Annotated in this window: 50 protein-coding genes, 1 pseudogene and 1 riboswitch (1 of these 52 running past the window's edge); of the genes and pseudogenes, 29 read left to right on the top strand and 22 right to left on the bottom strand. The window is 76.6% G+C overall.

Annotated features, from left to right (window positions below; translation table 11 throughout):
- Together AB8M62_RS03685 and AB8M62_RS03680 are read right to left on the bottom strand one after the other, a co-directional pair.
- Positions 1 to 340: pseudogene (locus AB8M62_RS03685) on the bottom strand (C40 family peptidase); the annotation flags it as partial.
- Positions 341 to 343: 3 nt separating this feature from the next.
- Positions 344 to 505: riboswitch (cyclic di-AMP (ydaO/yuaA leader) on the bottom strand.
- Between the two features lie 184 nt (positions 506 to 689).
- Positions 690 to 1,391 carry an iron-dependent transcriptional repressor DtxR gene (locus tag AB8M62_RS03680; protein WP_369053388.1) on the bottom strand — a complete coding sequence of 234 codons (702 nt, stop codon included), beginning with the start codon at positions 1,389 to 1,391 and terminating at the stop codon, positions 690 to 692.
- Positions 1,392 to 1,516: 125 nt separating this feature from the next.
- Here AB8M62_RS03680 and AB8M62_RS03675 point away from each other — a divergent pair, with 125 nt between their 5' ends.
- From AB8M62_RS03675 to AB8M62_RS03645, 7 genes are all read left to right on the top strand, one after another.
- On the top strand, positions 1,517 to 2,929 hold the full coding sequence (locus AB8M62_RS03675) for a cryptochrome/photolyase family protein (RefSeq protein WP_369053390.1): 1,413 nt from the start codon (positions 1,517 to 1,519) through the stop codon (positions 2,927 to 2,929).
- Positions 2,930 to 3,010: 81 nt separating this feature from the next.
- Positions 3,011 to 3,616 (top strand): malonic semialdehyde reductase, encoded by a 606-nt coding sequence (locus AB8M62_RS03670; protein ID WP_369053392.1) that lies wholly within the window; start codon positions 3,011 to 3,013, stop codon positions 3,614 to 3,616.
- Positions 3,617 to 4,093: 477 nt separating this feature from the next.
- On the top strand, positions 4,094 to 4,786 hold the full coding sequence (locus AB8M62_RS03665; protein WP_369053394.1) for an NUDIX hydrolase: 693 nt from the start codon (positions 4,094 to 4,096) through the stop codon (positions 4,784 to 4,786).
- Positions 4,787 to 4,868: 82 nt separating this feature from the next.
- Positions 4,869 to 6,164 (top strand): quinolinate synthase NadA, encoded by a 1,296-nt coding sequence (gene nadA / locus AB8M62_RS03660; protein ID WP_373694843.1) that lies wholly within the window; start codon positions 4,869 to 4,871, stop codon positions 6,162 to 6,164.
- Positions 6,161 to 7,768, top strand: coding sequence for an L-aspartate oxidase (nadB, locus tag AB8M62_RS03655; protein ID WP_369053396.1), 1,608 nt, complete (start codon positions 6,161 to 6,163; stop codon positions 7,766 to 7,768). The genes nadA and nadB overlap by 4 nt, the downstream gene beginning before the upstream one ends.
- Positions 7,765 to 8,679: a carboxylating nicotinate-nucleotide diphosphorylase gene (nadC, locus tag AB8M62_RS03650; protein WP_369053398.1), complete on the top strand. Its 915-nt coding sequence runs from the start codon at positions 7,765 to 7,767 to the stop codon at positions 8,677 to 8,679. The genes nadB and nadC overlap by 4 nt, the downstream gene beginning before the upstream one ends.
- Entirely contained in the window at positions 8,676 to 9,830 is a 1,155-nt protein-coding gene (locus AB8M62_RS03645) for a cysteine desulfurase family protein (protein ID WP_369053400.1), read from the top strand. Before nadC ends, AB8M62_RS03645 begins: the two co-directional genes overlap by 4 nt.
- A gap of 21 nt (positions 9,831 to 9,851) precedes the next feature.
- Here the strand turns inward: AB8M62_RS03645 and AB8M62_RS03640 are convergent, their stop codons facing one another.
- Positions 9,852 to 10,754 (bottom strand): SDR family NAD(P)-dependent oxidoreductase, encoded by a 903-nt coding sequence (locus AB8M62_RS03640; RefSeq protein WP_369068652.1) that lies wholly within the window; start codon positions 10,752 to 10,754, stop codon positions 9,852 to 9,854.
- A gap of 100 nt (positions 10,755 to 10,854) precedes the next feature.
- Here AB8M62_RS03640 and AB8M62_RS03635 point away from each other — a divergent pair, with 100 nt between their 5' ends.
- The gene (locus tag AB8M62_RS03635; protein WP_369053403.1) at positions 10,855 to 11,520 is read left to right on the top strand and encodes a TetR family transcriptional regulator; all 666 of its coding nucleotides are present in this window, start codon (positions 10,855 to 10,857) and stop codon (positions 11,518 to 11,520) included.
- 24 nt (positions 11,521 to 11,544) lie between these two features.
- Here AB8M62_RS03635 and AB8M62_RS03630 read toward each other — a convergent pair whose 3' ends face one another.
- Both AB8M62_RS03630 and AB8M62_RS03625 read right to left on the bottom strand, forming a co-directional pair.
- On the bottom strand, positions 11,545 to 12,381 hold the full coding sequence (locus tag AB8M62_RS03630) for an oxidoreductase (RefSeq protein ID WP_369053404.1): 837 nt from the start codon (positions 12,379 to 12,381) through the stop codon (positions 11,545 to 11,547).
- 78 nt (positions 12,382 to 12,459) lie between these two features.
- Entirely contained in the window at positions 12,460 to 13,161 is a 702-nt protein-coding gene (locus AB8M62_RS03625; RefSeq protein WP_369053478.1) for a class I SAM-dependent methyltransferase, read from the bottom strand.
- A 134-nt stretch (positions 13,162 to 13,295) separates the two neighbouring features.
- Between AB8M62_RS03625 and AB8M62_RS03620 the strand changes: the two genes are divergently transcribed.
- Positions 13,296 to 14,357 (top strand): winged helix DNA-binding domain-containing protein, encoded by a 1,062-nt coding sequence (locus AB8M62_RS03620; RefSeq protein WP_369053406.1) that lies wholly within the window; start codon positions 13,296 to 13,298, stop codon positions 14,355 to 14,357.
- Positions 14,358 to 14,422: 65 nt separating this feature from the next.
- On the top strand, positions 14,423 to 14,659 hold the full coding sequence (locus tag AB8M62_RS03615; protein ID WP_369053408.1) for a hypothetical protein: 237 nt from the start codon (positions 14,423 to 14,425) through the stop codon (positions 14,657 to 14,659).
- Between the two features lie 44 nt (positions 14,660 to 14,703).
- Here AB8M62_RS03615 and AB8M62_RS03610 read toward each other — a convergent pair whose 3' ends face one another.
- Positions 14,704 to 15,270 carry a dihydrofolate reductase family protein gene (locus AB8M62_RS03610; RefSeq protein ID WP_369053410.1) on the bottom strand — a complete coding sequence of 189 codons (567 nt, stop codon included), beginning with the start codon at positions 15,268 to 15,270 and terminating at the stop codon, positions 14,704 to 14,706.
- Positions 15,271 to 15,559: 289 nt separating this feature from the next.
- On the opposite strand from AB8M62_RS03610, the gene AB8M62_RS03605 reads away from it, so the two are divergent.
- Entirely contained in the window at positions 15,560 to 18,838 is a 3,279-nt protein-coding gene (locus tag AB8M62_RS03605) for a rhamnogalacturonan lyase family protein (protein WP_369053412.1), read from the top strand.
- A 15-nt stretch (positions 18,839 to 18,853) separates the two neighbouring features.
- On the opposite strand, the gene AB8M62_RS03600 is transcribed toward AB8M62_RS03605, so the two are convergent.
- Positions 18,854 to 19,882 (bottom strand): helix-turn-helix transcriptional regulator, encoded by a 1,029-nt coding sequence (locus AB8M62_RS03600; RefSeq protein ID WP_369053414.1) that lies wholly within the window; start codon positions 19,880 to 19,882, stop codon positions 18,854 to 18,856.
- 104 nt (positions 19,883 to 19,986) lie between these two features.
- Between AB8M62_RS03600 and AB8M62_RS03595 the strand changes: the two genes are divergently transcribed.
- Positions 19,987 to 21,333, top strand: a complete 1,347-nt coding sequence (locus AB8M62_RS03595) for an FAD-dependent oxidoreductase (protein ID WP_369053416.1) — start codon at positions 19,987 to 19,989, stop codon at positions 21,331 to 21,333.
- On the opposite strand, the gene AB8M62_RS03590 is transcribed toward AB8M62_RS03595, so the two are convergent.
- Positions 21,302 to 21,892, bottom strand: coding sequence for a dihydrofolate reductase family protein (locus AB8M62_RS03590; protein ID WP_369053418.1), 591 nt, complete (start codon positions 21,890 to 21,892; stop codon positions 21,302 to 21,304). The genes AB8M62_RS03595 and AB8M62_RS03590 overlap by 32 nt on opposite strands.
- 63 nt (positions 21,893 to 21,955) lie before the next feature.
- The gene (locus AB8M62_RS03585; protein WP_369068651.1) at positions 21,956 to 22,921 is read right to left on the bottom strand and encodes an NAD(P)H-binding protein; all 966 of its coding nucleotides are present in this window, start codon (positions 22,919 to 22,921) and stop codon (positions 21,956 to 21,958) included.
- Between the two features lie 72 nt (positions 22,922 to 22,993).
- Here AB8M62_RS03585 and AB8M62_RS03580 point away from each other — a divergent pair, with 72 nt between their 5' ends.
- Entirely contained in the window at positions 22,994 to 23,428 is a 435-nt protein-coding gene (locus AB8M62_RS03580; protein ID WP_369053422.1) for a MarR family winged helix-turn-helix transcriptional regulator, read from the top strand.
- A 59-nt stretch (positions 23,429 to 23,487) separates the two neighbouring features.
- On the opposite strand, the gene AB8M62_RS03575 is transcribed toward AB8M62_RS03580, so the two are convergent.
- From AB8M62_RS03575 to AB8M62_RS03545, 7 genes are read right to left on the bottom strand one after another with little or no spacing between them, the layout of a single operon-like run.
- Positions 23,488 to 24,498: an Lrp/AsnC family transcriptional regulator gene (locus AB8M62_RS03575; protein ID WP_369053425.1), complete on the bottom strand. Its 1,011-nt coding sequence runs from the start codon at positions 24,496 to 24,498 to the stop codon at positions 23,488 to 23,490.
- A 10-nt stretch (positions 24,499 to 24,508) separates the two neighbouring features.
- Positions 24,509 to 25,375: an alpha/beta fold hydrolase gene (locus tag AB8M62_RS03570; RefSeq protein ID WP_369053427.1), complete on the bottom strand. Its 867-nt coding sequence runs from the start codon at positions 25,373 to 25,375 to the stop codon at positions 24,509 to 24,511.
- Between the two features lie 9 nt (positions 25,376 to 25,384).
- The gene (locus AB8M62_RS03565) at positions 25,385 to 26,557 is read right to left on the bottom strand and encodes a M24 family metallopeptidase (protein WP_369053429.1); all 1,173 of its coding nucleotides are present in this window, start codon (positions 26,555 to 26,557) and stop codon (positions 25,385 to 25,387) included.
- On the bottom strand, positions 26,554 to 27,435 hold the full coding sequence (locus tag AB8M62_RS03560; RefSeq protein ID WP_369053431.1) for an ABC transporter permease: 882 nt from the start codon (positions 27,433 to 27,435) through the stop codon (positions 26,554 to 26,556). Before AB8M62_RS03560 ends, AB8M62_RS03565 begins: the two co-directional genes overlap by 4 nt.
- A complete protein-coding gene (locus AB8M62_RS03555; RefSeq protein WP_369053433.1) occupies positions 27,432 to 28,394 on the bottom strand; it encodes an ABC transporter permease in 963 nt (320 codons plus the stop codon). The genes AB8M62_RS03560 and AB8M62_RS03555 overlap by 4 nt, the downstream gene beginning before the upstream one ends.
- A 5-nt stretch (positions 28,395 to 28,399) precedes the next feature.
- Positions 28,400 to 30,034, bottom strand: coding sequence for an ABC transporter substrate-binding protein (locus AB8M62_RS03550; protein ID WP_369053436.1), 1,635 nt, complete (start codon positions 30,032 to 30,034; stop codon positions 28,400 to 28,402).
- Positions 30,034 to 31,242, bottom strand: coding sequence for a dipeptidase (locus AB8M62_RS03545; RefSeq protein ID WP_369053438.1), 1,209 nt, complete (start codon positions 31,240 to 31,242; stop codon positions 30,034 to 30,036). The genes AB8M62_RS03550 and AB8M62_RS03545 overlap by 1 nt, the downstream gene beginning before the upstream one ends.
- 140 nt (positions 31,243 to 31,382) lie before the next feature.
- Between AB8M62_RS03545 and AB8M62_RS03540 the strand changes: the two genes are divergently transcribed.
- The 4 genes from AB8M62_RS03540 to pdxA all read left to right on the top strand — a co-directional run bounded on the left by AB8M62_RS03540 (position 31,383) and on the right by pdxA (position 36,020).
- Entirely contained in the window at positions 31,383 to 33,020 is a 1,638-nt protein-coding gene (locus tag AB8M62_RS03540) for a dipeptide ABC transporter ATP-binding protein (RefSeq protein ID WP_369053440.1), read from the top strand.
- A gap of 80 nt (positions 33,021 to 33,100) precedes the next feature.
- The gene (locus AB8M62_RS03535) at positions 33,101 to 33,577 is read left to right on the top strand and encodes a VOC family protein (RefSeq protein ID WP_369068650.1); all 477 of its coding nucleotides are present in this window, start codon (positions 33,101 to 33,103) and stop codon (positions 33,575 to 33,577) included.
- A gap of 143 nt (positions 33,578 to 33,720) precedes the next feature.
- A complete protein-coding gene (locus AB8M62_RS03530) occupies positions 33,721 to 35,013 on the top strand; it encodes a four-carbon acid sugar kinase family protein (protein ID WP_369068649.1) in 1,293 nt (430 codons plus the stop codon).
- A complete protein-coding gene (pdxA, locus tag AB8M62_RS03525; protein WP_369068648.1) occupies positions 35,010 to 36,020 on the top strand; it encodes a 4-hydroxythreonine-4-phosphate dehydrogenase PdxA in 1,011 nt (336 codons plus the stop codon). Before AB8M62_RS03530 ends, pdxA begins: the two co-directional genes overlap by 4 nt.
- Before the next feature lie 13 nt (positions 36,021 to 36,033).
- On the opposite strand, the gene AB8M62_RS03520 is transcribed toward pdxA, so the two are convergent.
- Together AB8M62_RS03520 and AB8M62_RS03515 are read right to left on the bottom strand one after the other, a co-directional pair.
- Complete coding sequence (locus tag AB8M62_RS03520) at positions 36,034 to 36,555, bottom strand: 2'-5' RNA ligase family protein (RefSeq protein WP_369053448.1); 522 nt, start codon at positions 36,553 to 36,555, stop codon at positions 36,034 to 36,036.
- Positions 36,548 to 39,916, bottom strand: coding sequence for a S8 family serine peptidase (locus AB8M62_RS03515; RefSeq protein ID WP_369068646.1), 3,369 nt, complete (start codon positions 39,914 to 39,916; stop codon positions 36,548 to 36,550). Before AB8M62_RS03515 ends, AB8M62_RS03520 begins: the two co-directional genes overlap by 8 nt.
- Positions 39,917 to 40,137: 221 nt before the next feature.
- Here AB8M62_RS03515 and AB8M62_RS03510 point away from each other — a divergent pair, with 221 nt between their 5' ends.
- On the top strand, positions 40,138 to 40,776 hold the full coding sequence (locus AB8M62_RS03510) for a copper resistance CopC family protein (RefSeq protein ID WP_369052392.1): 639 nt from the start codon (positions 40,138 to 40,140) through the stop codon (positions 40,774 to 40,776).
- On the opposite strand, the gene AB8M62_RS03505 is transcribed toward AB8M62_RS03510, so the two are convergent.
- The gene (locus tag AB8M62_RS03505) at positions 40,751 to 41,950 is read right to left on the bottom strand and encodes an MFS transporter (RefSeq protein ID WP_369052559.1); all 1,200 of its coding nucleotides are present in this window, start codon (positions 41,948 to 41,950) and stop codon (positions 40,751 to 40,753) included. The genes AB8M62_RS03510 and AB8M62_RS03505 overlap by 26 nt on opposite strands.
- Before the next feature lie 129 nt (positions 41,951 to 42,079).
- Between AB8M62_RS03505 and AB8M62_RS03500 the strand changes: the two genes are divergently transcribed.
- On the top strand, positions 42,080 to 42,754 hold the full coding sequence (locus AB8M62_RS03500) for a helix-turn-helix domain-containing protein (RefSeq protein ID WP_369052393.1): 675 nt from the start codon (positions 42,080 to 42,082) through the stop codon (positions 42,752 to 42,754).
- A gap of 39 nt (positions 42,755 to 42,793) precedes the next feature.
- On the opposite strand, the gene AB8M62_RS03495 is transcribed toward AB8M62_RS03500, so the two are convergent.
- Entirely contained in the window at positions 42,794 to 43,417 is a 624-nt protein-coding gene (locus tag AB8M62_RS03495) for a superoxide dismutase (RefSeq protein ID WP_369052394.1), read from the bottom strand.
- Positions 43,418 to 43,625: 208 nt separating this feature from the next.
- On the opposite strand from AB8M62_RS03495, the gene AB8M62_RS03490 reads away from it, so the two are divergent.
- From AB8M62_RS03490 to AB8M62_RS03475, 4 genes are all read left to right on the top strand, one after another.
- Entirely contained in the window at positions 43,626 to 44,351 is a 726-nt protein-coding gene (locus AB8M62_RS03490; protein WP_369052395.1) for an HAD family hydrolase, read from the top strand.
- A 72-nt stretch (positions 44,352 to 44,423) separates the two neighbouring features.
- Positions 44,424 to 44,813, top strand: a complete 390-nt coding sequence (locus AB8M62_RS03485) for a cold-shock protein (RefSeq protein WP_369052396.1) — start codon at positions 44,424 to 44,426, stop codon at positions 44,811 to 44,813.
- Complete coding sequence (locus tag AB8M62_RS03480) at positions 44,810 to 45,799, top strand: DUF3027 domain-containing protein (RefSeq protein ID WP_369052397.1); 990 nt, start codon at positions 44,810 to 44,812, stop codon at positions 45,797 to 45,799. Before AB8M62_RS03485 ends, AB8M62_RS03480 begins: the two co-directional genes overlap by 4 nt.
- A 157-nt stretch (positions 45,800 to 45,956) precedes the next feature.
- Positions 45,957 to 48,941: a sacsin N-terminal ATP-binding-like domain-containing protein gene (locus AB8M62_RS03475; protein ID WP_369068645.1), complete on the top strand. Its 2,985-nt coding sequence runs from the start codon at positions 45,957 to 45,959 to the stop codon at positions 48,939 to 48,941.
- Positions 48,942 to 48,959: 18 nt separating this feature from the next.
- On the opposite strand, the gene AB8M62_RS03470 is transcribed toward AB8M62_RS03475, so the two are convergent.
- Positions 48,960 to 49,241, bottom strand: a complete 282-nt coding sequence (locus AB8M62_RS03470; protein ID WP_369052399.1) for a DUF2530 domain-containing protein — start codon at positions 49,239 to 49,241, stop codon at positions 48,960 to 48,962.
- A gap of 109 nt (positions 49,242 to 49,350) precedes the next feature.
- Here AB8M62_RS03470 and AB8M62_RS03465 point away from each other — a divergent pair, with 109 nt between their 5' ends.
- From AB8M62_RS03465 to AB8M62_RS03440, 6 genes are all read left to right on the top strand, one after another.
- Positions 49,351 to 49,980, top strand: coding sequence for a DedA family protein (locus AB8M62_RS03465; protein ID WP_369052400.1), 630 nt, complete (start codon positions 49,351 to 49,353; stop codon positions 49,978 to 49,980).
- A 40-nt stretch (positions 49,981 to 50,020) separates the two neighbouring features.
- Positions 50,021 to 51,349: a sensor histidine kinase gene (locus AB8M62_RS03460; protein ID WP_369052401.1), complete on the top strand. Its 1,329-nt coding sequence runs from the start codon at positions 50,021 to 50,023 to the stop codon at positions 51,347 to 51,349.
- Positions 51,346 to 52,053: a response regulator gene (locus AB8M62_RS03455; protein WP_369052402.1), complete on the top strand. Its 708-nt coding sequence runs from the start codon at positions 51,346 to 51,348 to the stop codon at positions 52,051 to 52,053. The genes AB8M62_RS03460 and AB8M62_RS03455 overlap by 4 nt, the downstream gene beginning before the upstream one ends.
- 224 nt (positions 52,054 to 52,277) lie before the next feature.
- A complete protein-coding gene (locus tag AB8M62_RS03450) occupies positions 52,278 to 53,537 on the top strand; it encodes a glycosyltransferase (RefSeq protein ID WP_369052403.1) in 1,260 nt (419 codons plus the stop codon).
- The gene (locus AB8M62_RS03445; RefSeq protein ID WP_369052404.1) at positions 53,534 to 54,283 is read left to right on the top strand and encodes an SDR family NAD(P)-dependent oxidoreductase; all 750 of its coding nucleotides are present in this window, start codon (positions 53,534 to 53,536) and stop codon (positions 54,281 to 54,283) included. The genes AB8M62_RS03450 and AB8M62_RS03445 overlap by 4 nt, the downstream gene beginning before the upstream one ends.
- 81 nt (positions 54,284 to 54,364) lie before the next feature.
- A complete protein-coding gene (locus AB8M62_RS03440; protein WP_369052405.1) occupies positions 54,365 to 55,771 on the top strand; it encodes a TonB-dependent receptor in 1,407 nt (468 codons plus the stop codon).
- A 12-nt stretch (positions 55,772 to 55,783) separates the two neighbouring features.
- On the opposite strand, the gene AB8M62_RS03435 is transcribed toward AB8M62_RS03440, so the two are convergent.
- Positions 55,784 to 57,423, bottom strand: the 3' portion of a protein-coding gene (locus tag AB8M62_RS03435; RefSeq protein ID WP_369052406.1) for a putative bifunctional diguanylate cyclase/phosphodiesterase. It continues 541 nt past the right edge of the window; only the last 1,640 of its 2,181 coding nucleotides appear in the window; its start codon lies off the right edge, out of view; it ends in the stop codon at positions 55,784 to 55,786.

The raw sequence follows: 57,423 nt of genomic DNA, 5'->3' as shown, positions 1-57,423 counted from the left end.
GGGGGGGCGGGGGCGGCGGGGCGGGGGTGGGCACCGTGGTGAAGGCGGCGGTGGTCGCCACCACCTGCGCGGCGGCGGTGGCCGGGGCCGCGACGACGCCGACGGGGCTGGTGCTGAAGGCCGCGCTGACCGCGGTGCGGACCGAGGCGTCCACGGCGGCGGGGGCGGGGGCGGCGCCGGCGGGGGCGGCGACCGAGAGGGCGAGCCCCCCGGCGGCGGCCACGACGGCGACACCGCGGCCGGCGGCGCCGGCGCTGCGGCCGACCGTCTCCGCGAGACCGGTGAGGGGGGTGAGGGGACGGACGGGCGCGCGGTGGCGCGCCGGGACGCGAGTCGTCACAGGTGTGGGCCTCTCCGACGCCTGCGAGGTTAGCTGTCGGGTTCGGGCGGGAGTCTCGCCCGGCCGGCTCTCGCCGGCTTCACCCCGAGGACCGCTCCGCCCGGAGGCGGGGCTGCCCGGAAGTTGGTTTCCCCGTCCCTGCCATGGGTCTGTCGGGGGACCTCTCCGCGCTGGCAGGGCTCGGCGTCCGCGGGAGGGCTCCCCGGTCAGTGGCCGGGGAACGGCGGGAACAGTAGCCGACGGCTCACACCGATGTCACGCACCGGTCACGAGCGCGTGCCGAACAGGTGACGTGACGTGACGCCCGGTGAACGACCGGTGAGCCGACGGCGGCGGGACCCGCTCCGGCTCAGGCGGTCTCGGCGACGAAGACGTGGTTGGCCTCGGCCGTCGTGAGCTTCACCACTGCGGCGTCCCCGTCACCGCGGACGGCGACCTCCAGTCCGCCCGGCACGCTCGTGGCCACGACCACGGCCCCCGAGCGCAGCCCGGCGCGCGCGAAGCGGGCCAGCAGGTCCACGTCGGTCTGCAGCGGCTCGCCCAGGCGCCGCACGACGAGGTCGCGCCCGGCCAGGTCCCGGCTGGTCAGCGGGCGCACGCCCTCGGCGCGGAACGGCTCGGCGGGCCCGACCTCGCCCAGCTCCTCCAGGCCCGGGATCGGGTTGCCGTAGGGGTCGGACTGCGGGTGGTGGAGGATGTCGACGAGGCGCTTCTCGACCTCCTCGGAGATGACGTGCTCCCAGCGGCACGCCTCCTCGTGCACCAGCGGCCAGTCCAGCCCGATGACGTCGGTGAGCAGGCGCTCGGTGAGCCGGTGCTTGCGCATGACGCGCATCGCCTTGGTGCGACCGGCGTCGGTCAGCTCCAGGCGGCGGTCCGCCCCCACGTGCAGCAGCCCGTCGCGCTCCATGCGGGCGACCGTCTGCGACACCGTGGGGCCGGAGTGGTGCAGGCGCTCGGCGATGCGGGCGCGCATCGGCACGACACCCTCCTCCTCCAGCTCGAAGACCGTCTTCAGGTACATCTCGGTGGTGTCGATGAGGTCGCTCACGACGACCATTCTCCGGTACCGGGCCCTCCCGCAGCACCCCTGGTCCGGTCCGCTCCGTCCCCGCGGGCCCGGGACGGGCGCCCACGCCTCGCGGGGGTGCCCGGCGGCGGTTAGCGTCGCCGGGCGTGAGCGCGCGCCCCTCCGGCCAGGCCGACCAGTCCGACCACGCCGGCCGCAGCGTCCTGTGGTTCCGCCGCGACCTGCGGCTGCGCGACCACCCCGCCCTGCTCCAGGCGGCCGCCGACGGCGAGGTCGTCCCCCTGTTCGTGCTGGACCCGGCGCTGTGGGGCCCCTCGGGCGACGTGCGGCGCACCTACCTGCTGCGCTCGCTGCGCGCCCTGGACGCCGACCTGGGCGGGCGGCTGGTCGTCGAGCGCGGCGACCCGGCCCGGCTCGTGCCCGAGGTCGCCGCCCGGGCGGGCGCGCGGCGGGTGCACGTCAGCGCCGACGCCGGGCCGCACGGGCGCCGCCGCGACGAGGCCGTGGCCGCCGCGCTGGCCGGTGACGGGCGCGAGCTGGTGCGCACGGGCACCCCCTACGCCGTGGGGCCGGGCACCCTGCTCAACGGCTCCGGGGAGCCGTTCAAGGTCTTCTCCGCCTTCGCCCGCGCCCACCGCGCGCACGGCTGGCCCGCGCCGGCGGACACCCCCGGCCGGGTGCGCTGGGCCGCGGACGCCGGCGAGGGCGTGGACGGTGCGCACTGGCCGGACGAGCCGGACGCGGGCGGCGTCGAGCTGCCCCCGGCGGGCGAGGCGGCCGCTCACGAGCGCTGGGAGCGCTTCCTGGCGACGGCCCTGGGCGAGTACGCCGACCACCGCGACCGCCCGGACCTGGACGGCACCTCGCAGCTGTCGCACGCGCTGAAGTGGGGCGAGCTGCACCCGCGCACGCTGCTGGCGGCGCTGGCGCGGCGGCGCTCGGAGGCGGCGGTGGAGTCGGCGCAGACCTTCCGCGACGAGCTGACCTGGCGCGACTTCTACGCCGACGTGCTCTGGCACCGGCCGGAGACGGCCCGCGAGTACTACCGGCCCCAGCTGGAGGCGCTGCAGTACACCGAGCCGGGCGAGGACTTCCGCGCCTGGGAGGAGGGCCGCACGGGCTACCCCGTCGTGGACGCGGGGATGCGCCAGCTGCGGACGGTGGGCTGGGTCCACAACCGGGTGCGGATGATCGTCGCCAGCTTCCTCGTCAAGGACCTGCACGTGGACTGGCGCTTCGGGGCGCGCACCTTCATGCGGGGCCTGCGCGACGCGGACCTGGCCAGCAACAGCCACGGCTGGCAGTGGGTGGCGGGCTCGGGCACCGACGCGGCGCCGTACTTCCGGATCTTCAACCCGGTCACGCAGGGCAAGCGCTTCGACCCCGACGGGGAGTACGTGCGCCGCTACGTGCCGGAGCTGCGGCACCTGCCGGGGAAGGCCGCCCACGAGCCGTGGGAGCACGCCGAGGGCTACGCGCACGGCTACCCGGAGCGGATCGTCGACCACGCCGAGGAGCGCCGCCGATCCCTGGCGGACTACGCCCGGATCAGGAGCTGAGCCCCGGCGCGCGGAACACCCCCCGGCCGTGGGATGTTGTCGCTTCAAGCACCGTTCCACCGCACCCGGAGGCACTCCCCCGTGACCGTCACCACCGAGACCCGCCGCCTCGACGAGGCCGCCGCCGACCTGCTCTTCCGCGAGGCCCGCACCGCCGGCGCCTTCACCGGCGAGGAGGTCACCGACGAGCAGGTCCGCGCGATCTACGACCTCGTCAAGTACGCGCCCACGAGCATGAACACCCAGCCGGTGCGGCTGCTGCTGGTGCGCACGCCGGAGGCCCGCGAGCGCCTGGCCACGATGATGAGCGGCAGCAACGGCGACAAGGTGCGCCGCGCGCCCCTGTCGGTCGTCGTCGCCGCGGACCGCAACTTCCACGACCGCCTGCCGGAGGTCTTCCCGCACTACCCCGGCGCGCGGGACCACTTCCTCGACGAGGAGCCCCGCCACCGCACGGCCGTCTTCAACGGGGCCATGCAGCTGGCCTACCTGGTGATCGGGATCCGGGCGCTGGGCCTGGACGCGGGCCCGATGACCGGCATCGACGCGCCGGCGATCGAGGAGGCGTTCTTCACGGGGCTGGACCAGGAGGTCCTCGCCGTGGTCAACGTCGGTGTCGCCGACCGGGAGGTCGGGCACCCGCGCCTGCCGCGCCTGGCCTACGAGGACGTCGTCCGCACCGTCTGAGCAGCAGCACCGGCTGCGGCACCAGCGCCGCACGAGCACGACCGGGCCCGGGGACGAGGAAGTCCCCGGGCTCTTCCCGTCCCGATCGCTCGGGACGGGGCCGGCTGGACAAGGCCGGCGCCCGGGGACCCGGTGACTGCCGTGGATTCGCCGCGCTGCGCGGGGCGACCAGAGCGGTCCGCGTCCATCACGCAGCTGCTAGCGGGCAGCCACCTCACGCGTCCGATGAGAACTCATGTACCGGACCACCTCCCTTCCCGTGTCCTCCGACCGTACGTCCGCCCGGCGCCGGTGTCACCCCCGTTTCGCCGCCCGCGAACCGCGCGGTGGGAGCGCTCCCGCGAGGTCGCCGGAACCGCTCGACACCGCGGCGGGGGCTGTCGTATCCTGCTCCAGGAGTTGTTGTCAGAACCACCCTTACTCCCCGCCGCGGCCGGTCCGCCCGGGGCCGGTGGGCGCGAGGGAGTGGCGGGGTCGGTGGAGCAGTCGCAGCGGGCGATCCTCGTCGCCGTCTCCACGGTGATCTTCGCGCTCCTGCCCGACCGCGCGGGCGACCGCCGCGTCCACCTGCCGCTGGTGCGCCGCACGCGCGACCCCCACTGCGGGCGGTGGGCGCTGCCCGGCGGGTGGGTGCGCACGGACGAGAGCCTGAGCGACGCCGGCCGGCGCACCCTGGCCGAGACGACCGGCCTGCGCCCCAGCTACCTGGAGCAGCTCTACACCTTCGGCCGCCCCGACCGCTCCCCCGGCCAGCGGGTCGTGTCCGTCGTCTACTCCGCCCTCGTGCGCAACCACCTCGCCGAGCACGCCGTCGAGGAGGAGAACGTGCGCTGGACGGCCGCGGACGACTGCACCGGCCTGGCCTTCGACCACGACGAGGTCGTCCAGTACGCGCTGTGGCGGCTGCGGACGAAGGTCCAGCACGCCCACGTGGCCCTGCACCTGCTGCCCGAGCGGTTCTCGCTGGCGGAGCTGCGCGAGGTCCACGAGGCGATCCTGCAGCGGCCGCTGGACCCGGCGAACTTCCGCCGCCAGGTGGAGCGCTCCGGGTCCGTCGTGGCCACGGGCGAACGCCAGTCCGGCGGGCGGCACCGGCCGCCGGAGCTGTACCGGGCCGTCGTGCCCGAGGGGTCCGCGGGGCCCTTCGCCCCCGCCGGCCCGCTCGCCTGAGACCCGCACGAACCCCCGCACGAACTCCCGCAGTCCCCCCGAGAGCCGCGGCACCGCCGGGCCCGACGAGAAGAGGTACGCCGTGGCGTCCGTCCCCACGCAGATCGCGCTGCTCGCCCGCACCCCGGGGCGGGTCGAGGAGCAGACGTGCGACCCGGACCTGCCCACCGGGCCCTGGCAGTTCGACGCGGCCCCCGGCCGCCCGCTGCCGCTGCCCACCTACGGCGCCGGCGCCTCCCGGCAGGACGTCGCCCCGGCCACCACGCCCGTGCAGCAGCAGATCCCGGCCGAGTACCGCCTGCTGCCGGGCGAGGAGCTGGACCGGCGGATCCTGGCCGCCAAGGAGGCGCTGGGCGAGCGCCTGACGGTCCTCGGGCACTTCTACCAGCGCGACGAGGTCGTCCGGTACGCCGACTTCGTCGGCGACTCCTTCCAGCTGGCCCGGCAGTCCCAGCAGCGCGACGCCGCGGAGTTCGTCGTGTTCTGCGGCGTGCACTTCATGGCCGAGACCGCCGACCTGCTCACCCGTCCCGACCAGGCCGTCGTGCTGCCCAACCTCGCGGCCGGCTGCTCGATGGCCGACATGGCCGACATCGACGCCGTCACCGCCTGCTGGCAGCAGCTGGAGGCCCTGTACGGCAGCGGGCCGGGCGCCGACGGGAGGGTCCCGGTCGTGCCCGTCACGTACATGAACTCCTCCGCGGCCCTGAAGGCGTTCTGCGGCGCGCACGGCGGGATCGTCTGCACGTCCTCCAACGCCCGGCAGGTCCTGGAGTGGGCGTTCGAGCGCGGGCAGCGGGTGCTGTTCTTCCCCGACCAGCACCTGGGCCGCAACACCGCGAAGGCGATGGGCGTGCCCGTCTCCGCGATGCCGGTGTGGGACCCGCGCAAGCCGCGCGGCGGGAACTCCGCCGACGACCTGCTCGACGCGCGCGTGCTGCTGTGGCGCGGCTGGTGCTCGGTGCACCAGCGGTTCACCGTGCAGCAGATCGAGGCCGCCCGCGCCGCCGACCCGGCCGTGCGCGTCGTCGTGCACCCCGAGTGCCCGGCCGAGGTGGTGGACGCCGCCGACGAGGACGGCTCGACCCAGTACATCCAGGCCGTCGTGGACGCCGCGCCCGCGGGGACGTCGTTCGCGATCGGCACCGAGATCAACATGGTGCGGCGCCTGGCCGACGCCCGGCCCGACCTGACGATCACGTGCCTGGACCCCGTCGTGTGCCCGTGCTCGACGATGTACCGCATCCACCCCGCCTACCTGGCGTGGGTGCTGGAGGCGCTGGTGCGCGGCGAGGTCGTCAACCGGGTGCGGGTGGACGACGACGTGGCCCGCGACGCCCGCACGGCGCTGGAGCGGATGCTGGCGGTCGTCCCGTGACCCGGGACGCCGGGCGCGTCCTGCCGGGCGCCGACTGCGACGTGCTCGTGGTCGGCGGCGGCCTGGCGGGCGCGGCCGTCGCGCTGGAGCTGTCGGCCCGTCCCGGCGTCCACGTGCTGCTGGCCACCAAGACCGCCCTCGGCGAGGGCAGCACGGCCCGCGCCCAGGGCGGGATGGCCGCGGCCACCGGCCCCGACGACGTGGCCGCGCACGCCGCGGACACCGTGGCCGCCGGCGCGGGCCTGACCGACGTCGCGGCCGCGCGCGTGCTGGCCGCCGCCGGGCCGGACGCGGTGCGCCGCCTCGTGGAGTGGGGCGTGGTCTTCGACCGCGCCGCCGACGGCTCGTGGGCGCTGGGGCTGGAGGCCGCCCACGCGCGGGCGCGCGTCCTGCACGCCGGCGGCGACCGCACCGGCGCGGTCATCGCCGCCGCGCTCGCGGACGCGGTGCGGCGCAGCGCGACCGGCGTCCTGGAGGACGCCTGCCTGGCCGGGCTCCTCGTCGAGGACGGCGTCGTGCGCGGCGCCGACCTGCTGGTGCGCGGGACCGACGGGCGCGAGCGGCCGCACCGGGTGCGCGCCCGCGCCGTCGTGCTCGCGACCGGCGGCGCCGGGCAGCTGTTCTCCCGCACCACCAACCCGGCGGTGGCCACCGGGGACGGCGTGGCCGCCGCCTGGCGCGCGGGCGCGGCGGTCGCCGACCTGGAGATGTACCAGTTCCACCCCACCGCGGCCGCGCTGCCCGAGCCCTTCCTCGTCTCCGAGGCCGTGCGCGGCGAGGGCGCGCTCCTGCTGGACGCCGCCGGGCACCGGTTCATGCCGGCCGTCGACGAGCGGGCCGAGCTGGCGCCGCGCGACGTGGTGGCCCGCGCGCTGGCCGCCGCGATGGCCGCCCGCGGCGGGCGCCCGGCCCTGCTGGACGCCACGGGGATCGCCGCGCGCACCGGTGTGCCGTTCGACGTGCGCTTCCCCGGCATCGCCGCGATGTGCCGGGCGCAGGGCGTGGACCCGGCCACCGAGCCGGTGCCGGTCACGCCCGCGGCGCACTACTGGATGGGCGGGGTGCGCACGGACACCGACGGGCGCACCACCGTGCCGGGCCTGTGGGCGGCCGGGGAGGTCGCCTGCACGGGCGTCCACGGCGCGAACCGGCTGGCCTCGAACTCGCTGCTGGAGGCCGTGGTCGTGGCCCGGCGCGTCGCCGCCTCCGTGCTCGCCGGGGGCGGCCCGTTCGTCCTGCCCGCCGCGGAAGACGTCCTGGCCCTGCCCGGACCCTGTGCGGCGCAGGCGTCCCACGTCGCCCGCCGCGAGCTGCGCGCGGCGATGTGGGAGCACGCCGGCCTGGTCCGCGAGGCCGCCGGCCTGGCGGTGGCGCGCAAGCTGCTCACCCCCGAGGAGGAACCGGCCGACCTCGACCCGTGGGACGCGAGCGGGGGTTCCGCCCCCGACCGCCGCGCCCTGGAGGACGCCGCCCTGCTGCTGACCGGGCGCCTGCTCGTGGCCGCCGCCGAGGCGCGCGAGGAGAGCGTCGGCGCCCACCACCGGCGCGACCACCCGTTCCCGCCGGCCTCCCCCCGGCGCCGCACCCTCGTGAGGACCCCGTGACCAGCACCCCCTCCCCCGCCGTCCCCGCCGGGGCCGTGGCGGCCGTCGTCGCGGCCGCGCTCGCCGAGGACGCCCCGTGGGGCGACGTCACCAGCGAGTCGCTGCTGCCGGCCGACGCCCGCGCCCGCGCCGAGCTGCGCGCCCGCGAACCGGGCGTCCTGGCGGGCGGTGCGGCCGCGCGCGAGGCGTTCGCGCAGGCCGCCGCGCTCACCGGCGGCAGCGCCGCCGTGCACGACCTGCTGCCCGACGGCACCCGGTTCGCCGCGGGCGACGTCCTGGCCCGCGTGGAGGGCACCGCCCTGGCGGTGCTGCGCGCCGAGCGGGTCGCGCTGAACCTGCTGCAGCACCTGTCGGGCGTGGCGACCCTGACGGCCCGGTTCGTCGGGGAGGTCGCCGGCACCGGCGCGCGGATCGCCGACACCCGCAAGACCACGCCGGGCCTGCGGGCGCTGGAGCGCGCGGCGGTGCGGGCGGGCGGCGGGCGCAACCACCGCTGGTCGCTGTCGGACGCCGTGCTCGTCAAGGACAACCACCTGGCCGTCCTGCTCGCCGAGGGCCTGGACGTGACGGCCGCGCTGCGCGCGGCGCGCGAGCGCGTCCCGCACACCACGGTCGTGGAGGTGGAGGTCGACCGCCTCGACCAGCTCGACGCCGTCCTGGCCGCCGGTGTCGACGTCGTGCTGCTGGACAACTTCGCGCTGGACGACCTGGCCGAGGGGGTGCGCCGCGCCCGGGCGGCCGGGGCGCTCGTGGAGGCCAGCGGCGGGGTGCGGCTGGACACCGTGCGGGCGATCGCCGCCACCGGGGTCGACGTGGTGTCGGTGGGCGCGCTGACGCAGAACGCCCGCACCCTCGACCTCGGCCTGGACGTGGAGGTGCTGGTGGGCGCCCGGACCGGGACGGGTTCGTGAGCGCGCCGCCGGACCCGCAGCCGCTGTACCTGGACCACGCGGCGACGTCCCCGCCGCGCCGGGAGGTGCTGGAGGCCGTCTGGCCGTACCTGACGCGGGTGACCGCGAACCCGTCCAGCGCGCACGCGGCCGGGCGCGAGGCCCGCGAGGCGCTGGAGCAGGCCCGCGAGGTCGTCGCCGGCGTCCTGGGCGCGCGCCCGGGCGAGGTGGTGTTCACCGGCGGCGGCACCGAGGCCGACAACCTCGCCGTGACGGGGATCGCGCGCGCCGCGCCGCGCGGGCGGCACGTCGTCGTCTCCGCCGTCGAGCACCCCGCGGTGCTGGAGACGGCGCTGGCGCTGCGCGCGGAGGGTTTCCGCGTCGACGTCGTCGGCGTGGACGGCGACGGCGTGCTCGACCTGGAGGCGTTGCGGCGCACCGTGACCGGCGGCACGACGCTCGTGTCGGTGATGTACGCGAACAACGAGGTCGGGACCGTGCAGCCGCTCGCGGAGGTCGCGGAGGTCTGCCGCGATCGCGGCGTCCCGCTGCACACCGACGCCGTGCAGGCGGCCGGGTCGCTGCCGCTGGACGTCGACGCCCTGGGGGTGGACGCCCTGTCCGCGTCCGCGCACAAGTTCGGCGGGCTGCGCGGGGCGGGTTTCCTGCACGTGCGCGGCGCGCTCGCGCTGGAACCCGTGCTGCACGGCGGCGGGCAGGAGCGCGGGCGCCGCTCGGGCACCGTGGACGTGGCCTCCGCGGTGGGCACCGCCGTGGCCCTGCACCTGGCCGAGGCGGCGCGCGAGGAGGAGTCCCGGCGCCTGGCCGGGCTGCGCGACCGGCTGGTCGCCGGGGTGCTGGCCGCGGTGCCCGGCGCGCGGCTGACGGGCCACCCGGTGCGGCGGCTGCCGCACCACGCCTCGTTCTGCTTCCCCGGCGTGGGCGGGGAGACCGTCCTGGCCGAGCTGGAGGCGCTGGGGGTGACGTGCTCCAGCGGGTCCGCGTGCGCGGCCGGGTCCGAGGACGCCTCGCACGTGCTGCTGGCGTGCGGCCTGGACGCCGACACCGCCCGCACCGCCGTGCGCCTGACGCTGGGGCGCACGACGACCGAGGAGGACGTCGAGCGGGTCGTGGACCTGGTGCCGCGGGCGGTCGGGCTGGCGCGCGCCTGAGCGGTCACCGCGGGCACGTCCTCAGACGGGGAACCGGACGCCCGTGAGCTCCTCGGAGACGGTCCACAGCCGCTGCTGGAGGCCGAGGTCGTACGACTGCGGGCTGGACGTGACCACGACGGGGTGCCCGCGCACCTCCCCGGGGCCGTCGGGCCCGTAGTACTGCCCGCCGAGGACGGCCGGGTCGGTGGCCGCGCGCAGGGTCGGCAGGGCGCCCGCCGCGGCCGGCTGGGTGAGCAGCGGGGCGAGGCGGTCGGCGGCGAAGCGCACGGCCGCCGGGGCGTTGCGCGCCAGCTCGGTGCTGGAGGCGCCGGGGTGCGCGGCCACGGCGACGGTGGTCGTGCCGTGCGCGGCGAGCCGGCGCTGCAGCTCGTAGGTGAACATCAGGTTCGCCAGCTTGGACTGCCCGTACGCGCCGACGCGGGAGTAGGAGCGCTCGCCCTGCAGGTCGTCGAAGCGGATCGCCGCGCGGATGCGGTGCCCGACGCTGCTGACGGTCACGACGCGCGAGCCGGGGACGGGCAGGAGCCGGTCGAGCAGCAGCCCGGTGAGGGCGAAGTGGCCGAGGTGGTTGGTGCCGAGCTGGAGCTCGAAGCCGTCCCGGGTCGTCGACCTCGGCGTGTACATCACGCCCGCGTTGTTGACGAGCAGGTCGATGCGCGGGTGCGCCTCGCGCAGCGCGGCGGCGGCCGCGCGCACGGACTCCAGCGACGTCAGGTCCAGCTCCTGGACCCTCGCGTCGCCGCCGGCCCGCGCCGCGGCGGCCCGGCCCTTGGCGGGGTCGCGCACGGCCAGCACGACGGTGGCGCCGCGCGCGGCGAGGACCCGGGCGGTCTCGAGGCCGAGTCCGGTGTTGGCGCCCGTCACGACGGCCACCCGGCCGCGCTGGTCGGGGACGTGCTGCTCGGTCCACCTCGTGCTCATGTCGTCCTCCTGGAGAGACCGGCGGTCTGGTGCGGAGAAGCTAAGAGACCACCGGTCCGCTGTCAAGAGACCGGTGGTCCGCAACTGCTAGCCTCCCGCCGTGACGTTCCAGCGCGCCCGCAGCGAGGAGCAGCGCGAGGTCCGGCGCCGGACCGTCCTCGACACCGCCGCTGCGATGCTCGACGAGATGCCCGTGGCCGACCTGAGCCTCAACGAGCTCAGCCGCCGCGTGGGCCTGGCCAAGTCGAACGTGCTGCGCTACTTCGACTCCCGCGAGGCCGTTCTCCTGGACCTGCTCGACGCCTCGCTGGCGGACTGGCTCGCGGAGCTGTCGGCGGCCCTGGCCGGCGAGGCGGGCGCGGGGCGCGGGCTGGTGCAGCGGGCGGAGCACGTGGCCGACGTGCTCGCGCGGTCCCTGGCCGGCCGGCGCGTGCTGTGCGACCTCGTCGGCGCGCAGGGCGGCGTCCTGGAGCGCAACGTCCCCACCGGGGTCGTGCTGCGGCACAAGCGGTCTGGACTGGCTCGGCTGACCGCCGCCGCGGACCTGCTGCGCCGCCACCTGCCCGAGCTGGGGGACGAGGCGGAGCGGGCGTGCTTCCACCTCGTGGTCCTGGCCGGCGCTCTGGCGCCCTACGCCTCGCCGCCACCGGCCGTCCGCGCCGCCTACGAGCTCGACCCGGCCGTGGCGGTCCTGCACGCGGGACCGGAGGACGCCCTGCGGGCGGCGGCCCGCACCCTCCTGCTGGGCGCGCTGCCCCGCACCTGAGGCGTGGGGCAGCGGCCCGGGACGTCAGGAGAAGTCGGTGCTGGCGCTGACCTCGCGCCAGGCCTCCAGCTCGGCGCGCCGCGCGTCGAGGATGCTCTCGGCCGCCGACAGCGCGTCGGTGCCCAGCAGCAGCAGGCCCGGCGCGTCCGGGGAGTCCACCGCGCGCACGATGGCGCTCGCGGCGCGCGCCGGGTCGCCCGGCTGGGTGCCGTGGACGGTGTCGTGCTCCTTGCGCCGCTTGCCGGCCGTGTCGGCGTAGTCGGCGATCGGCTCGGCGGACTGCGTCAGCGAGCGGCCCGCGAAGTCGGTGCGGAACCCGCCGGGCTCCACCGAGAACGCGGTGATCCCCAGCGGCGCCAGCTCCTGGCGCAGCGAGCCCGTCAGCCCCTCCAGCGCGGCCTTGGTGGCCGCGTAGTACCCCGAACCGGGCGGGCAGATCTGCGCGCCGATCGAGGAGACGTTGACGATCGTGCCGCGCCGGCGCGAGCGCATCCCCGGCAGGACGGCCTTGGTGAGGGCGACCGGACCGAAGACGTTGGTGGCGAACAGGCGCTGCACGTCCTGCTCGTCGCCCTCCTCCACGGCCGCGCGGTAGCCGTACCCGGCGTTGTTGACGAGGACGTCGACGCCGCCGAAGCGCTCCTCGGCCTCGCGCACGACCTCGCCCACGCGGGCGGTGTCGGTGACGTCGAGGGCCAGGGCCAGCGCCCGGTCCGGGTGCGCGTCGGCGAGGTCCTGCACGGAGGAGGCGTCGCGGGCGGTGACGACCGCGCGGTCGCCGCGGCCGAGGACCTCCTCGGCCAGGGCGCGGCCGAGGCCGGTGGAGCAGCCGGTGATGAGCCAGGTGGACGTGGTGGACACGCGTTGCCTCTCGTCGTCGTCGCGGGGACGGCGTCCGCGCCGCCCGCGCCCACTCTGCCCCCTGCCGGGCCGGCCCGCTCAACGCCCCCCGGGCAGTCCGCCGAGCGGCGCGGGCAGCCGGCGCAGCCGCAGCAGCAGGAAACCGGGTTCGCGCTCCAGCTTCGCGTTCTCCTCCGGGTAGCGCTGCCCCATGCTCGCCGCGGGGCGCGGCTCCTCGAGCAGGTCGATCACGAACCCGGCGCCCGTGGCCGCCGCGCACAGCGCCGACAGCGGCTCGCGCCAGAACCGCACCTGGCGCCGTCCCGTCCACTCCCCCCACGTCTCGGTCTCCAGGACGCGGTCGAAGTACGAGCCGCCCAGGCGCAGCCAGTCGGCGCTCGGGTGGGTCGTCGACACGACGAGCGCGCCGCCGGGACGCAGCACCCGGTGCAGCTCGGCGAAGGCGGCCGGGCGGTCGTCGACGTGGTGGACGGCGAGCGCGCACACCGCGGCGTCGAAGGCGACGTCCGGGTACGGCAGCGGCTGGCCCAGCACGGCCCGGTCCACCCGGGCGCGCTCGCCGACGCGCTCGCGGGCCAGGGCGACCATCGGCCCGCTGGCGTCGAAGGCGGTGACCCGCGCGCCCGCGTCCAGCAGCGCCCGCGCGTACAGACCGGGCCCGCAGCCTGCGTCCAGGACGTCGCGGCCGGCCACGTCGCCGAGGGCCGCCAGGACGGCGGGGCGGTCGTAGTGGGCGTTGTAGGGGCTGTCCTCGGCGTGCCGGGCGAAGGCCTCGGCCATCCCGTCGTAGGGGGTCCACAGCGGCGTGTCCACCGCACGAGCCTAGGGCGGTCCGGGGCGGGGACGGCGCGCGCAGCGCACGCTCGGCGCCCCGGGCACGACCCGGTGTGGGAGGCCGGTGGGAGCGTGTCCGCGTGGTGGAGCTGGCGGCGCGCGAGGTGGGGTCGTGGCGGCTGGCCGCGCAGGGGGTCGTCCCGCGCGCGGCCGGTGCGGCGCAGGTGGTCGAGCGGCTCGGCGCCGTCCAGGCGCAGGACCTGCGGGCGGCGGTCACCGCGGTCGTGCTGCGCACCGGCGCGGGCGGGGCGCGAGACCTGGCCCGCGCCCTGGACGCCGGGGAGGTCGTCCGCTCGTGGCCGGTGCGGGGGACGTTGCACCTGGTCGCGGCCCGCGACCTGCCGCACGTCCTGGCGCTGTGCACCGCGCGTCCGCTGGCTGCGAGCGCGCGCCGGCGCGCCGAGCTGGGCATCGGGGAGGGCGACGTCGCCGCGGCCGGCGACGTGGCGCGCGACCTGCTCACCGGCGGCCGCCGGGCCACCCGCGCGCAGCTGCTCGCGGCGTTCGAGCGGGCGGGGCAGGGCACGGCCGCCGGACGCGGGTACCACCTGCTGTCCCACCTGTCGATGACCGGTGTCCTGTGCCAGGGACCGCTGTCGGGGACCGAGCCGGCGTTCGTGCTGCTGGAGGAGCTGGTCCCGGCGCGACCGGGACCCGAGGACCCCGCGGCGTGGTGGGCGGCGCGCTACCTGCGCGGGCACGGGCCGGCCGGCGCCGCGGACTTCGCGTGGTGGGCGGGGCTGCCGCTGGGCACGGCGCGGCGGGCCTTCGCCGCGGTCCGCGGCGAGTTCGAGGTGGTCGAGGTCGGCGGCGTCGAGCACCTCGCCGACCCGGCCGTCCCCGACCTGGTCGCCGCGCACCGCCGCGCGCTGCGCGGTGTGCACCTCCTGCCGGGTTTCGACGAGTTCCTGCTGGGCTACACCGACCGCGGGCACGTGCTGGCGGCCGAGCACGCCGCGCGCGTGGCCCCGGGCGGCAACGGCGTGTTCCGCGGTCTGGTCGTCGTCGCCGGCGCGGTCGCCGGGACGTGGACGAGGGACGGCGACGCGATCGCCGCCACGGCGTTCGGGGAGTTCACCGCGGCGCAGCGGACGGCGCTGCAGCGGCGGGCGGCGGCGCTGCCGTCCGGCCGGTTCGGGTGAGGTGCGGGGGACCGCACCCGGAAAACCCCCGCGCGGACCGTCGCGGCGCTGGCACCCTCCGCGGCGTGAAGCACCTGACCCGCGCCCTCCTGGCCGCCGTCGTCACCACCCTCGCCCTCACCGGGTGCAGCGCCACCGACCCGTGCACGCAGCTGCCCGCGCCCACCCGCCAGCAGGTCGCCACCGCCGCCGAGCAGGTGCGGGGCCTGACCGTGGAGGTCGAGGTGGAGGTCTCCGGCGTCGACTGCTTCGTCGACCCGGCGAGCCGCCGCTGGACGCAGGAGCTGGAGGAGGACTCCTGAGCCGGAGCTGACGGGCTCCCGCCGGCGCGGTCCGGCGGCCGCGGTCAGGCGGCGCGGCGCACGGCGTGGCGCAGGAGCACCGCGCCACCGGCGAACCGCCGCTCCTCGAGCAGCTCCAGGTCGAGCCGCACCCCGGTCGGCAGGGCGGGCTTGCCGCCGCCCACGGCCACGGGGTGCACCACCAGGACGACCTCGTCCACCAGGCCGTGCCGGAACGCCTCCGCGCCCAGGGTGGCGCCGCCCACGCCGAGGTCGGCGGCCGAGGCCTGCTTCAGCGCTCGCACCGCGTCGGGGTCGAAGCGCCGCTCCAGCCGGGTGCGGGACGTGCTGACCACGGGCAGCGTCGTGGAGAACACGACCTTGTCGGCGGCGCGCCACACCGCCGCGTACGCGCGCACGACGTCCGGCTCACCGGCCAGCCAGTCGTCGTCCTCCCACACGCGCATGGCCTCGTACATCCGCCGGCCGTACAGGGAGGTGCCGATCCCGCGCTCGCGCTCGTTCCAGAACGCGTGCACCTCCTCGTCCGGCACGGACCAGTCGAGGGAACCCGCGGCGTCCTCCACGAAGCCGTCGAGGGACGTGTTCGCCGCGTACACCAACTGACCCACGAGCACCTCCGGTCGGTGGGGGACCTCAGGCTCCTCCCCCGCGGCCCCGGCGGCAAGGCCGTGCGCCGGAGATCCTTGAATCGTTCCGATCGAAGCGTTGACACCGCGCCACCTCCCGGGCGAGGGTGGCGGAACACGCTTTCCCGAAGGGGGACCTCGTCGCCGCACCGGAGCGGACGACCCGAGGACCGGCACCCGCCGATCCCCCGCAGGACCACGCCCGCAGGACGTCGACGGAGGTGGACGGGCCGCGCGCCCGCCACCCGCGCAACGACCGAGGAGCACGACCGTGCGCAAGCCCCTGAGCAGACTCCTTCCTCCCGTGACGGCGCTGGCCCTGGCGCTGACCGCGTCACCGCCGGCCGCGGCCGCACCGGCCGGCCCCGTGCCCGGTGGGCCGGGCGGGCAGCGGCAGGTCGAGGACCTGACCCGCGGCCTCGTCGCCGCCCAGGTGGAGGGCGGGACGTTCCTCAGCTGGCGGTTCCTGGGCGACGAGCCCGACGGCCTGTCGTGGAACGTCTACCGCGCGGACGGGGACGCCGGGTTCACGAGGGTCGCCACCGTCGAGCCGCGCGACGTGCAGCCCGAGAGCGACCACCCGGCCAACCCCGGCGTCGTCAAGGAGGACGTCACCCCGTCGAACTGGACGGACCCCGACGGCACCCTGACGTCGCGGTACGAGGTGGCGCCGGTCGTCGACGGCGTCGAGGGCGCGCGTCAGGGCATGAGCGTGCCGATGCTGTCGGCGCTGCCCGGCCGGCCGGGGCAGGAGGGCCGCGGCGCCGCGCGGTACGTCCCGCTCAAGCCGGCCCCGGACCCCGTCCCGCTCGCCCACTTCACCTACCGCGGCCCCGAGAACCGGTTCGGGCCCGGCACCGACCTCGACCCGGCGGCGATGGTCGTCCCCGGCACGGACGGCCAGCACTGGTACACGGTCGACGTGGACCTGCTGCGCGAGTTCCGCGTCGCGCACGACGAGCAGGTGGACGTGACGCCGGCGCAGCTGGACGACTGGGTCGCCCGGCTGGGCGCGCTGACCACGGCCCCCAACGCGCTCGGCGTCGCGGCCCGCACCGCGCCGTGGCAGCCGGAGAACGGGCTGGTGGAAGGCAGGGTCACCGACGCGCTGTACGCGGAGCTGGAGGCGGAGTTCGTCCGGTACGTCGAGAACCTCGACTCCGGCGCGTCGCTGCCGTACGCGATGACCGACGACGGCGCCGTCCACACCTCGACGAGCGCGCCCTACACCACCCACGACATGACGGTCGCCGACTTCGACGGCGACGGCGAGTACGAGATCGTCGTCAAGTGGCGCAGCACCCAGGTCGACCCGATGTACTCCGAGCCGATCTACAGCGGCAGCAGCACGACCACGGCACCCGAGTACGTCGACGTGTACGAGCTGGACGGCACCCTGCTGTTCCGCGTGGACATGGGCTACAACGTCCGGGCGGCCAACGACCACGAGACGGTCCTGTTCGCCGAGGACTTCGACGGCGACGGCCGCGGCGAGCTGATGCTCAAGACCGCGCTCGGCACGCGGATCGGGAACTGGGACGAGGCGACGCAGTCCGTCGTCTACCCCGACACACCGGGCACCGTCGTCGGGGGCGAGGAGGGCCTCAACGCCACCACGGAGGCGTTCGCGGAGCACTTCGCCACCGGCGACGTCGAGGCGCTGGACACCTGGTGGTCGCTGCTGAACAGCTTCACGATCTCCTACCGCAGCCCCACGGCCGGCGGCGGCAACGACGGACCCAACGACCCGGCGCTCAAGCGGTGGATCAAGACGTACCACGTCGGGCCGATCGGCCGCGCGAAGGACGAGGCGGAGTTCTTCTCGGCCTTCGAGTGGGACGCCGCGACCCGCTCCGGCGTGCTCGTCGACAGCGCCCGCTACCCCTTCCCCTACGAGGGCGGGGTGGACGGGCAGGACTGGGCGATGACGCCGGCGACCCAGCGCGGGAACTACTCCTACCTGGCGTTCCCCGGCCCCGGCGTCGGCAGCTCCGCGGAGGACTACAAGGCGCAGGTCATGGCCGAGCGCGAGGCGTACTGGCTCCAGAACCCCTGGAAGCCCGCCTCCTACGGCGACGCGCAGGGCAACCGCGCCAACCGCTACGTCGGCGTCGTGGCCAGCCTGGACGGTGAGCGGACGTCCGCCGTCTCGCAGCGCGGCTACTACCACCGCACGACGCTGGCGGCGTTCACCCTCGCCGACGGCCGCGTCCGCCTGCAGGCGAGCTTCGACTCCGCCGACCCGCGGTACTGGTCGCTGGGCGGCAGCGCGTACGACTACCAGAACCGCGGCAACCACGACACCAAGTCCGCCGACCTCGACGGCGACGGCCGCGACGAGGTCGTCCTCAAGGCGATGGTCCTCGGGCTGAGCGAGGACGGGACGAAGATCCTGCCGCGGGTCCTCAACGGCGACACGATGCCGACGATCGAGGGGCTGGACGGCGTGCCCCCGGTCGCCGGGGAGTTCCAGTTCGCCACCGACGAGGTCCGCTCCGACCCGGAGAACGTGTGGGCGCCGTTCCGGCACGGCGACCGCGGCGCCCTGCTGCCGGTCGACGCGGACGACACCCTGCGGGCCTGGTCGGGGATGGAGGAGCACCTCCTGGACGACATCCGCACCGGCCGTCACCACGGCTGGCTGCCCGGCCCGGCCGGCTACGACCCGCTGGAGGGCCGGAAGCTCGACGAGCACGGCGAGGTCGTCGAGACGGACTCGCTGCTGTACGGGGTGTACGCCGGCAGCGACGACGAGGGCAGCGTGGCGGGGAACTTCTCGAACCGCTGGCCGGGCGCGCAGGCCGGCTCCGCCGGTGCGACGACCGAGGTCCGCAGCATGGTCACCGGGGAGGTCCTGACGACCACCGGTGTCCCGCGCGGCATCGCGCAGGGGCAGAACGCGATCTGGTTCGGCGGCGGCCTGACGCACATGGCCGTGAACGGCGCGACGGTCGGCGCGGTCGACGACCTCACCTTCGCCGTGACCCCGTACCTGGAGACCGGGCTGGTCTCCACCGGCAACAAGGGCACCCCCACGCTCAAGGCCGACCTGCTCGGCGACTGGCGCGAGGAGCTGGTGCTGCGCGCGAGCGGGAACCGCCTCGCGGTCGTCACGACCCTGGCGCCGACCGAGTACGGGATCCGCACGCTGATGCACGACCCGATGTACCGCAACGGGGTGGCGAACAAGAACAACGGCTACGACCAGGTCGGGTTCGCGAGCTTCTACCTCGGCGACGAGGCGGACCTGCCCGCCCAGCGCACGGACATCGCCGTCGGCGGGCCGGCCGACACCGCCGGGACGCTGGCCGTGCTGGAGGGGTGGACCCGCAGCGGTGACGTCGCCGGCCCGGTCGCCGAGCACCTGCGCGGCGCGCTGCAGCAGGCCGACCGGCACCTGCGCGCCGGCCGGACCGGCCCGGCGGCCACGGCGCTCCAGGGCGGGCTGTCGCGGCTGGAGGAACCGCGGCGGGCCGACCGGCTCACCGAGCGGGCGCGCACCGACCTGACCGGGCGGTTCCAGCGGCTCCTGGAGGACGTGGCCGGCTGACCGGCGCCGGGCGCCTCACGGGCCGCCGGGGACGGGAGCGCCGCCGGGCGCTGCCGCCCCCGCGGCGAGGCGCCCGGCGGCCACGGCGAAGGCCTCGCGCAGCTCGGCCGGGCGCACCTCGGCCAGGGGGCTGCCGAAGGTGACGAACAACCCGGCCAGCCCGGCCCAGGACCAGGCGCCCATGGACAGCTCGCACCGGTCCTCGCCCACGGCCCGGACGACGGCCCCGCCGGGCGCGAACCGCGCGACGAGCGGTGCCGGCAGGTCCAGGACCGCGGAACCGGTGCACGGCCAGGGCGCCAGACGGTCGCCGCGGTCGGGCGTGCGCTGCACGAAGTCAGCGGGACCACCCTCCGGCAGGGGCCGCTCGCGGAAGGGCGCGCCCGTCGCGGTGGGCGCGCTGACGCGGTCCAGGCGCAGCACCGCCCAGCGCTGCCGCGCGCGCTCGTGGGCGACGAGGTACCAGCGGGCCGCCCACACGACGAGGTGGTGCGGTTCGACCACCCGGGTCACCGGGCCACCGCCGCCACCGGTGCGGCCGTCCCCGGGGAGGTCCTCCTCGTCGTAGTCCAGGCGCAGCTCCACGCGCTGGCGCACCGCGGTCCCGACCGCCCGCACCACGGCGGCGTCGAGGGCGGGGGCGGGGAACTCCCACTGGTTGGGCACCACGGTGGCGGTCAGGGCGTCCGCCTCGCGGCGGGCGCGCGCGGGCATCACCTGCCGGATCGTCCGCAGCGCCCGGCGGCTGCTCTCCTCGACGCCGCGCAGCACCGCGGAGGTCGTCTGCAGGGACACCGCCACCGCGACGACCTGCTCCTCGTCCAGCACCAGCGGCGGCAGCGCACCGCCCGGCCCCAGCCGGTAACCCCCTCCGGCGCCGAGGACCGGTTCCACGACGTAGCCGAGCTCGCGCAGGGTCTCCACGTCGCGCCGGGCCGTGCGCCGGGACACGCCCAGGCGGCGGGCGACCTCCTCCCCGGTGAGCGTGGCGCCGCTGCTCAGCATCGACAGCAGGGCCAGTGCGCGCGCGGACGTCGACGCCACCGCTCCCCCTCGGTCGTGACCGCGCCGGGACCGCCGACGGCGGATCCGGGAACCGCTGACCGTGGTGGCCGTCCCGCGGCCACCACGCCTCCCATCGTGGCGCCATGACCTCCACCGCGTCGAGAGCCGGCACCGCGCACCCCACCACCCCGACCGCACCCACCACGGACCCGAGGGTCCTCGTCGTCGGCGGCGGCATCGGCGGCCTGGCCCTGGCCGCCGGGCTGCGCCGCAACGGGTTCGACGTCGTCGTCCACGACCGCGACACCGACCCCGCCGCCACCGGCGGGTACCACATCACCCTCGACACCCCGGCCCTGGCGGCCCTGCGCGACCTGCTGGGACCCGACCACTACGCCGGCCTGCTCGCCTCGGCCTCCGCGGTGCGCCGGCGGCCCCCGGACGTCTGGTTCGACCACCGCGGGCGGCTTCTCGGCGACCTCGACGTGCGGGGCCTGGACCCCGACAGCGTCGACGTCGACCGCACCACGCTGCGCCTGGTGCTGGCCGCGGCCGCCGGCGACAGCCTCGTGCTGGGCAGCACGTGCACCGCCGTCGAGCGGGACCCCGGCCCCGACGGCGAGGTGCGCGCGCGGTTCGCCGACGGCAGCGTCGTCCGGGCCGACCTGCTGGTGGGCGCCGACGGGCCCGGTTCCCTCGTGGTCGCGCACCTGACGGGACGCCCGGCCAGCCGCCCCGCGGGCCTCACCGGCGTCAGCGGCCGCACCCCGGCGGGCGACCTCGACCCCGACCTGGCCCGGCGCCTGGGGCCGCGGTCGAGCCTGGCCGTCGGTCCCCGCGGCACCGCCCTGTACTGCGGCTACCTGGACCCGGCCGGTTTCGCCGTCCTCGACGCGCCCCTCGGCCGGCACGCCGTGACCACCGGCCCGACCTACGTGTGGGGCGCGATGCTCCCCACCGCCACCGCGCCGGCCGGCCTGCGCGGGCAGCGGGGCGCGGTGCTGCGGGACACCGTCCTGGAGGCGCTGCGCGCCACCGGCTGGGGCGAGGCGCCCCTGCAGGTCGTCACCCGCGCCGACCCCTCGACCGTGGCCGCGTACCCGTTCGTCGTCGGCCCGGCCAGCCCGCGCGAGGCGGCGCCGTGGCCGGCGGGCCGCGTCACCGCGCTGGGCGACGCCGTCCACGCCACCCCGCCCACCGCGGGCAAGGGGGCCGGGACGGCGATCGTCGACGCCTCCGTCCTCGTGCGCGAGCTCCTGGCCCACCGCGCCGGCGAGCGCACCCTGCACACCGCCGTCAGCGCCTACGAGCAGGACGTGCGCCACCGCGGCAGCGCCGTCGTCCAGCTGTCGATGGGCACCGTGCGGCGCGTCCTGGCCACCGCCACCCCCGCGGGTTCGGCCGCCACCCGCGTCCTGCTGCCCGTCCTGGCCGCGTCGACCGCGCTGCGCGGCCGCCTCACGGGCGGGCGGGGAACCTCAGGTGGGTGACCCGGCGGCTGACGACGACCTCGAGCGGATCGCCGAGCAGCAGCGGGCCGGAGGTGTCCGTGAAGTACCGCCGCCCGGCGCCCAGGAACACCGGCACCAGGTCGACGTGCACCTCGTCGAGCAGGCCGGCCGCGCGCACCTGCGTGGCCACCTGCCCGGCCGCGACCCCCACCACGCGCTCGCCGGCGACGGCGGTGGCCGCGTCCACCGCCTCGCCGACGGTGGCGGCGAAGACGAAGTCCTCCGAGCCCGGGTACCGCCACCCGCTGGGGCGCTCGTGGGTCAGGACGACCACCGGCACCCCGAGCGGGTGGCGCCCGCGCCAGCCGTCGGTCAGGTCGAACAGGCGCCGGCCCACGAGCAGGCACCCCAGGGACGCGACCCACGAGCGCCAGTGCGCGGCGCTGGTGGGGGTGAGGTGGAACGGCGGCAGGTCACCGGCGTTCGGGACCTCGACGTCCCCGGCGGAGTACCAGTCGAACAGGGGCCCGGGGTCGTCGTCGGGCAGGGCGACGAAGCCGTCGAGGGACGCGGAGGCGGAGGCGACGAGGGTGGCCACACCGGGACGACCCGCCCGGACCCCGGGACTCATCGTCGCCGGACCGCCCGCCCCGCGCGACCCTCAGGCGGCGCCGAGCTCGGCGCGGTGCTCGCGGGCGAAGTCGGCGACGGTGCGGGCCGGGCGCCCCAGCAGGTCGAGCACGTCGTCGCTGCACCGGCGGCCGCCGTCGTGCCCGCGGCGCACCACGTCCACGAACTGGTGGACCAGGCCCCTGGCCTGCCAGGCGGGCACCCCGGAGGCGCGCAGGACGCCGTGGAACAGCGGTGCCGGCACGTGCAGGTAGCGCACGCGGTGCCCCAGCACCTGCGTGAGGACCTCGGCGACCTCGGGGTAGGACAGGGGCCGGTCACCGGTGAGCAGGTAGGTGCGCCCGTCCTCGCCGGTCCCGCCCCGCACGGCGGGGTCGGTGAGCACGCGGGCGGCGACGGCGGCCACGTCGGCCACGTCGACCCAGGCGGTGGCCCCGTGACCGCTGGTCTGCGGCAGCCACCCGCGGCGGACCGCCGCCGCCTCCACGAGGAGGTTCTTCGTGAAGGCGCCCGCGCGCAGGACCGTGTGCGCCAGACCGCTGCGGCGCAGGTGCTCGTCGGCCAGGGCGTGGTCGCGCGCCCACGGGATCGCCGAGCGCGGGTTCGCGTCGGAGGCGGACACCTTGACGACGTGCCGCACGCCCGCGGCGACGGCGGCGTCGACCGCGTCGCGGTTCCAGCGGAACTGGTGCGGGCTCGGCGGAGTGTTGAGGAACAGCTGCTCGCACCCGCGCAGGGCCTCCCGCAGGCCGGCGGGGTCCTCGAAGCTGCCCTCGACGGCGTCCACACCGCGCTCGGTGAACCCGCGCACCTGGCCCGGGCGCCGGGCCAGGACCCGGAACGGCGTGCCGAGGCGGGTCAGCTCGTCGACGAGGGCGGTGCCGACGTCACCGGTGGCCCCGGTGACGAGCACCCTCCCCGGGGGCGCGGCGGGAGCTGGGGTGGCGGCGGGTGCGGTGGCGGGGGTGGTGTCCGGACGGGTGGTGGGTGCGCTCACGTCGACCTCTCCCTGGTATCAGGAACCTGTTGGTGAGAGACTGCCCGCCTATCGGGGAGGTGGCAACCGGACGTGGACCTGACCGACGACGACATCGACGGCCTCCTGGCGTGGTCGCTGATCCGCGCCGCGCACCGCGTCGAGCGCGAGCTGACCGCCGTGTTCGCCGAGCACGGCCTGTCCCCCGTGCAGTTCGGGGTGCTGTGCCACCTCGCGGCCGGCGCCGAGCCCACCCAGGCCGAGCTGGCCCGGCGCGTCCTCGTCCGGCCTCAGTCGATCACCGGCGTGCTGGACGGGATGGTGGAGCGCGGGCTGGTCGCCCGCGGCGCCGAGCGCTCCAAGGGGCGGCGCAACCCCCTGGCCCTGACCGCCGCCGGCCACGCCCTCCTCGCCGAGGTGTGGCCGGTGGTCCGCGAGGTGGACCACCCCGGGCGGCTGGGCGTCAGCGCGGCCGAGGCCGCCGCGCTCAACCGCGTCCTGCTGCGGGTGGTCGACGGGCGCGCCTGAGCCCCGAGCCCCGCGGAGCTGCCCCGCAGCACGACGGTGGTCCCCACCCGAGACGGACGCTAGGTGTCCACGAGCCCCGTCTGCGTGCGCCACCACGGCGTCTCCACGAAGCCGCGCTTGAGGAAGACGAGCTCCATGGACGCGGACCAACCGCGCACCCCGCGCATGCGGGACAGCGGCCCTGTCATGAACCCTCGCAGGTCGCGGCTGTTGGGCATGATCAGCTCGCACAGCAGCGAGTTCTCGTCCAGCATCAGCGCCAGGTAGCGCACGAAGGGGAAGCCCGCCAGCTCCGCGGCGACCGCCTCGAGCCGGCCGGGGTCCACGGTCACCTGCACGAGGGTCTCCGCCCCCATCCCGAGGGCCGCGGACTGCACGAGGGTGAGCACGTCGAGGCACCCGTTGGCGCGCAGGCGCTCGTACCGCCTCCGCACGCTGGACTCGTTGAGGTCGAGGTCGTCGGCGATCCGCTGGAAGGTCTCGCGGCCGTCGGTCTGCAACGCGGCCACGATCTGCTGGTCCACGCCGTCCAGGTGCTGCGGTGAGCACTCCTCCGGCTCGTCGGGCGTCGGGGCGACGTGCCCGGTCGAGGGCTCCTGCCCGAACAGCTGACGTCCCCAGTCGAAGCTCACCTTGTACACGTGCAGGGTGTAGTCGCTGCGCCAGCGCTGGACACCCGGGAGGCTCTGCAGGTCCTGCAGCAGACGGGGGTAGGTGGAGGCGTCACCCCGCAGCACGATCTCCGCGACGATGTCGTACTCACCCGCCACCACGGCGCAGAAGCGGACGTCGGGGCTGCCGGCGAGCTGCTCCGCGACCTTCATCGACTCCCCGGGTGCGCAGTTGATCCGCACCCAGAACGCCGAGTAGGGGCCGCCGGCGGCGAGCACGGGGACGACGGCGACCTTCACCACGCCCTCGGCCAGGAGCTGCTGGCCGCGCCGCGCCACCGTCGCCGTCGACGCGCCGACGGCTTCGGCGACCGTGCGCCAGCTGGCCCGCCCGTTGGGCTGCAGCGCGACGACGATGCGCTTGTCGAGCTCGCTGAGCTGGTCGTGCACCTCGTTCACAGCACCCCGTTCACAGCACCTCGTGGAGGAACGAGCGCACGGTGGCCGTCCACTCCTCGGCCTGCTCGACCTGCGGGGAGTGCCCGGACCGCTCGAACACCACCAGCCGGGCGTTCGGGATCAACGAGACGATCTTCTCGCTGCTCTCGACAGGCGTGATCCAATCGGTCCGACCCACGGTCACCAGGGTCGGGGCGGTGATGGACGGCAGCTGGGCGGAGATGTCGTAGTCCGGCATGTTGACGCTGAAGGCGTAGTTGTGGGCCTCGTAGCGGTACGGCGTGGCTGCGACCTTCCGCTCGACGGCCTCGGGGTCGTAGACGTGGTCGTAGAGGGGCAGGATCTCCCGCCAGCAGTCGCGCAGGTCGTCGTCGTCGCGGACGGTACCGGTGTCGATCCGGTCGAACTTCTCCATGTCGATCTCCACGCGGTCGGTGGCCAGCGCGTTCTCCCTCGCACGACCCATGTTCGAGGAGTCGGCGGACGTGTCGCGCAGCACCATCGCCCGGACGCGCCCGGGGTAGCGGACGGCGTACTCCATGGCCATGAAGCCACCGTACGAGCCGCCGCCCATGATGATCGACTCGACCCCGGCCCACCGGCGCAGACCGTCGACGTCGGCGGCCCACTGCTCGTGGCTGAAGACGCCGGAGCCCTCGCTCTCGCCGCTGCCGCGGGCGTCGAACACGATGACGCGGTACTCGTCGGCGAGCCGGCCGAAGCTGGCGCGCGGCTCGGCGCGCGAGCCGAGCCCCGGCGCGCCGTGGTGGGCGATGAGCACGGGCGCGTCGGGCCGGTCGGCGGGCGGGCCGAGCACCTCCACGGCGAGGTCGTTGCCGTTGATCCGGACGCGCTGGGTGGTGGCGGAGATCGTCACGAGGGCTCCTCAGAGGGGGACGACGCAGTCGTCGAGACTGCGCGGGAAGCTGGTGAGGGGTTCCGCGCCGGAAGCCGTGACGAGCACGCTGTCGCTGATGCGGTAGCCCGCGTGCCCGGGGACGTACAGGCCGGGTTCGTTGGAGACGATCATGCCGGGCTGCAGCACGGTGTCGTCCCCGTCCTCCAACCACGGCGGTTCGTGCATGCCGAGGCCGATGCCGTGGCCCTGCCGGTGCCGCAGGAACTCCCCCAGCCCGGCCTCGCGCAGCACGGCGAGGCAGCGGGCGTTGGAGTCGTCGCAGCGCACTCCCGGGCCGATGGCGCGTGAGCCCTCGGCCTGCGCGTCGCGCACGGCGTCGTGGTAGCGGCGCTGGTCCGGACCCGGCTCGCCCAGCACGAACGTGCGCTCCCCCTCGACGAAGCGACCTCCGACGGCGCACCCCAGGGACAGCATGAACGTGTCGCCGGGCTGCAGCCGGTAGCCCGACGGCAGCCCGTGCGGGCGCACGGAGTTCTCCGCGGCGTAGACGAGGCCACCGGCCAGGAACGAGACGACCACCACGCCGTCGTGCGTCGAGTACATCTCCTCGACCCCCACGGCGCCGACGTGCCGGGCGAGCTCCGCCTCCGACGGGAGCGCGCCACCCGCGGCGACCGCGTCGCGCACGAGCTGCACGCCGGCCGCGAGCATGAGGTCGGTGATCCGGGCGGCCTCGCGGTGCAGCACCACCTCTTCGGGCTCCTTGACCGCACGGACACCGACGAGCAGGTCGGTGGGCTCCCAGTCCGTCCGGCCCGACCCCCGGCCCAGCAGCGCCTCGCGGTGCCTGGTGATCTGCGTCGTGACGCCGAGCCGCCCTGTCGGGGGGACGGGGAACAGCGCCGCGAACGGGCTCTCGACACCCGGGTACTCGGCGTAGGAGACCAGCCGCGCGCGGGCGCGCTGGTCCTGCGCGTGATCGACCTCGAGCTCTGGCACGAGGAGCACGACCTCGCCGTCGGGCGCGAGGAACACCGCGACGGGCCGCTCGCACGGGTGGTGGAAGAACCCCGTGAGGTGCGCGACGTCGTCCGGGTCGTCGGTCAGCAGGCCGTCCAACCCGCGCGCGGCCATCGCGGTGCGGACGCGGGCCTCGATGCGCTCGAAGACGTCCTGGCCGAGCCGGTGCTGGAAGCTCACGAGGCTCCTCCTGCGCGCGGGTTGCGCGCGTCGTTGTAGGCGATCGAGACGAGCGTGGCCGAGAGCACGAGGGCGAGGATGGCCAGCGACGGGAAGAGGGTCAGCCACCACGCGCTCACCATGGCCCCGGCCGACTGGGCCTCGTAGAGGATGCGGCCCCACGACCAGGACGTCGGGTCGCCCAGACCGAGGAAGGCCAGCCCGGCGGCCGAGAGCACCGCCCGGGACGCCGTGACGACGACCGAGACGACGATGACGGGCGTGACGGCGGGCACGACGTGCCGGCCGACGATCCACGCGTGGTTGCGCGTCATGAGCCGCGCCGCGTCGACGTAGGGCAGGCCCACGACCGTCAGGGCCTGGGAGCGCACCAGGCGCGTGACCTCGGGCCAGGAGAACGCCGCGACCACCACGATGAGCGTCGTCGTGCTCGGCCCGGCCAGCGCCGCCACGAGGATCATGAGCGGCAGCACCGGCAGGGAGAGGGTGAGATCGACGACGACGCTCACGATCGCGTCGAGCCACGGCACGTACGCGCCGACCACGGCGATGAGGGTGCCGACGACGATCGCGATGGCCGAGGCCGCCAGCGCGACCACGACCGAGGAACGCGTCCCCCACACGACCTCGGCGAAGACGTCCCGCCCCAGCGCGTCGGTGCCGAACCAGAACCGACCCGTGGGCGCCGACAGCACGGTCGTGCCGTAGCTCGCCGGGGCGGCCACGACGAGCGGGCCGACGGCCGCCACGAGCAGCAGCAGCCCCAGCACGACGAGCCCGACCATCCCGAGCGGCTGGCGCCGGAAGGCGCGCCAGGTCCAGGCGGACGTCCGCTTGGCGTCCGGGATCGAGGGGACCTCGGGGACGACGGCGCTCACGACGCCTTCACCCGCGGGTCGAGCCAGCCGTAGACGATGTCGGTCAGCGTGTTGGCCAGGACGACGGTCACGGCGAGCACGAGGAACGCTCCTTGCAGCACGGGGAAGTCCAACTGGGTCACCGCCTCGTAGATGCCCCGGCCGACGCCGGGGTAGGCGAACACGGTCTCGGTGAGCACCGCGCCCCCGACGAGGAAGCCCAGCTGCAGGCCGATGAGGGTCGTGGCCGGCAGCAGCGCGTTGCGCAGGGCGTGCTTCCACAGGATGCGCCGCTCGGACAGGCCGTTGGCCCGAGCCAGCACCACGTAGTCCTCGGAGAGCGCGTCCACCAGCGTCGCACGCAGCGTCAGGACGTAGGAGCCGAGCTGCACGAGCGTGAGCGAGATGCCGGGCAGCACGAGGTGGTGGGCCACCGACAGGTACCACTGCCCGCCGTACACGCCCTGGTCGTAGGCACCGCCGATGGGGGCCCACCCCAGACGCAGGCCGACGACGAAGAGCAGCAGCACGCCGATGCTCGGGACGAAGAGCGACTGACCCGTGACGCCGACGACCTGCACCAGCTTGTCGAGGAACCCGCCGCGCCGCGACGCCGCCAGGACTCCCAGGGGGACGCCCAGCAGCACGGTGAAGCCGAGCGCGACGAAGGTCAGCAGCAGCGTCCACGGCAAGCGTGCGAGCAGCACGTCGACCACCGGGACCGACTGGGTGAACGAGGTGCCGAGGTTCCCCTGCAGCAACTGCCCGAGGTAGAGGACGTACTGCTCGAACAGCGGCCGGTCCAGGCCGTACTGGGTCAGCAGCAACGCCCGCGCCTCCTCCGTCTGCGTCGGGCTGGACACCGCCAGGGCGGGGTCGCCGGGCAAGAGGCGCAGCAGGAGGAACGTCACCGTGACGGCGAACCACACGGTCAGCAGACCGCGACCCAGCCGGCGCGCGACGAAGGAGGCGATGGCCACGCCGATCAGCTCGCGGACTCGGTGGCCGACGCGACGGAGACGGGGTTGACGATGGACAGCAGCTCGCTGGGGCGGGAGACGAACCCCGACCAGCTGTCGCTGTGCCCGAAGTAGAGGTTCTGGGTGTACATGATGTTGTCGTACACCTGCTCGTGGACGATCCGGGCGGCCTCGCGGAAGATGTCGACCTTGGCGTCGAGGTCGACGGTCTCCGCGCCCCGGGTGATCAGGTCGTTGAGCTCCGGGTCGTCGCAGTAGGTGTAGTTGATGGCTCCGCCGGGCAGGTAGGACAGCGAGAAGTTGAGCACCGGGTCGTCCATGATGGCGAAGTTGCCCGCGTAGATGTCGTAGTCGCCCTCGTTGGTCATGGCCAGGTAGGTGTTCCGCTCGGCTCCCTGCAGCTCGACGGTGATGCCGGCCTGCGCGGTCGAGTCCTTGACCATCTGCGCCCACTGCGAGGTGACGGAGTCCTGCAGCGAGTAGATCATGCGGAAGGTGACGTCGAAGAAGCCCTCGGCGTCCGCGGTGTACCCCGCCTGCTCCATGAGCGACCGGGAGAGCTCGGGGTCGAACTCGTACTCGGTGATCGAGTCGTCGTAGTAGCGCGCGAGAGCCGGGAACAACGGGCTCGAGCCGGTCGAGACGGCCTGCCCGGACAGCGCCACCTGACGGATGGCCTCGTAGTCGGCGGCGTGCGCGAGGGCTTGACGCACCTCGACGCGCGCGAGGTCGGGGTTCTGCATGTTGTAGACCATGTGCGCGTAACCGAGACCGGTCACCTCGGCGACCTCGATGCCGTCGGTGCTGCGCAGCTGCTCGACCTGGGCCGGCGGCAGGGCGTTGGCGATGACGTCCACCTCGCCCGAGCGCAGCGCCAGGATCTCCGTGTTGACGTCGGGGAACACCCGGTAGACGACCGACGCCGCCACCGGCACCCCGCCCTCCACCAGGGGGTACGTCTCCACGCGCTGGAAGGTGTAGCTCTGGCCGACCTGGACGTCGGTCAGGACGTACGGGCCCGCGCTGACCCAGCCGCCGGCGCTCCCGTCGTTGGAGAACTCCGCGATGGAGCCCGCCGGCTCGAAGACGTGCTGCGGGACGATGCAGCCCCAGAAGCCGATCTCGTCGACGAGGGACGAGTCGGGGTTCTCCATGGTGAACTCGACGCGGGTGGCCGAGACCGCGCGAGCCTCCACGAAGTTGCCGAGCTGGCCGTAGAACGTGCCCGACGGCGCGTCCCGCTTGACCGCGTTGAGCGTCCAGGCGACGTCGTCGGCGTCGAGGACCTCCCCGTCGGTCCAGCGCAGGTCGTCACGGATCTCGTAGTAGCCCGTCGTGGCGTCGACGTACCCCCACTCGGTCGCGACCTCGGCCTCCTTGGACCCGTCGTCGGCGATCGTCAGCAGCCGCGGGTACATGAGACCCGTCATCCACTGGTCGGAGCGGGAGTTGCCGACGACGGGGTTGAAGTTCACGACGTCGGTGGTGGTGGCGATGGTGAGCGTCGCGGTGCTCGCCGAGGGCGAGCCGGACGACCCGCCCGCCGGGGCCTCCGGCGCCTGCGGCGCGCAGGCCGCGAGCGCGGCGACCGAGGCGGCGGAGAAGCCGCCTGCCAGGACGAGCCTGCGGGTGGGGTGCATCAGACCCATACCTCCTTCAGGACGCGCAGCGTGTTGCCGCCGACGACCTTGCGGATCTCGTCGTCGGAGTACCCGTGCTGGACCAGCCAGCCGATGATGTTGGTGAAGCACTCGGCCGGGTTCTCCAGGCCGTCGACGTAGGGGACCTTCTCGTAGTCGACCCCGGCGTGCGCCTGCCCGAGGGAGAGGTTGGCCGCGAACGCGTCGTGCAGGCCGACGTGGTCACCGAAGAGCGTGTCGGGCCCGAAGGTCACGTGGTCGATGCCGACCAGGTCGACGCAGTAGACGAAGTGGTCCATGACCGACTCGAGGCTGTGCCGGGGGTGGTCCGGCGACAGGGTCGTGTGGGGCGCCGCCTCCAGGCCGATGACCCCGCCCTTGTCGGCGCACGCCTTGATCGTCGCGTCGGTCTTCATCCTGTTGGTCGGCCACACGGAGCGCGCTCCTGCGTGGGTGATGAGGACGGGCTTGTCGGATGCGGCGATGGTGTCCAGGCAGGTCTGGTCGCCGGAGTGGGAGATGTCGATGGCGATGCCGAGCTTGTTCATGCGCTTGACGGCGCGCTCGCCGAAGTAGGTGAGCCCGCCGTCCCCGCGCTCCTTCAGGCCGCTGCCGAGGGTGTTCGCCTCGGAGTAGGCGATGCCCATCTGCCGCACGCCGAACCCGTAGAGGACGTCGAGGCGGTCGACCTCGTTCTCGATCATGGTGGAGGCCTCGAGCGCGAAGACGTGGGCGATGCGGCCCGTGGCGTGCGCGTGCTCGATGTCGGCGAGGGTCTCCCCCTTGACGACGAAGTCCTGGTGGGCCATGTCCGCCATGCGGACCCCGAGGTCGAAGAGGACGTCCTGGTACTTCCACCCGGCGTCGGAGGAGATGCAGCACGTGCCGTCCATGCCGTTGTCGAAGACGGCGGTGAGGCCCGAGCGCGACAGGCCCTCGTAGGCGGTGGGCTCACGCCCCTGGCGGATGTGGTCCCGCAACTCCCCCATGTCGGCGGGGAAGGCCTGCACGTGCTCGTGCAGGGAGATGACGACCTCCTCGGCGAGCAGGCGCGCAGTGCGCTCGCTCTGCTCAGCGGTGAGGTCGAGCCCGGTGTACTCCGGCACGCGGCCCACCTGCGGGGCGTACTCGAAGGCGCGGTAGTCCACACCCTTCTCGAGGTAGTCGTAAGCGGTGTAGCCGGTGTAGCGCTTGGCGGGTTCGAGCACGGTGGTGCCTCCAGAGGTCGGCGTTCGGAGCGAAACGTTGCCGCCCATCCGGCAGAGAAGTCAAGGTTCGTGAGACATCTCGGCGAATCGTTGACCTGGATGAAACACATCGGCACGCGGGCGGGTGCATCATGGGCGCCGTGAGCACACCGACCCCGCCCTCCCGTCCCCCCGTCCTGCGCGTCCGGGGCCTCACGGTGTCGTTCCCGGGAGCCTCCGCGGCGGCCGCCAGCGGCGTGGACCTCGAGGTGCGGCCCGGGGAGCTGCACGCCCTGCTGGGTGAATCCGGGTCGGGCAAGACGGTCACGGCGCGCGCCGTCATGGGGGTCGTCGACCCCGCCGCGACGGTCGCCGCCACCGAGCTGCGGCTGTCGGGCGACGACCTGCTCACCATGAGCAGCGAACAGCGACGGGCGGTGCGCGGTGAGCGCATGAGCATGGTGCTCCAGGACGCGCTCTCCTCCCTCAACCCCGTGCTGTCCGTCGGCGACCAGCTGGGCGAGGTGATGCGCCTGCACCGCGGCTGGTCACGCCGCCGGGCCACGGGCCGTGCTGCTGAGCTGCTCGACCTGGTCGGCATCCGGGAACCGAGGAGGCGCCTGCAGGACTACCCGCACCAGTTCTCCGGCGGCATGCGCCAGCGCATCCTCATCGCGATGGCCGTCTCCCTCGAGCCGGAGCTGCTCATCGCGGACGAGCCCACCACTGCGCTCGACGTCACCGTGCAGGCGCAGATCCTGCGCCTGCTGCACGGCCTGCGGCGCGAGTTCGACATGGGCGTCCTGCTCATCACCCACGACATCGGTGTCGTCACCGAGGTCGCCGACCACGTGACCGTCATGCGCCACGGTCTCGTCGTGGAGAGCGGCGCCGCCGACCAGGTGCTGGTCTCCCCTCGAGCTCCGTACTCCCAGGAGCTGCTCGGGTCGGTACCCCTCCCGCAGCCCCCGCGCGTCCTCACCGGCGCCCGGGGCCGCGCGCCGGACGTCGTGCTCACCGCGACAGGGGTCAGCCGGCGCTTCAAGGACGTGCAGGCCGTCGACGGCGTCGACCTCGAGCTGCGCCACGGCGAGACCCTCGGCGTCGTCGGGGAGTCCGGCTCGGGCAAGTCCACGCTGGCTCGCGTGATCGTCGGTCTGGAGTCGGTCGACGAGGGCACCGTCCGCTACCGCGGCGCGGACGTGACCCGCCGACGGCGCGGTCGGCGCCCGGGCGCCCAGCGCGGTGTCCAGATGGTCTTCCAGGACCCCTACTCCTCCCTGGACCCGCGCATGCGGGTGCGCGACGTCGTGGCCGAACCCATGGTGACCGCCGGGGTCGGCACCAAGGCCTCGCGCCGCGCGCGCGTCGCCGAGCTGCTGGAGCTCGTCGGCCTGCCCGCCGACGTCGTGGACCGGTACCCGCACCAGTTCTCCGGAGGTCAGCGCCAGCGCATCGGCATCGCCCGTTCCCTGGCGCTGGACCCTCAGGTGCTCGTGTGCGACGAGCCCGTCTCCGCCCTCGACGTCACGATCCAGACGCAGGTGACCGACCTGCTCGTCGACCTCCAGGACCGGCTCGGCGTCGCGATCCTCTTCATCTCCCACGACCTGTCCGTCGTCCGCAACCTCGCTCACCGCGTGCTGGTCATGCACCGCGGCACGGTGGTCGAGACGGGCAGCACGGCACAGGTCTTCGAGGCGCCTCGGGAGGAGTACACCCGCCGCCTCCTGGCCTCCATCCCCCCGGCCACCCGCGCGGAGCGGGGCAAGCTGGTCGCCGGGTCCGCGCCGGTCTGAACGCGGTCCACACCGCTCAGTCCCGGCGCCCGCGCGGGTCAACCCCTCGACGACGCACCCGCCCGAGGAGGAGACCCGCCATGACCACGACGCCCACCACGACGACGCTGCCCTGCCTGTGGTTCGACACCGACGGCCTGGAGGCCGCGGAGCGGTACGTGTCCCTGGTCCCGGACTCGGAGATCACCGAGGTGGTGCGCAACCCCGACGGCTCGGCGCTGACCGTCTCGTTCACGCTGGCCGGCCGCGAGTACCTGATCCTGAACGGCGGCCCCGCGTACGCGCTGTCCCCGGCCTTCTCGATCCAGCTGCTGTGCGAGGACCAGGCCGAGGTCGACCGGTGCTGGGACGCGCTGCTGGAGGGCGGCGAGGAGAGCCGCTGCGGCTGGCTGCAGGACCGCTGGGGCGTCTCCTGGCAGGTCGTCCCGCGGCGGCTGCTGGAGCTGCGCGCCGACCCGGACCCGGCCCGCGCGCAGCGGGCCGTGGAGGCGATGCTCGGCATGCGCAAGCTCGTCGTCGCCGAGCTGGAGGCGGCCGCGGACGCCGTCCCGGCCTGAGGACCCGCCCGGCAGCCGTGCGGGCGGCCGCCCGCCGCGCCGCCGGGGGCCGTGCGAGCATCGGGGCACCCGCCGCCGGTACCGACGCCGGTGGCGCCGACCGCCCGCGGGAGTCCCCCTGAACCGCCTGAGGTGCCCGCACCGTGACCGCTGAGGCCGGGAGCGGGCCGACGCTGGCACCGCGGCGCGCCACCCTCGGCGCCGTCCTGGCGGACGACCTGTCGGGCGCCGCCGAGGTCGCCGGCCTGCTCCTGCAGCGCGGGCACCCCTGCACCGTCCTGCTCGGCGCGCCGACCGCGGGGACCGCGCCGTCCGCCGGGGCGCTCGTCGTGGACCTCGACTCCCGCACCGCGGCACCCGCCGCCGCGCGCGCCGCGCTGACCGCCGCGCTCGCGGCCCTCGCGCCGGACGGCCCGCTGGCCGTCAAGCTGGACTCGCTGTGGCGCGGCAACGTCGGCGCCACCGTGGAGGCGTTGCGCGGCAGTGGTTTCCTCGTCGTCGTCGCGGGCGCGCTGCCGGCGCTGCGGCGCACCGTCGTGGACGGCGTCCCCCTCGTCGGCGGCGTCCCGCTGGCCGCCACCGGCCTGTGGCACCTGGAGCCCCGCCCCGCGCCGGTGCGGGTGGCCGACCTGCTGGCGGGCGCACCCGTGCTGGCCGCCGCGCTGGCGGACGTCCGCTCCGGCCGCCTCCCCCGGCTCCTCGCGCGCGCCGCCGCGACCGGGCGGGTCGTCGTCGTGGACGCCGAGACGGACGCCGACCTCGCGGCCGTCGCGGGCGCGGCGGCCGCGACGGCCGCCGGCGGGATCCGGACGGCCCTGGCGGGCAGCGCCGCCCTCGTCGGCGCCGTGGCCGACGCGGTGGGCGGCACGGCGGGCGGTCCCCGTCCCGGCGGGGCCGCGACGCCCCCGCGACCGGCTCCGCGACCGGCCCCGGGAGCGCGCGGCACCGTCGTCGTCGCCGGCAGCGCCTCGGCGGCCACGGCCGCGCAGACCACCCACCTGCTCGCTCTGCCGGGCGCGGCCGTCCTCGACGTGGACCCGGAGGGCGCCCCGGGCGGCGCCGCGCCCCCGGCGGGCGCGGACCCCCTCGTGCTGCGGCTGACCGGCACCCACCCCGACCCCCGCGCGGCCGCCGACCGCCTGGCCGGGCGGGCCGCCGCCCTCGTCGGCGGGCGCGACCTCGTCCTCACCGGCGGGGAGACCGCCCGCGCCGTGCTGGTCCGGCTGGGCGTGGACCGCCTGCACCCGGTGGCGCAGCTGTCCCACGGCGCCGTCGCGGGCCTCACCGGCGACGGGCGCCTGGTCGCCACCAAGCCCGGCAGCTTCGGCGGCCCCGCCGAGCTGCACGACCTCGTGCGGCTGCTGCGGCGGCTGCGCGCCCCGCGGACCGGAACGACCCCGAGCACGCCGGCAGACCGTCACCTGGAGGAACCGTGAGCAGCACCCCCGACCCCCGCCCCGTCGTCGCCGTCACGATGGGCGACGGCGCCGGTGTGGGCCCGGAGGTGACCGTCGGCGCCCTCGTGCACGAGACCGCGTTCACCGCCGGCCGGCCCCTCGTCGTCGGTGACGCCCACCGGCTGCGGCTGGCCGCCGAGGCGCTGGGCGCAGCCGTGGACGTCGTCGAGGTCGGCTCCCCCGCCGACGCCGCGTTCACCCCGGGGCGCATCGACGTCGTGGACCCGCACCTCCTGCCCGCCGACCTGCCGTGGGGCGAGGTGTCCGCCGCCGCCGGCCACGCCGCCCACGAGTACGTGCGGATCGCGTGCGAGCTGGCAGGGCGCGGGGAGGCGCAGGCCATCTGCACGGCCCCGCTGAACAAGGCCGCGCTGCACGCCGGCGGCCACCGCTTCCCCGGCCACACCGAGCTGCTGGCGCACTTCTTCGGGGTGGAGGAGGTCTCGATGATGCTCACCACGCCGCGCATCAAGGTCATCCACGTCACCACCCACGTCGGGCTCCTCGACGCCGTCGCGCGGATCGAGCCGGGCCTGGTCGAGCGCACGATCCGCCGCGGTCACGAGGCCCTGCGCCGCGCCGGGAACCCCGGCCCGCGCATCGGGGTGTGCGCGATCAACCCGCACGCCGGCGAGGGCGGGCTGTTCGGGTACGGCGAGGAGGCGGAGAAGATCGCCCCCGGGATCGAGGCCGCCCGCGCGGACGGGATCGACGCCGTCGGCCCGCTGCCGGCCGACACGGCGTTCTTCCTCGGCGGCCGCGGTGACTACGACCTCGTCGTCGCGATGTACCACGACCAGGGGCACGGGCCGGTGAAGGTCCTCGGCATCGAGGCGGGCGTCAACATCACCGTCGGGCTGCCCGTCATCCGCACCTCCGTCGACCACGGCACGGCCTTCGACATCGCCGGCACCGGCCGGGTGGAGGTCGGCAGCATGGTCGAGGCGCTGCGCCAGGCCGTGGAGCTGGCCGCCACCCCGCTGTGAAGCGGGCGGCGCGTCAGCTCCCGGCGTCGAACTCCTCGCGGTGCAGGTGCTCCCACGGCCCGCCCAGGTAGCGGTGCACGTCCACCCCGACCACCCGCACCGCGAACGGCGCGAAGGAGGCCGACAGGTCCGCGACGGTGGCCCGCGCCACGGCCGGGTCGACGAAGTTCTGCACCGTCACGTGCGGGCGGAACCCCTGCGCGTCCTGGCGGGTCAGCCACGGCTGCCAGCGGCGGGCCAGCTCGGCGCGCACGCGGGCCAGCTCCCCCGGTTCCAGGACGAGGGCCGCGCCGCGGCCCAGCGAGCGCACACCCGTCACGGGCACGTCGAGGCCCGGCCGTCGGCACACCGCCCGCAGGTCGTCCAGGACGTCGCCCAGCCGTTCGCCCGGCAGGGCGTGGAACAGGGTGACGTGCGCGGCGAGCTTGTTGCGGTGCGCGGGGAAGCGCTCGCGCCGCAGCACGTCCAGCCGCTCGGCGTCGTCATCCGCGAGCGCCGCGGTCAGCACCAGCGGCGCGTCCCCCGCCTCAGCCACGGGACAGCACCGCGGCCGCGCCGAACAGGGACGCCACCAGCGCCAGGGCGCACAGCACCAGCCCCGCCGTCCACCACGTCCGGTCCGGCGGGCGGAGGGTCAGCGCCCGCCACGCCACGGCGACCCCGAGGACGCCCAGGACGATCCCGGCGGGGAAGAACACCGCCGACAGGGCCAGGCCGACCACGCCGGCCACGACGGACCCGACCGCGCCGAACGACGTCTGGGGCTGCTCCTCACCGGGTCCGACCACGGGGCCACTCTGCCACCCGCCCCGCGCGGGCTCCCCGGCCCACCGCGGCGACTCAGCCGACCGCGACGACGGTGCGCTGGCGCGCGCCCTCCCAGCCGATCCAGCCGAGGTAGCGCCGGCGCTCGTCCAGGGCGCCCCAGCGGGCGGTGACCGTGGGGGCGCGGGGGGGGGGGGGGGGGGGGGGGGGGGGGCGGGGGGGGGGGGGCGGGGGGGGGGCGCCCCCCCCCGCGCCGGCACGGGGTCGGGTTCGACGACGAGGTCGCCGGCCCCGCCCACGGCGAAGGAGGTGTGCTCGTAGGCGGCGGTGCGCTCCCCCGGCGCGGTGGCGTACCCGTCGACCTCGACGACGTAGGTGCCCGGCACCGGGTCGACGAGGTCCACGCGCTCGTTCCCGGAGGGCGAGGCCGACGCCCCCACGTCCTCGCGCTGGTTCCCGCGGACGACCCGGGACACGTACAGGTCCAGGTCGGCACCCGGCGAGCGCGAGAGGAGGTCGAAGCGGACGAGGGTGGTGCCCTCGGGCACCCGCACGCGGTGCTCGCGCGTCTGCCCGGCGCGGACCTGGCCGGTGTCCGCGCGGCCCGCGACGAGCCCGGCGGTCGTGACGTCCAGGTCGCCGGTGCGGCCGGGGACCACCTCGACGGCGGCGGAGCCGTCGCCGGGGGCGGCGCGCACCTCGCGGGGCGCGACGACGGCCACGGGCCGCACGGCCAGCGGCGAGCGCACCGCCGTGCCCGCGCCGCGCCACTCCAGCGAGCCGGTCGCCCACTCCTCCAGCGGGGCGTCGGTGCGGGTGAAGGTCACGCGGAAGCGGACGGTCTGCCCCTCGCTGACGTACAGGACGCTCGGGGACACCTCCACGTCGAAGCCCGGCACGTCGGCCGTGGCCAGGTACAGGCCGCCGGTGACGGCCGTCACCGACCGGGTGACGGTGCGGCGCCCGGCCAGGGCACCGACCGCGATGGAGGGGGTGTTCAGCTCGCTGGGCGCGACGGCGGGCACGCCGGTGCCGGTGCGCACGCCGGTGCCCTCGAGGAAGGCGACCCAGTCGCGCGGGGTGGAGTCGTAGACCAGGCCCGGGTCGAGGGCCGCGGTCGGGTCGACGAGCCCGGCGCCGCCCGCGAAGGGGTCGCCGGCGGGCTCGCCGTCGGCGTCGACGAGGTCGCGGGCGGTGGTCATCAGGGCGGACTTGACCGCCATCGGCGACCAGCCGGGGTGGACGCCGAGGAGCAGGGCGGCCAGGCCCGCGACGTGCGGGGCGGACATCGAGGTGCCGGACTGGGCGGCGAACAGGTCGCCCCGCGAGGCGTCCGGCGAGGTGCCCGCGACGATCCCGACGCCCGGGGCGGCCAGGTCCGGCTTGAGGACGTCGCCACCGGCGGCCAGGGTCGGCCCGCGCGAGGAGAACCCGGCGGCCTGCGGCGTCTCGGTGGGGGTGCCGGTGGTGTTGCCGGGCTCGAAGCGCACGGTGGCCGCGGGGTGGACCGCCAGGTAGGCCTTCACGGCGTCCCCGGCGGCGGTGTCCAGGTGGACGGTCGGCAGGACGTGGGCGTCGGGGTCGGTGCTGTTCGGCGTCGGGTTGACCAGGACGACGCCCGCACCGCCGACGCGGGCGACCTCGGCGGACTTGTCGACGCGGGCGTCGATCCCCCGGTCGCAGACCACCACGCGCCCGCCGACGCGGGCGGCGTCCAGGCTGCCGGGGCGGCACAGCTGCGCGTCGGCGGCGGTGCGCCCGGCGGCGGCGACGGCGGAGCCGAGGACGGCGCGGGTGCGCGGCAGCGGCTCCTGCACCAGGCGGGCGCCCACGAACGCGGTGCCGTCGCCCAGGACGACGGTGCCCTCGCGCGGGACGGCCGTGGACGCGGCGACCGTGGTGATCCAGGGGCTGGCGTGGTCGAGGGTGGAGGTGCCGGGTCCGCTGTTGCCCGCGGAGGCGGCCACGAAGATCCCGGCGGAGGCCGCGGACAGGAACGCCAGCTCGACGGGGTCGTTCACGGTCGTGGCCGGCGTGCCGGAGCCGATGGAGAAGTTGATGACGTCGACGTTGTCGGCGACGGCGGCGTCGATGGCGGCGACGAGGTCGGAGGTCTGGCAGCCGCTGTCGCCGTCCCCGCTGGTCCAGCACACCTTGTAGGCGGCGACGGCGGCGGCGGGCGCCGCCCCGGACGCCTCGCCGTACCCGCGGCCGTCGATGGTGGCGCTGACACCGGCGAGGCCGGCGGCCGTGGTGGTGGTGTGGGTGCCGTGCCCGTCGCTGTCGCGGGCGGAGAAGTACTCCCCGTCGGCCAGGCCCGCGTCACCGGCGGCGGCCAGGAAGCCCTGCGCGAAGGCGCGCGCCCCGACGACCTTGGTGGTGCAGTCGTCGGCGGTCCAGCCCTCGCCCGTCTCGCAGCGGCCGGTGAAGACGCCGCCGTCGGCCTTCTCCATCCGGATCTCGCCGCCGCTGGTGCGGTAGGCGGTCCCGGGCGCGTCGGCGTCGGGCGCGTCGGCCAGCGGCTCACCGGCCAGGGAGGGGTGCTCGGGCCACACGCCGGTGTCCAGGTCGGCGACGACGACGCCGGCACCGGCCTCCTCGACGCCGCCCACGGCCTCCCACGCGCCGTCCTCGCCCGTGAGGCCGAGGAAGTCGGGGGTGCCGGTGGTGTGCAGCTGGCGGCGGGTGTCGGGCACGACGGACACGACGCCGTCGGTGGCGGCCAGCTCGGCGGCCTGCTCGGCGGTCAGGTCGGCGGCGAAGCCGTTGAGGGCGACGGTGTAGCTCTGCGTGGGCACGACACCGGCGACCTCGGCGACGGAGGTCTGCTCCTCCAGCAGCCGGGCGCGGTGCTGGCGGGCGGCCTCACCGCTGACGTCCACGCCGGCCGGCGCCGAGCGCAGCAGCGGGCGCCCGGGCGTGGCGGTGTCCAGCTCGGCCAGCGGGTCACCGGCCAGGGTGACGACGTAACCGCCGGCCTCCCACCCGCCGGGACGCGCTCCGGCGGCGGGGTCGGCGGGGGCGGCGGCGGCGGTGCCGGCGCCCGTGACGGACAGCAGCGCGGCGGTCCCGGCGGCGAGCACGAGCCGCAGCGGGGTGCGGCGCGGGGCGGGACGGGGGGCGCGGACCACGGGATCCTCCACGGAGGGGCGACGGGGACGGGCGTCGCTCGATCCGAATGACGACCGATTGCACTCAAACCGGTACAGCGCGTTGCGTCAAGGCGCCGTGACCGGACCGAGACGTCGCCCGGAGGCGCTGCTCCGCGGGACCTCCCGGCGAGCCCACCGACTCCGACAGGGCGTCGTAGGTGGGTGCCGGTCCCGTCCGGCCCCCCGCCTACAGTGGCCGGGTGCCGCCCCGCCCGACCCCCCGTCCGACCCCCCGCCCGAGCTCCCGCCGTCCCCGCGCGGCCCGACCCGCCGCGCTCACCGCCGCCCTGGCGTTCGGGCTCGCCGCGCCGCTCGCGCTCGCCGCCCCCGCGCTCGCGCACGACCGGCTGGTCGCCTCCTCCCCCGCCGACGGGGACGTCGTGGGCACCGCCCCCGACACCGTCGACCTGGAGATGTCCGAGACGCCGCTCGCGCTGGGCACGCTGGTCGAGGTCACCGGTCCCGGCGGGCTCGTCTCCACCGGCGAGCCCCGCGTCGTGGACAGCACCGTCAGCCAGTCGCTGGGCGCCGAGCGGCCCGCCGGCACCTACGAGGTGCAGTGGCGCGTCACGTCCTCCGACGGGCACCCGGTCTCGGGCTCGTTCACCTTCGAGGCGACCGGGGCGCTGGCGGAGAGCACCGCGACGGAGCCCGCGGAGCCCACCGCTCCCGCCGAGACCCCCGCCGCCGAGAGTCCCGCCGACGAGCCCGTGAGCGCCGACCCGGCCGCCGGGCTCGGCGGCAGCGGCACCGGCGCGCTCGTCGGGGTCCTCGCCGCGGTCGTCGTCGTGCTCGCCGGGGTGGGCGCGGTCCTCAGGACCCGGCGCGGGCGGCGCTGACCCCGGCACCGCCCGCCCGCGCGCGCCGCTCCAGGCGCACGTCGAGCAGCCACAGCGCGAGCGCCAGCACGCCCAGCGCGGCACCCGTGGCGCTGACCGCCGCCCAGCCGCCCGCCGCCCAGGCCAGCGACCCGGCGACCGAGCCGAGCGCCCCGCCGGCGAAGTAGGCCGTCATGTAGGCGGAGTTGACGCGCGCCCGCGCCTGCGGCCGCAGGGCGAAGACGATGTTCTGGTTCGAGATGTGCACCGTCTGCAGGGCCAGGTCCGACAGCGCGAACCCGACGACGAACAGCGCCAGCGACGTGCCCAGCAGCTCCCACGCCCCGCCCGCGGCGCTCAGCAGCAGCCACGTCAGCACGAGCAGCGCCGCCCCGAGGGCGGTGGCCAGCTGGCCGCGGCCCGCGTCGGCCATCCGGCCGGCGACCGTGGCGGCCAGCGCCCCCAGCACCCCGGCCAGGCCGACGAGGCCGATCTGCGCGTCGCTCAGCCCGAACGCCGGACCGGCCAGCAGGAACGTCATCGTGGCGAAGAGCACCGACACGGCCGCGAACCCCACCGAGCCCAGGAGCGCGCGGCTGCGCAGCCGCGGCTCCTCGCGCACGATGCGCGCGGTCGAGCGCAGCGTGGCCGCGTAGCCGCCCACCCGCTCCGGCACGCTGACCGGCAGCCGCGCGCGCAGCGCCACCGCCAGCAGCACCAGCCCGGCGGCGACCACCGCGTACGGCAGGTGCCAGCCGCCCAGGTCCGCGAGCGCCCCGGACACGCTGCGCGCCAGCAGCGCGCCGATGAGCAGCCCGCTCATCACCGTGCCCACCGCGCGACCGGCCTGTCCCGGCTCCGCCAGCTCCGCGACGAACGGGACGAGGACCTGCGCGGCCACCGAGAACACCCCTGCGACGGCCGTGCCGGCCAGGAACCAGCCGAACCCGGGCGCCACCGCGCACAGCACGTGCCCGGCCGCGGCGAGCAGGGTCAGCGTCGTCAGCAGCCGCCGGCGCTCCAGCAGGTCGCCCAGCGGCACGACGAGCAGCAGCCCGATCCCGTAGCTGACCTGCGCGACGGTGACGCAGACCGCGGCGGCGCCCTGGCTGACGCCCAGCTCGGCGGCCAGGGTGTCCAGCAGCGGCTGGTTGACGTAGTTGCCGCCCACGGTCAGGCCGGTGGCCACGGCCATCAGCAGCAGCAGCGGGCGGGTCAGCGCGGGGCGGGCGGCGGGGTCCTGCGGACGGTGGGGGGCGTCGGGCACGACGGACACTGTGGACCCGGTGCGTACCCGCGCGGGCGGCGGGGCAGGCTCGTCGTCGTGGCGGAGCGCGCGGGTGACTCCCAGCAGGAGCCGGACGACGACCTGGAGGCCGTCCTGGCGGCGGTCGGGGGGCGGCTGCGGGAGGTGCGCCGGCGGCGCGGGCGCACCCTGCGCGAGGTCTCGGCCGCCACGGGGATCTCGGTGAGCACCCTCTCGCGCCTGGAGTCCGGGGGGCGCCGCCCGACGCTGGAGCTGGTGCTGCGGCTGGCCCGCGCCCACGACGTGAGCGTCGACGACCTCGTCGGCGCCCCGCCCACCGGGGACCCGCGGGTGAACCTGCGCCCGGTGACCCGGCCCGGCTGGGGGCAGACCGTCATCCCGCTGACCCGGCGCGCGGGCGGGATGCAGGCGTACAAGCACGTGCTGCCCGGCCGGCGCGCGGGCACGTCGGAGCCGGTGCCGGAGGGCAAGACCCACGAGGGCTACGAGTGGCTGTACGTGCTGGACGGGCGGCTGCGGGTCGTCCTCGGCGAGCACGACGTCGTGCTCGGCCCGGGCGAGGCCGCGGAGTTCGACTGCCGCACGCCCCACTGGTTCGGCGCCGCCGACGAGCGCGGCGTGGAGTTCCTCAGCCTGTTCGGCCGCCAGGGCGAGCGCGCCCACCTGCGGTTGCGGCCGCGCCGCGCGGGGGGCGGCGATCAGGCCGGGGACGGCGACGGGCGGCCCGGGTGACCGGACCGCCCGTCGCGGAACCGCGTGGACCCGCGGGGGTCAGGGGACGATGAGCCCCGCGGTCTGCGTGCGGGCCGCCTCGAAGCGGCGCGCCGCGTCGGCCCAGTTGGCCACGTTCCACCACGCCTTGACGTAGTCGGGCTTGACGTTCTTGTAGTCCAGGTAGAACGCGTGCTCCCACATGTCCAGCACCAGCACCGGCACCAGGCCCAGGGCCAGGTTGGACTGCTGGTCGTACAGCTGGACGTTGAGCAGCTTCTGCCCCACCGAGTCCCAGGCGAGGATCGACCAGCCGGAGCCCTGGATGCCCAGCGCGGTGGCCGTGAAGTGCTTCTGGAAGCCCTCGAACGACCCGAAGTCCTCGTCGATCGCCGCGGCGAGCTCACCGGTCGGCTTGTCGCCGCCGTCCGGGGACAGGTTCGGCCAGAACACCGAGTGGTTGACGTGCCCGCCGAGGTTGAACGCGAGGTTCTTCTCGTGCAGGTTCACCGCGGACAGGTCGTCCTTCGAGCGCGCCTCGGCGAGCTTCTCCAGCGCGGTGTTCGCCCCCGCCACGTAGGTGGCGTGGTGCTTGTCGTGGTGCAGCTCCATGATCGCGCCGGAGATGTGCGGCTCGAGCGCGGAGTAGTCGTAGGGAAGGTCCGGCAGCGCGTAGTCGGCCATGTGTGTGCTCTTCTCCTCGTCCCTGGCGTCGTCCTGGCGGACGTGCGGCGGAGCGCCTCGGGGCGCCGGGCCGCACGGGTCACCACCGGCGACCCTCGCGCAGGCCCACCGGCCCCGCAACCGCTCCGGGGGCAGCGTCCCACCAGGTGATCACGCCCGCCCCGCGGGGTGGGGCGCCGACCCGCCCGGGCCCGCCTACGCTCGCCGGGTGCCCGAGGAGACCGCGTCCCCCACCGCCCCCGCCGCCGGTCCCGCCGCCGGTCCCGTCGTCGGCTTCGACCTCGACATGACCCTCGTGGACTCCAGCGACGGCATCACCGCCACGCTGCGGGCGGCGCTGGGCGAGGCGGGCGTCGAGGTCAGCGCCGAGGACACCTGGCCCTGGCACGGGATGCCGCTGGAGCGCATCCTCGCCGGCCTGGCGCCCGGCCTGGGCGAGGACGAGCTGGCCGCCGTGCAGGAGCGCTACCGCGCGCTGTACCCGGACCTGGGGGTGGCCTCGGTGCGCGCCTTCCCCGGCGCGGCCGAGGCGCTGGCCGCCCCCGCGGCGCACGGCGGGCGCAGCCTCGTCGTCAGCGCCAAGCACGCCCCCAACGTGCACCGGGTGCTCGCGGCGACCGGCCTGGCGGCCGCCCTCGGCCCGGACGACGTGGCCGGGGACCTGTTCGCCGAGGCCAAGGGCGTGCGGCTGCGCGCCGAGGGCGCCACCGCCTACGTCGGCGACCACCCCGGCGACGTGGCCGCCGCGCGGACGGCCGGTGCCGTCGCCGTCGTCGTCCCGACGGGCGCGCACGACGCGGACGCCCTGCGCGCCGCGGGCGCCGACGTCGTCCTCGCCTCCCTGGCCGACTTCCCCGCCTGGCTGGCCGGGCACGTGCGCGAGCCGGCCGGCGCGGGCGGGTTCGGGGAAGGCCGGGTGCCCGGGCGCGGTTAGCCTGGAGGGCGCGGCACCCGCGGGTGCCCGCACCCACGACGAGCACCGACGACGACGGACGAGAAGGTTCCTGTGCCCACTGGCAAGGTCAAGTGGTTCGACGCCGAGAAGGGTTTCGGCTTCCTCGCCGCCGAGGACGGCGGTGAGGTGTTCGTGCACGCCTCCGCGCTGCCCGCCGGGACGGCGACGCTCACCAAGGGCAGTCGCGTCGAGTTCGGTGTCGTGCAGGGCGAGCGCGGCACGCAGGCGCTGTCGGTGCGGCTGCTGGACCCGCTGCCCTCGGTGGCCCGCGCCACCCGCAAGCAGCCCGAGGACATGGTCGTCATCGTCGAGGACCTCATCAAGCTGCTCGACGGGGTCTCCGGCTCGCTGCGCCGCGGCCGCTACCCCGAGCGCGGCGGCGCCCGCAAGGTCGCCACCGTCCTGCGCGCCGTCGCCGACGACCTCGAGGCCGGCGCGTGACGCTGCCCGGCGAGGAGGCCGCCACCCCCACCGGCACGACCACCACCGCCCGGGCCCGGCGCGCGCGCAAGCCCGCGCTGGACGCCGCCGCGGCCGGCGCGGTCGACCTGGCGCGCGCCGCCGCCGAGGAGGTCGCCGACCCCGGCACCGTCGGCGAGCACCTGGGCGCGGTGGCCGAGGGCGACCGGATCGTCACCCACACCTTCGCGTGCGCCCTGCCCGGTTACCGCGGCTGGCAGTGGAGCGTCACCGTCACCCGCGCCTCGCGCGCGCGCAACGTCACCGTCAGCGAGGTGTGCCTGCTGCCGGGCGAGGACGCGCTGCGCCCGCCGACGTGGCTGCCGTGGGCCGAGCGGATCGCCCCCGGCGACGTCGGCCCGCACGACACGCTGCCGCGCAAGGAGGACGACCCGCTGCTGGACCCCGGCTACGAGGTCGTCGGCGAGCAGGTCGCCGCCTCCGAGGCCGACGAGCTGGCGCTGTGGGAGCTGGGCCTGGGCCGCGAGCGCGTCCTGAACCGCACCGGGCGCGACGAGGCCGCGACCCGCTGGTACGAGGGCGACCGCGGCCCGCGCGGGGAGGTCGCCGAGCACGCCAAGGCCCAGTGCTCCACGTGCGGGTACTTCCTGGCGCTGGCCGGCTCGATGCGGCAGGTCTTCGGGGTGTGCGCCAACGAGTGGTCGCCCGACGACGCGCGCGTCGTCAGCGCCGACCACGGCTGCGGCGCGCACAGCGAGACCGACGTCGAGGTGGAGGCCGTCGCGCCCGCTCCGCCGGTCGTGGACGACCTGGACGGCGACCTGGAGCTCGTCCGCCCCGACGAGCCCGCCGGGGCGCCCGGGGCCGTGGAGGCCGCCGGGGCGCCCGGGGCCGTGGAGGCCGCCGGGCCCGCGGACGGCGCCGCCACCGCGGACGCGCCGGAGGGCACCGCGGACACCGCTCCGGGCGAGGCTCCGGGCGACGCGGACGGCGACGACGGTCGCTGAGGGCGCCGGCTCCACCCCCGGGGCCGGTGACCCCTTCGGGACCGCCGCCCACCGCGAGCGCGTCCTCGCCGCCTGGACGGCCTCGCCGGCCCGCTTCCGCGAGGACGCCAACGCGGAGGAGGACGCCGCCCTCGGCGCCTACCGCGACCGCCTGGTCGTGGAGCTGGCGCAGAACGCCGCCGACGCGGCCCTGGCCGCGGGCGTGCCGGGGCGGCTGCTGCTGCGCCTGCTCGACGACCCCGCCGGCGGCCCCGGCGTCCTGCTGGCCGCCAACACGGGCGCGCCGCTGGACGCCGCCGGCGTCGAGGGCTTGGCCACGCTGCGCGCCTCCGCCAAGGGCGGTGGCGCGGACGGCGGCGCCGACGGGACGGTCGGCCGCTTCGGCGTCGGCTTCTCCGCCGTGCTGGCCGTCAGCGACGAGCCGTCGGTGCGCTCGCGCGGCGGCGGGGTCCGCTTCTCCCGGGACCTGACCCGCGCGGCCGCGCTGGCGACCGGTGGCGCGCTGGCCGCCGAGGTCGCCCGGCGCGGCGGTCACGTGCCCGCGCTGCGCCTGCCCTTCCCCGCCGGGCCCGGCGCGGGCCCCGGCCCGGACGTGCCGCCGGAGGGGTTCGACACCGTCGTGGTCCTGCCGCTGCGGGACGCCGCGGCCCGGCGCGTGGCCGAGGAGCTGCTGGACGCCTGCGACGACGTGCTGCTGCTGGCGCTGCCCGCGCTGGACGAGGTCGTCGTGGAGCGGCCCGGCGCGCCCGCCCGGCGGCTGGCCGACGCCGGCGACCGCTGGCACGTCGTGCGCCGCACGGGCCGGCACGAGGGCGCCGCCCTCGCCGGGCGCGGGGTGGAGGAGCGCGCGCGGCTGCGCTTCGACGTCGCCTGGGCCCTGCCCCGCGAGGGGTCCGGCGCCCGCCCGCCGGGCGTGGTGCACGCGCCGACGCCCACCGACGACGAGCTGCCGTGGCCGGCGCTGCTGGTGGCGACGCTGCCGCTGGGGCCGGACCGGCGCCGGGTGGCGCCGGGACCGGCCACCGACGCCGTGCTGGACGCCGCGGCCGCCGCGTACGTGGACCTGCTCGTCGAGCGCGCCGTGGACGGCGCAGACGCCCCGGCGCTGCTGCCGTTCGGGGCGGCCGCCGGGCGGGTGGACGCGCAGCTGCGCGAGCGGGTCCTGGAGCGGGCGCGCACGGCGCCGCTGCTGCGCGCCGTGGAGGACGCGGCGGAGGGGGCCGGCGAGCCGCTGCTGCTGCGCCCGGCCGGCGCCGTCGCGCTGACGGGCCCGGGCGCCGACGACCCCGTCCTGCTGGCCGCGCTGGCGCCGTCGCTGGCGGACCTGATCGCCGCGCCGCGCGCGCTGGACCGGCTGCTGGGCGAGCTGGGCGTGGCGCGGCTGACGCTGGCCGACGCCCTGGAGTCGCTGCCGCCCGGGCGCACCCCGGCCGGCTGGCGCTCGCTGTACGGGGCGCTGCTGCCGCTGGCCGGGGACCTGAGCGCCCGCGAGGCGATGGGCGCGCTGCCGGTGCCGCTGCTGGACGGCCGCCTCGTCCACGGCCCGCGCGGGCTGCTGCTGCCCGGTCCAGCGCCGGAGGACCCCGAGGAGCTGGAGGCGCTGGCGGAGGCGGCGGGCGTGCTCGCCGGGTACGGGCTGCGGCTCGTGCACCCGGAGGCCGCGGCCGGTGCCGGGGCGGAGCTGCTGGAGCGGCTCGGTGCCCGCGCGGGCGGGGCCCGCGTCCTGCTGACCGACCCGGCGGTGGCGGCCGCGGTGCGCGACTCCCCCGACGCCGAGGACCCGGACGCGGTGGCCGAGGCGGTGCTGGCGGTCGTGGCCGCCGCCGTCGGCACCGGTCCGGGCGCGGCCGAGCGCGCGGAGGAGCTGGCGCGGGACCTGCCCGCCCTGGGCGACCTGGCGCTGCCGGACGCCGACGACGAGCTGACCCCCGCGAGCGCCCTCGTGCTGCCCGGCACGCTGGCCGGGCGGGCGCTGGACCCGGCGGCCGTCGGCGTGGTCGACGCCGGCCTGCTGGCGCGGTGGGGCCCGGACGTGCTGCGCGCGGCGGGGGTCCTGCGCGCGCCGGCCGCGGTGCACCTGCCGGTCCTCGACCCGGCGGACGGCGCCGGCGGCACCGACGACGACGCGGACGACCCCGCGGCGGGCCTGGACGGCCTGGACGCCTACGCCGACGAGGTCTGGGGCGACGTCCTGGACGCCGAGCCGGGCACGGTGCTGGAGGACGTCGCCGTGGTGCGCGACCTCGACCTCGTCGTGGACGCCTGGCCGGAGGTCGTGGCCGCGCTGGCCGCCTCGCCCGCGGGCGCCGAGGCGCTGACCCGCCCGTGGCGCGCGGGCGGGCGCGCCCGGCAGCCGCACGCGGCGTGGTGGCTGCGGCACCGCGGCCCGGTGCCGCCGGTCAGTCGCTCGGGCGCGTCGCCCGCGTGGCTGCCGGCGGCGCCACCGTGGACGGCGGACCTGCCCGTGCCCGTGCGCCGGGCCCTCGGGGTGCTGGACGCGCCGGCGGACGCGGGGCCCGCCGACGTGCTGCCGCTGCTGGCGGCGCTGGCCGCCGCGCGCGCTCCCGTGCCGCCGGCGGACCTGCTGGCGGTCTGGTCGCTGCTGGCCGTGCACGCGGACGAGCTGCCGCCCGCGCCGCCGCCGGAGCGGCTGCGGGTGCTCGACGCCTCCGGGCTCGCGACGGCGACCGTCCCGGCGCAGGACGTCGTCGTGCCCGACGACCCGCTGTGGGCGCAGCTGGCCCACCTCGGGCCCCGGCTGCTGGTCCCGGCGGCCGCGGCCGCGCGCGTGGCCGACGTCCTCGACCTCGACCTGGCCTCCGACCGCGCCGACGGGGAGCCCTCGCGCACCGGCGGCGAGCCGCAGGAGGTGCCGGGGGCGCTGGCGGCGCTGCTGCCGGGCGCACCGCGCACCTGGCAGCGGGTGGGCGACCTGGCCGTGGACGGGCGGCCGGTGCCCGTGTGGGTGCTGGGGTCCGGGCCGGACGCGGTGGTCCTGGCCCGCGACGCGGCCGCCGCGGCCGACGGTCTCGCGCACGCGGCGGGGCGCTGGGCGCTGCGGCGCGCCGCGGCGGCGGTGCTGCTGGCGCCGGACGCGGCCTCGGCCGACGCCGTCCTGGCCGCGGAGCTGCCCGGTCTGTGACGCGGGCCCCGCGAGGGGTCAGCCGCGGTGCAGCAGCGGGTCGGCGGGGTCGGCGCGCTCCCCCGCGCGCCGGCGGCGCCGGCGCGCGACGACCAGCCCGCCGACGACGCCGAGGGCGAGCCCCGCGACGCACGCGCCCAGCCAGTTGCCCCGCCCGGCCTCCCGCAGCGCGGGCACGGCGAGACCCGCGACGAGCGCCAGCGCCCACGCCAGCGCGCCCACCACGACGGGCACCCGGTCGTCGTGCTGCGGCGGCGCCGGCGGCGGCGCGGCCTTCGACGGCGGCAGGTAGAGCGGCACGCGCCCAGTGTGCCCCGGGCACCGGCGGGCCCACCCCCTACCGGGAGGTGACACCGGACGGCACCGCGGGGTGACGACGCGGGCGGGGCCGGCGACCTACGGTCGCCCGGTGGAGGTCTGGACGCAGGTGGGCGCGGCGCTGTCCCCGGAGGCGGGGGCGGGCGCCTGGACGTACGCGGCGCTGCTGCCGGCGATGGTCCTGGAGGGCCCGGTGGCCACCGTCGTGGGCGGTGCGCTCGCCGGTGCGGGGCACGCGTCGCTGCTCGCGGTGTGGGTGCTCGCGGTGGGTGCGGACCTGGTGGCCGACAGCCTGCTGTTCGCCGTGGGCCGCGCCGGGCACCGTCCGCGGGCGGCGCGCTGGCTGCACCGCCTGGGGCTGCGCGGCGAGCGCCGCGAGCGGCTGTCGCGGCGGGCGCACGAGCACCTGGGCTCGCTGGTGGTGGGCGCGAAGCTCGTCGACGTGGGCGCGGTGCCGGCGTTCCTGGCCACGGGGCTGGCGGGGGTGCCGTTCCACCGGGTGCTGGGCTGGAACGCGGTGTGCACGGCGGTGCGCGCGGGAGCGCTGGTCGCCCTGGGCGTGCTGGCCGGGCGGCACGCGCAGGCGGTGCTGGAGCACTGGTGGGCGGCGCCGCTGGCCGGGCTGGCGCTGGGCGGGGGCGTCCTGGCGGTGCGGGCGCTCGTGCTGCGGGCCCGCTCGGCGGCGGGCCGACGGCGGGGGGTGGCGCGTGCGGCGGCGTGACCGGGCCGGCGGGCGGGCCGGCGGACGGACGGAGGACCGGGTGGGTGCCGGGCCGCGGCGGCGGCGTTGGCGCGAGCGGCGGCAGCGCTGGCGGGCCGCGCACCGCGAGCGCCGCGAGCGGGCGCGGGCGCGCCGGGAGCGGCTGGCCCGGCTGCTGCTGCCGTGGCCGCTGCTGACCGGCCTGGCCGTCGTCCTGGCCAGCGTCGCGCTGCCGGTGCTCAGCGGTGTGCACGACGCCCCGCTGGTGCCGGCCGCGCTCGTCACGACGCTGGCCGCGGGGGCGGTGCCGCTGGCGCACGCGCGGCCCCGGGCGGCCGTGGCCGCGCTCCTGGCGGCCACCGCCCTGACGCCGCTGGTCGCGGCGACGGACGTCAGCCCGTGGCCGTGGACGGTGCCGACGCTGCTGACCGCGTGCGCGACGCTGGCCGTCCTCGGGGTGGGCGGGCGCTGGCGGCCGGCCCTGCTGGGCTGGTGGGGGTCGGTGACGCTGGTGGTGCTGTCGGCGGCCGTGCTGGGCAGCCTGCCCGACGCGTACGGGACCGCCCGGGAGGTGGAGGCGGAGGTGCTGGCGGTGTGGTCGTCGAACACGGCGGCCGCGCTGGCGCTGGGCGGCGCGGCCGGGCACTGGTGGCGCACCCGCGGCGTCGTGGAGCGCTACCGCCGGGACCGCGAGGCCGAGCAGGCGCGCCGGGTCCTGGTGGAGGAGCGCAACCGCATCGCGCGCGAGCTGCACGACGTGGTGGCGCACAGCATGTCGGTGGTGCAGGTGCGGGCGACCACGGCCGCCTACCGGCTGCCGGGCCTGGACGAGGCGGTGCGCGCGGAGTTCGAGGACATCGCGGCGCAGGCCCGCAGCGCGCTGCGGGAGATGCGCGGCCAGCTGGCCGTGCTGCGCGACGAGTCGCAGGCGGTGCTGCTGGCCCCGCAGCCGGGCGGGGAGGGTCTGGTGGCGGGGCTGGAGGAGCTGTGCGCGGGGGTGCGGCGCACGGGCTCGCGGGTGGAGCTGGAGGTGGCGGCGGGCCGGGGCCTGGACGACCTGGGGCCGGGCACGGGCCTGGTGGTGCACCGCATCGTGCAGGAGGCGCTGGCCAACGTGGTGCGGCACGCGCCGGGCGCGGCCGTGGACGTGCGGGTGGGCGCACCGCCGGGCCTGGTGCGCGTGGAGGTCGTCAACGCTCCCGCCCCGGACCCGGGCGACGCCGGGGCCGCGGGGCCCGCCGAACCGGGGGAGGGTGGTGGGCACGGTCTGGTCGGGATGCGGGAGCGCGCGTCCCTGCTGGGCGGCCGGGTCGGCGCCGGGCCGCTGCCGGAGGGCGGGTGGCGGGTGCTCGCGGAGGTGCCGCGCACGGCGCGGCGGGAGGGGGCGTGAACGTGGAGCCGGGGACGCGGACGGGCGGTGACGGCGACGCGGTCCGGGTGGTCGTCGTCGACGACCAGGCGATGATCCGCGCGGGGTTCACCGCGCTGCTGGGCGCGCACGCCGGCATCGAGGTGGTGGGCGAGGCCGAGGACGGTGCGCGTGCGCTGGAGGTCGTGGCGCGCACCGGCCCGGACGTGGTGCTGATGGACGTGCGGATGCCGGTGCTGGACGGCCTGGAGGCCACCCGGCGCCTGCTGGGCGGCGCGGGCCCGCACCCGAAGGTGCTGGTGCTGACGACGTTCGACGTCGACGACTACGTCTTCGAGGCGCTGCGCGCGGGCGCCAGCGGTTTCCTGCTCAAGGACGCCACGGCGCCGGAGCTGGTGCACGCCGTGCACCGGGTCGCGGCCGGCGACGCCCTGCTGGCGCCCGCGGTGACGCGGCGCCTGGTGGAGCACTGGGTGCGCCACCAGGAGCGGCCCGCCCCGCCGGCGGCGGCCGCGGCGCTGGAGGGCCTGACCCCGCGCGAGCTGGAGGTGCTGCGGCTGGTGGCGCGGGGCCTGTCCAACGGCGAGATCGCCGCTGAACTGGTCATCGCCGAGCAGACGGCCAAGACGCACGTCAGCCGCGTGCTGACGAAGCTGGGCCTGCGCGACCGCGTGCAGGCGGTCGTGCTGGGGTACGAGACCGGGCTGGTCGGCCCCGGTCGCTGAACCCGGTCGCTGAACCCGGTCGCTGAACCCGGCCGAGGGACCGGCGGAGCAGTACCTCGGGAGTACGGGGGCGGTACCGGGGAGGCACGGCGGACGTCCGGCGTCGCCCCGGTGACCGACACCGGAACACCTCCCGCGGGCGACGACGGCGAGGGGTCCCGGGCGGTGGGATCGGGGTACCGGCGGCCCCGCCGGGAAACCCCTCCGGACTCCGGGAGAACACCGTGAAGGTCCTCGTCGTCGCCGACACCTACTCCCCCGACGTGAACGGCGCCTCGACGTTCGCGCAGCGCTTCGCCGCCGGCCTGGCGGCCCGCCACGAGGTGCACGTCCTGGCCCCGGCCCGCCGCTGGCGCAGCGGGTCCGCCGTCGTCGCCGTCGCCCCGGGCCGCTCCCTCGTCGAGCACCGGGTGCGCGCGCTGCCCGTCGTGGCCGGCGGGACCGGGTTGCGGTTCTGCCCGCCCGCTGGCCTGGGCCGCGCCGTGGACGCCGTGCTGCGGCGCGCGCGGCCGGACGTGGTGCACGTGCAGAGCCACTTCCTGCTCGGGCGCGCGGCGATCGCCGCGGCCCGCCGGGCCGGGGTGCGCGTCGTGGCCACGAACCACTTCATGCCGGAGAACCTCACCCACCACGTCCCGCTGGGCGCCGGCGTCGAGCGGCGCCTGCACGCGTGGGCGTGGGCGGACGCGGCGCGGGTGTTCTCCGGCGCCGACGTCGTCACCGCCCCCACCCCGTTCGCGGCGCGGCTCGCGGAGTCCTCGGGGGTTCCCGGGCCCGTGCTGCCGGTCTCGTGCGGGCTGGACCTGTCCAGGTTCTCCCCCGACGCCGACGGTGCGCGGCGGCGGGCGTTCCGCACCCGCTACGGCGTCCCGGACCGCCCCACCTTCGCCTACGTGGGGCGGCTGGCGCCGGAGAAGAACGTCCACGAGCTGGTGGACGCGCTGGCGCTGCTGCACGGCGCGCGCCCGGAGCTGGACGCCCAGCTGCTGCTGGTGGGCGACGGCGCCGAGCGGCGCGCGCTGCTGGCGCGGGCCGCGCGCGCCGGGGTCGCCGACCGCGTCGTCACCACGGGTTTCGTGCCCGAGGAGGACCTGCCCGCCGCGTACGCGGCGGCGGACGCGTTCGTCAACGCGGGCACCGCGGAGCTGCAGAGCCTGGTGGTGCTGGAGGCGATGGCCTCGGGGCTGCCGGTGCTGGGTGTAGCCGCCGGCGCGCTGCCGCACCTGGTGCACGAGGGCCGCAACGGGCACCTGTTCCCGCACGGCGAGCCGGCGGTCCTGGCCGGCCGGCTCGGCGCCCTGCTGGGCCCGGACGCGGCGGCGCGGGCGGCGCGGATGGGCCGGTGCAGCCGCGAGGCGGCCGCCGCGCACGACCTGGCCGCGACCCTGGTCCGGTTCGAGGAGCTGTACGGCGCGCTGGTGCGGCCCGCGGACGTGCGGGCGGGTTCCGCGGCGGCGGTGGCGTCTGCTGGGATGGCCGCATGAGCGACACCACGGCCCGTCCCCGCACCGCCCTCGTCACCGGCGCCAGCAGCGGCATCGGCGCCGCGACCGTGCGGGCCCTGGCCGCGGCCGGGTTCCGCACCGTCGCCGCGGCCCGGCGCGCGGAGCGCTGCGAGGCGCTGGCCGCCGAGGTCGGCGGGCGCGCCGTGCAGCTGGACGTCACCGACCCGGCGTCGGTGGCGGCGCTGGCCGAGGCGGTGCCGGAGGTCGACGTCGTCGTGCACTCGGCGGGCGGGGCGTTCGGCACCGACCGCGTCGAGGACGGCGACCCCGAGGGCTGGCAGCGCATGTACGACGTGAACGTCGTGGGCGTGCTGCGGGTGCACCAGGCGCTGCTGCCGGCCGTGCGGCGCGGCGGGAACGGCCACGTCGTCGTCCTGGGCTCCATCGCGGGTTTCGAGGTGTACCCGGGCGGGGGCGGGTACACGGCCGTCAAGCACGCCGTGAACGCGCTGTGCCGCACGCTGCGCCTGGAGCTGCTGGGCGAGCCGGTGCGCGTCACCGAGATCGCGCCGGGGATGGTGGAGACGGAGTTCTCCGTCGTCCGGCTGGGCAGCGAGGAGGCCGCGGCGAAGGTGTACGAGGGGCTGACCCCGCTGACCGCGGAGGACGTCGCCGACATCGTCGCGTTCGCGGTCACGCGCCCGCCGCACGTGGACGTCGACAAGGTCGTGGTGCGCCCCGTCGCCCAGGCCGACGCCGCGCACGTGCACCGCGCGCGCGGCTGAGGAGCGCGCCACGGGGTGACACACCGCGACCCGACCCGCCAGGATGGGAGGACGGACGCCACCCAGCCCCGGAGGGACCACGTGGAGATCGCCGCCGACACGCTGCAGAAGGCCCTGAGGATCAACCTGGACCCCCGCTGGTACGGGACCATCGCCGAGATCGGCGCGGGCCAGGAGGTCGCGCGCTGGTTCTTCCGCGCCGGCGGCGCCGCCGGGACCGTGGCCAAGTCGATGTCGGCGTACGACATGGCCGTCAGCGACGCCGTGTACGGCAAGTCCGACCGGTACGTGTCCCTGGGTCGCCTGCAGGCGATGCTCCAGCACGAGCTGTCCCTGAACGTCGAGCGCCTCAGCGACGCGCGCGGCGACGACACCTGCTTCTTCGCCTTCGCCGACACCGTGGTGGCCCGCAGCTACCGCGGCGGCAACGAGTGCCACGGCTGGATGGGCGTGCGGTTCCAGGCCCACCCGCACGACGAGCCCAGCCAGATCGTGCTGCACGTGCGGATGCTCGACGACGACGCGGGCCTGCAGCAGGAGGCCCTGGGCATCGTCGGGGTGAACCTGCTGCACGCGGCGTTCTTCGAGCGCCACGAGCCCGACCAGGTGGTGGCCAGCCTGCTGGACAAGCTGTCCACCGGGCGCATCGAGATCGACCTCATCCAGTTCCGGGGCATCGAGTTCCGGCACGTGGACAACCGGGTCATGGCGCTGCAGCTGGTGCAGCTGGGCCTGTCGGGCGTGGCGATGTTCGGCCCCGACGGGGAGGTGCTGCAGCCGTCGGAGGCCCTGCGCAAGCACGCCGTCCTCGTCGAGCGCGGCAGCTTCCGCCCGCCGACGGTCGTCAACGTCGACATGCTCTCCTCGGCCGAGGAGAAGTTCCGGCAGCAGGACGTGGGCGACGTCCCCGTCCTGCCCCTGTGCGAGCTGACGATGCGCAACCTGCGCGCGTCCGGCGACACGGTGGACCGCCGCGACTTCCTGGCACGCGCCGACCTGCTCGGCGCGTGCGGCATGACGACCCTCATCACGGACTACTACGAGTACAACCGCCTGGCGGACTACCTGCAGCAGCGCACCAAGGAGCGCATCGGCATCGTCATGGGCGTGCCGAGCCTGGTGAACCTCTTCGACGAGGAGAACCACGCGCACATGCGCGGCGGCATCCTGGAGAGCTTCGGCCGGCTGTTCAAGAACGACCTGAAGCTGTTCGTGTACCCCATGCAGGACCAGGGCACCGGCGAGACGGTCACGGTGGAGGACCTGGAGGTCTCCCCCGACCTGCAGCCGCTGTTCGACTACCTGGCCCGCCGCGGCAGCTTCGTGCACCTGGACAACTACCGGCCCGAGTACCTGCCGATCCTCAGCCGGGACGTGCTGCGCCGCATCGCCGCCGGGGACGAGAGCTGGGAGTCGATGGTGCCCGAGGAGGTCGCCTCCACCATCGTCAAGCGGGGTTTCTTCGGCTACAAGCGCCGCACCGACTGACCGGCGCGGCCGTCAGCGCGGGGGCAGCGGCAGGGCGGCGGCCGGCACGGGGCGGCCGAACAGCCAGCCCTGCGCGCGGTCGCAGCCCATCTCGCGCAGGGTGCGCGCCTGCAGCTCGGTCTCCACCCCCTCGGCGGTGACGACCATCCCGTGCGCGTGGGCCAGCGCGATGAGCGCCTCGACGACGGCGTCGGCGCGCGCGGACTGCCCCAGCGGCCGCACGAACGACATGTCGATCTTCAGGAAGCTCAGGGGGAAGCGGTCCAGGTAGGACAGCGAGGAGTACCCCGTGCCGAAGTCGTCGAGGCCGACGCGGGCGCCGACGCTGCGCAGCTCCCCCAGGCTGGCGCGGGTGGCCGTCGACAGGTCGATGAGGGTGCGCTCGGTGACCTCGGCCAGCAGCGAGGAGCCGGCGGCGCCGGTGGCCTCGACGCTGTGGGCGAGGCGGTGGGCGAACGCGGGGTGCTCCAGCGTCTTGCCGGAGACGTTGAAGCTGACCTGCAGCCCGACGCCCTCGCGCCGCCACTCGCGCAGCTGGCGCAGCACCTCGCCGAGCACCCAGGTGTCCACGTCGACGATGAGGCCGGTGTCCTCGGCGGTGTCGACGAAGGTGGCCGGCTGCAGGACGCCCTCGACGGGGTCGTGCAGGCGCACGAGCGCCTCGGCGGCCACGAGCCGCTCGTCGCGCAGGTCGACGATGGGCTGCCACACCACGCGCAGGCCGTCGGTGCGCAGCGCGCGGCGCACGCGGTGCTCGGCCTGGCGGCGCGACTCGGCGTCCTCGCGCATGACGCGGTCGTAGACGGCGACGCGGTCGCGGCCGGCGTCCTTGGCCCGGTAGAGGGCCATGTCGGCGCTGCGGAACAGCTCGTCGCTGCTGCCCTCGTGCCCGACGGCGACCCCGGCGGAGCTGGTGCACACGAAGGGCTCGGCCAGCCCCGGCAGGGCGATGGGCGCGCGCAGCCGGCGCAGCAGGCTCTGCGCGACGACGGGCACCGCCTCGGGGCGGTCGACCCCGGGGACCATGAGCACGAACTCGTCGCCGCCCAGGCGGGCCAGGGTGGCGCCGGTGGGGGCGGCCTCCTCCAGCCGCGCGGCGACCTGGCGCAGCAGGGCGTCGCCGACCTGGTGGCCCAGGGTGTCGTTGACGAGCTTGAAGCGGTCCAGGTCCAGCAGGACGAGGGCGACGGCGCTCCCGGGCCCGGCGTGCTCGAGGGCCTCGGCCAGCCGGGCGTCCAGGACGGCGCGGTTGGCCAGGCCGGTCAGCGCGTCGCACTGGGCCAGGCGCACCAGCTCGCCGGTGGTGCGGTCGGAGCCGTCCGCGTCCAGCACGAGGCCGCGCACGGTGGCGCCCCCGGCGCCCAGGGGAACGCTGACGCCGATGAAGGTGCGCTCGGCGCCGTCGGGGCAGCGCACGCGGAACGGGTAGGGCGCCGAGCGCCCGAGGTGCCCGGCGGGGTGGCCGGCGGGGTCCTCGACACCGGTGAAGGGGGCGCGGTCCTCCGGGTGGACCCACTCGCGCCAGGTCTCCAGGGCGACGTCGGGCCCGGTGGCGGCCAGGCCGACCATCTGCCGCATCCGCTCGTCGAGCCGGACGACGCCGCCGGCGGGGTCCCACGTCCAGGACCCCAGCCCGGCCAGGTGCACCGAAC

The organism is Kineococcus terrestris (assembly GCF_041020755.1).
Taxonomy (GTDB): Bacteria; Actinomycetota; Actinomycetes; order Actinomycetales; family Kineococcaceae; genus Kineococcus; species Kineococcus terrestris.
Note: the sequence above shows the minus strand (reverse complement) of the source record. Positions and strands in the feature narration are given on the sequence as shown.

Bases quoted from the DNA above. Each gene is read 5' to 3' on its own strand.
- AB8M62_RS03640 (WP_369068652.1), bottom strand. From the start codon at position 10,754: ATGAGCACGAGGTGGACCGAGCAGCACGTCCCCGACCAGCGCGGCCGG.
- AB8M62_RS03625 (WP_369053478.1), bottom strand. From the start codon at position 13,161: ATGGCCGAGGCCTTCGCCCGGCACGCCGAGGACAGCCCCTACAACGCC.
- AB8M62_RS03595 (WP_369053416.1), top strand. From the start codon at position 19,987: ATGACCTCCACCGCGTCGAGAGCCGGCACCGCGCACCCCACCACCCCG.
- AB8M62_RS03550 (WP_369053436.1), bottom strand. From the start codon at position 30,034: ATGCACCCCACCCGCAGGCTCGTCCTGGCAGGCGGCTTCTCCGCCGCC.
- AB8M62_RS03535 (WP_369068650.1), top strand. From the start codon at position 33,101: ATGACCACGACGCCCACCACGACGACGCTGCCCTGCCTGTGGTTCGAC.
- AB8M62_RS03505 (WP_369052559.1), bottom strand. From the start codon at position 41,950: ATGGCCGTGGCCACCGGCCTGACCGTGGGCGGCAACTACGTCAACCAG.
- AB8M62_RS03495 (WP_369052394.1), bottom strand. From the start codon at position 43,417: ATGGCCGACTACGCGCTGCCGGACCTTCCCTACGACTACTCCGCGCTC.
- AB8M62_RS03445 (WP_369052404.1), top strand. From the start codon at position 53,534: ATGAGCGACACCACGGCCCGTCCCCGCACCGCCCTCGTCACCGGCGCC.